Source organism: Bradyrhizobium sp. LB8.2, from assembly GCF_040548035.1.
Classification (GTDB): domain Bacteria; phylum Pseudomonadota; class Alphaproteobacteria; order Rhizobiales; family Xanthobacteraceae; genus Bradyrhizobium.
Genome location: NZ_JBEPQV010000023.1, coordinates 56,145 through 111,816 on the forward strand (window position 1 = coordinate 56,145; position 55,672 = coordinate 111,816).

General features: G+C 63.8%; 55 protein-coding genes (1 of these 55 running past the window's edge). 21 read left to right on the top strand and 34 right to left on the bottom strand.

What is annotated here, in order from left to right; all coding sequences use genetic code 11:
* The 4 genes from ABIB06_RS25385 to ABIB06_RS25400 form a co-directional block, all read left to right on the top strand.
* Window positions 1–728, top strand: the 3' portion of a protein-coding gene (locus ABIB06_RS25385) for a type III PLP-dependent enzyme (RefSeq protein WP_354050724.1). Its footprint begins 415 nt before the window's first position; the window shows 728 of its 1,143 coding nt (coding positions 416–1,143); the start codon falls outside the window, past its left edge; its stop codon occupies window positions 726–728.
* 143 nt (window positions 729–871) lie between these two features.
* On the top strand, window positions 872–1,459 hold the full coding sequence (locus tag ABIB06_RS25390; protein WP_354050722.1) for a GNAT family N-acetyltransferase: 588 nt from the start codon (window positions 872–874) through the stop codon (window positions 1,457–1,459).
* Window positions 1,460–1,593: 134 nt separating this feature from the next.
* Window positions 1,594–1,983: a RidA family protein gene (locus ABIB06_RS25395; RefSeq protein ID WP_354050720.1), complete on the top strand. Its 390-nt coding sequence runs from the start codon at window positions 1,594–1,596 to the stop codon at window positions 1,981–1,983.
* Between the two features lie 48 nt (window positions 1,984–2,031).
* Window positions 2,032–3,474 carry a homospermidine synthase gene (locus ABIB06_RS25400; RefSeq protein ID WP_354050718.1) on the top strand — a complete coding sequence of 481 codons (1,443 nt, stop codon included), beginning with the start codon at window positions 2,032–2,034 and terminating at the stop codon, window positions 3,472–3,474.
* Window positions 3,475–3,540: 66 nt separating this feature from the next.
* On the opposite strand, the gene ABIB06_RS25405 is transcribed toward ABIB06_RS25400, so the two are convergent.
* The 11 genes from ABIB06_RS25405 to ABIB06_RS25455 form a co-directional block, all read right to left on the bottom strand.
* Window positions 3,541–3,882: a hypothetical protein gene (locus ABIB06_RS25405; protein ID WP_354069328.1), complete on the bottom strand. Its 342-nt coding sequence runs from the start codon at window positions 3,880–3,882 to the stop codon at window positions 3,541–3,543.
* A gap of 101 nt (window positions 3,883–3,983) precedes the next feature.
* Window positions 3,984–4,700, bottom strand: coding sequence for an MgtC/SapB family protein (locus ABIB06_RS25410; protein ID WP_247445107.1), 717 nt, complete (start codon window positions 4,698–4,700; stop codon window positions 3,984–3,986).
* Between the two features lie 30 nt (window positions 4,701–4,730).
* Complete coding sequence (locus ABIB06_RS25415; protein ID WP_354050715.1) at window positions 4,731–5,750, bottom strand: WD40 repeat domain-containing protein; 1,020 nt, start codon at window positions 5,748–5,750, stop codon at window positions 4,731–4,733.
* Window positions 5,750–6,796 carry a CobW family GTP-binding protein gene (locus tag ABIB06_RS25420; protein WP_354050714.1) on the bottom strand — a complete coding sequence of 349 codons (1,047 nt, stop codon included), beginning with the start codon at window positions 6,794–6,796 and terminating at the stop codon, window positions 5,750–5,752. Before ABIB06_RS25420 ends, ABIB06_RS25415 begins: the two co-directional genes overlap by 1 nt.
* Before the next feature lie 54 nt (window positions 6,797–6,850).
* On the bottom strand, window positions 6,851–7,714 hold the full coding sequence (locus tag ABIB06_RS25425) for a metal ABC transporter solute-binding protein, Zn/Mn family (RefSeq protein WP_354050712.1): 864 nt from the start codon (window positions 7,712–7,714) through the stop codon (window positions 6,851–6,853).
* A gap of 5 nt (window positions 7,715–7,719) precedes the next feature.
* A complete protein-coding gene (locus ABIB06_RS25430; RefSeq protein WP_354050711.1) occupies window positions 7,720–8,589 on the bottom strand; it encodes a metal ABC transporter permease in 870 nt (289 codons plus the stop codon).
* Between the two features lie 6 nt (window positions 8,590–8,595).
* Window positions 8,596–9,351 carry a metal ABC transporter ATP-binding protein gene (locus ABIB06_RS25435; protein ID WP_354050710.1) on the bottom strand — a complete coding sequence of 252 codons (756 nt, stop codon included), beginning with the start codon at window positions 9,349–9,351 and terminating at the stop codon, window positions 8,596–8,598.
* A gap of 2 nt (window positions 9,352–9,353) precedes the next feature.
* Entirely contained in the window at window positions 9,354–9,578 is a 225-nt protein-coding gene (locus ABIB06_RS25440) for a hypothetical protein (RefSeq protein WP_247339603.1), read from the bottom strand.
* Window positions 9,579–9,622: 44 nt separating this feature from the next.
* On the bottom strand, window positions 9,623–10,123 hold the full coding sequence (locus ABIB06_RS25445) for a hypothetical protein (protein WP_247339602.1): 501 nt from the start codon (window positions 10,121–10,123) through the stop codon (window positions 9,623–9,625).
* Window positions 10,120–10,731 carry a permease gene (locus tag ABIB06_RS25450; RefSeq protein ID WP_354050709.1) on the bottom strand — a complete coding sequence of 204 codons (612 nt, stop codon included), beginning with the start codon at window positions 10,729–10,731 and terminating at the stop codon, window positions 10,120–10,122. The genes ABIB06_RS25445 and ABIB06_RS25450 overlap by 4 nt, the downstream gene beginning before the upstream one ends.
* Window positions 10,732–10,944: 213 nt before the next feature.
* Window positions 10,945–11,541 carry a superoxide dismutase gene (locus ABIB06_RS25455; RefSeq protein WP_354050708.1) on the bottom strand — a complete coding sequence of 199 codons (597 nt, stop codon included), beginning with the start codon at window positions 11,539–11,541 and terminating at the stop codon, window positions 10,945–10,947.
* Window positions 11,542–11,777: 236 nt separating this feature from the next.
* On the opposite strand from ABIB06_RS25455, the gene ABIB06_RS25460 reads away from it, so the two are divergent.
* From ABIB06_RS25460 to ABIB06_RS25470, 3 genes are all read left to right on the top strand, one after another.
* Window positions 11,778–12,305, top strand: coding sequence for a GNAT family N-acetyltransferase (locus ABIB06_RS25460; RefSeq protein ID WP_247445117.1), 528 nt, complete (start codon window positions 11,778–11,780; stop codon window positions 12,303–12,305).
* 82 nt (window positions 12,306–12,387) lie between these two features.
* Window positions 12,388–13,773, top strand: a complete 1,386-nt coding sequence (locus ABIB06_RS25465) for an MATE family efflux transporter (RefSeq protein ID WP_354050707.1) — start codon at window positions 12,388–12,390, stop codon at window positions 13,771–13,773.
* 105 nt (window positions 13,774–13,878) lie between these two features.
* Complete coding sequence (locus ABIB06_RS25470; protein WP_354050706.1) at window positions 13,879–14,313, top strand: DUF2147 domain-containing protein; 435 nt, start codon at window positions 13,879–13,881, stop codon at window positions 14,311–14,313.
* Here ABIB06_RS25470 and ABIB06_RS25475 read toward each other — a convergent pair.
* From ABIB06_RS25475 to ABIB06_RS25500, 6 genes are all read right to left on the bottom strand, one after another.
* Complete coding sequence (locus ABIB06_RS25475; protein WP_247445120.1) at window positions 14,310–15,461, bottom strand: DUF3095 domain-containing protein; 1,152 nt, start codon at window positions 15,459–15,461, stop codon at window positions 14,310–14,312. The two genes, ABIB06_RS25470 and ABIB06_RS25475, sit on opposite strands and share 4 nt — an antisense overlap.
* Window positions 15,462–15,667: 206 nt before the next feature.
* Window positions 15,668–15,877, bottom strand: a complete 210-nt coding sequence (locus ABIB06_RS25480) for a hypothetical protein (RefSeq protein WP_247445121.1) — start codon at window positions 15,875–15,877, stop codon at window positions 15,668–15,670.
* 126 nt (window positions 15,878–16,003) lie between these two features.
* A complete protein-coding gene (locus tag ABIB06_RS25485) occupies window positions 16,004–16,726 on the bottom strand; it encodes an SDR family NAD(P)-dependent oxidoreductase (RefSeq protein WP_354050705.1) in 723 nt (240 codons plus the stop codon).
* The gene (locus tag ABIB06_RS25490) at window positions 16,719–18,101 is read right to left on the bottom strand and encodes a class I adenylate-forming enzyme family protein (protein WP_354050704.1); all 1,383 of its coding nucleotides are present in this window, start codon (window positions 18,099–18,101) and stop codon (window positions 16,719–16,721) included. Before ABIB06_RS25490 ends, ABIB06_RS25485 begins: the two co-directional genes overlap by 8 nt.
* Complete coding sequence (locus ABIB06_RS25495; protein WP_015688794.1) at window positions 18,088–18,333, bottom strand: acyl carrier protein; 246 nt, start codon at window positions 18,331–18,333, stop codon at window positions 18,088–18,090. The genes ABIB06_RS25490 and ABIB06_RS25495 overlap by 14 nt, the downstream gene beginning before the upstream one ends.
* Before the next feature lie 141 nt (window positions 18,334–18,474).
* The gene (locus tag ABIB06_RS25500; RefSeq protein WP_354050702.1) at window positions 18,475–20,289 is read right to left on the bottom strand and encodes a long-chain-acyl-CoA synthetase; all 1,815 of its coding nucleotides are present in this window, start codon (window positions 20,287–20,289) and stop codon (window positions 18,475–18,477) included.
* A gap of 384 nt (window positions 20,290–20,673) precedes the next feature.
* Here ABIB06_RS25500 and ABIB06_RS25505 point away from each other — a divergent pair, with 384 nt between their 5' ends.
* Window positions 20,674–21,393, top strand: a complete 720-nt coding sequence (locus tag ABIB06_RS25505) for an SGNH/GDSL hydrolase family protein (RefSeq protein WP_354050700.1) — start codon at window positions 20,674–20,676, stop codon at window positions 21,391–21,393.
* Window positions 21,394–21,437: 44 nt separating this feature from the next.
* Here the strand turns inward: ABIB06_RS25505 and ABIB06_RS25510 are convergent, their stop codons facing one another.
* Together ABIB06_RS25510 and ABIB06_RS25515 are read right to left on the bottom strand one after the other, a co-directional pair.
* A complete protein-coding gene (locus ABIB06_RS25510; protein ID WP_354050698.1) occupies window positions 21,438–21,707 on the bottom strand; it encodes a DUF3551 domain-containing protein in 270 nt (89 codons plus the stop codon).
* 33 nt (window positions 21,708–21,740) lie between these two features.
* A complete protein-coding gene (locus tag ABIB06_RS25515) occupies window positions 21,741–22,022 on the bottom strand; it encodes a DUF3551 domain-containing protein (RefSeq protein ID WP_354050696.1) in 282 nt (93 codons plus the stop codon).
* A 424-nt stretch (window positions 22,023–22,446) separates the two neighbouring features.
* On the opposite strand from ABIB06_RS25515, the gene ABIB06_RS25520 reads away from it, so the two are divergent.
* Entirely contained in the window at window positions 22,447–25,584 is a 3,138-nt protein-coding gene (locus ABIB06_RS25520) for a multidrug efflux RND transporter permease subunit (protein ID WP_354050695.1), read from the top strand.
* A gap of 28 nt (window positions 25,585–25,612) precedes the next feature.
* On the opposite strand, the gene htpG is transcribed toward ABIB06_RS25520, so the two are convergent.
* The 4 genes from htpG to ABIB06_RS25540 form a co-directional block, all read right to left on the bottom strand.
* Window positions 25,613–27,490 carry a molecular chaperone HtpG gene (gene htpG / locus ABIB06_RS25525; protein ID WP_354050693.1) on the bottom strand — a complete coding sequence of 626 codons (1,878 nt, stop codon included), beginning with the start codon at window positions 27,488–27,490 and terminating at the stop codon, window positions 25,613–25,615.
* Window positions 27,491–27,610: 120 nt separating this feature from the next.
* On the bottom strand, window positions 27,611–28,024 hold the full coding sequence (locus ABIB06_RS25530; protein ID WP_247339564.1) for a hypothetical protein: 414 nt from the start codon (window positions 28,022–28,024) through the stop codon (window positions 27,611–27,613).
* Between the two features lie 260 nt (window positions 28,025–28,284).
* The gene (locus ABIB06_RS25535) at window positions 28,285–28,884 is read right to left on the bottom strand and encodes a nuclear transport factor 2 family protein (RefSeq protein WP_354050691.1); all 600 of its coding nucleotides are present in this window, start codon (window positions 28,882–28,884) and stop codon (window positions 28,285–28,287) included.
* A gap of 160 nt (window positions 28,885–29,044) precedes the next feature.
* Window positions 29,045–29,851, bottom strand: a complete 807-nt coding sequence (locus tag ABIB06_RS25540) for a response regulator (protein ID WP_247351040.1) — start codon at window positions 29,849–29,851, stop codon at window positions 29,045–29,047.
* Between the two features lie 221 nt (window positions 29,852–30,072).
* On the opposite strand from ABIB06_RS25540, the gene ABIB06_RS25545 reads away from it, so the two are divergent.
* Window positions 30,073–30,303, top strand: a complete 231-nt coding sequence (locus tag ABIB06_RS25545; protein ID WP_026232505.1) for a NepR family anti-sigma factor — start codon at window positions 30,073–30,075, stop codon at window positions 30,301–30,303.
* Window positions 30,303–30,851, top strand: coding sequence for a sigma-70 family RNA polymerase sigma factor (locus ABIB06_RS25550; protein WP_007597240.1), 549 nt, complete (start codon window positions 30,303–30,305; stop codon window positions 30,849–30,851). Before ABIB06_RS25545 ends, ABIB06_RS25550 begins: the two co-directional genes overlap by 1 nt.
* A 111-nt stretch (window positions 30,852–30,962) precedes the next feature.
* On the opposite strand, the gene ABIB06_RS25555 is transcribed toward ABIB06_RS25550, so the two are convergent.
* From ABIB06_RS25555 to ABIB06_RS25590, 8 genes are all read right to left on the bottom strand, one after another.
* Entirely contained in the window at window positions 30,963–31,661 is a 699-nt protein-coding gene (locus tag ABIB06_RS25555; RefSeq protein WP_354050688.1) for a nitroreductase, read from the bottom strand.
* 134 nt (window positions 31,662–31,795) lie between these two features.
* Window positions 31,796–33,040 (bottom strand): acyl-CoA dehydrogenase, encoded by a 1,245-nt coding sequence (locus ABIB06_RS25560; protein WP_354050687.1) that lies wholly within the window; start codon window positions 33,038–33,040, stop codon window positions 31,796–31,798.
* Window positions 33,041–33,172: 132 nt separating this feature from the next.
* Window positions 33,173–34,420: an acyl-CoA dehydrogenase gene (locus ABIB06_RS25565; RefSeq protein ID WP_354050685.1), complete on the bottom strand. Its 1,248-nt coding sequence runs from the start codon at window positions 34,418–34,420 to the stop codon at window positions 33,173–33,175.
* Between the two features lie 15 nt (window positions 34,421–34,435).
* Window positions 34,436–35,563 (bottom strand): acyl-CoA dehydrogenase family protein, encoded by a 1,128-nt coding sequence (locus ABIB06_RS25570; RefSeq protein ID WP_354050684.1) that lies wholly within the window; start codon window positions 35,561–35,563, stop codon window positions 34,436–34,438.
* A gap of 27 nt (window positions 35,564–35,590) precedes the next feature.
* Window positions 35,591–37,462, bottom strand: a complete 1,872-nt coding sequence (locus ABIB06_RS25575) for an AMP-binding protein (RefSeq protein ID WP_354050682.1) — start codon at window positions 37,460–37,462, stop codon at window positions 35,591–35,593.
* Window positions 37,463–37,505: 43 nt separating this feature from the next.
* Window positions 37,506–38,312, bottom strand: a complete 807-nt coding sequence (locus ABIB06_RS25580) for an enoyl-CoA hydratase/isomerase family protein (protein WP_354050680.1) — start codon at window positions 38,310–38,312, stop codon at window positions 37,506–37,508.
* Between the two features lie 205 nt (window positions 38,313–38,517).
* Window positions 38,518–39,276 carry an SDR family NAD(P)-dependent oxidoreductase gene (locus tag ABIB06_RS25585; RefSeq protein WP_247351049.1) on the bottom strand — a complete coding sequence of 253 codons (759 nt, stop codon included), beginning with the start codon at window positions 39,274–39,276 and terminating at the stop codon, window positions 38,518–38,520.
* A 55-nt stretch (window positions 39,277–39,331) separates the two neighbouring features.
* On the bottom strand, window positions 39,332–39,991 hold the full coding sequence (locus ABIB06_RS25590; RefSeq protein WP_354050678.1) for a TetR family transcriptional regulator: 660 nt from the start codon (window positions 39,989–39,991) through the stop codon (window positions 39,332–39,334).
* A gap of 153 nt (window positions 39,992–40,144) precedes the next feature.
* Between ABIB06_RS25590 and ABIB06_RS25595 the strand changes: the two genes are divergently transcribed.
* Complete coding sequence (locus ABIB06_RS25595; RefSeq protein ID WP_354050676.1) at window positions 40,145–41,317, top strand: acetyl-CoA C-acetyltransferase; 1,173 nt, start codon at window positions 40,145–40,147, stop codon at window positions 41,315–41,317.
* A gap of 186 nt (window positions 41,318–41,503) precedes the next feature.
* A complete protein-coding gene (locus ABIB06_RS25600) occupies window positions 41,504–43,048 on the top strand; it encodes an acyl-CoA synthetase (RefSeq protein ID WP_354125679.1) in 1,545 nt (514 codons plus the stop codon).
* A 25-nt stretch (window positions 43,049–43,073) separates the two neighbouring features.
* Here the strand turns inward: ABIB06_RS25600 and ABIB06_RS25605 are convergent, their stop codons facing one another.
* Complete coding sequence (locus ABIB06_RS25605) at window positions 43,074–43,616, bottom strand: methylated-DNA--[protein]-cysteine S-methyltransferase (RefSeq protein ID WP_354050673.1); 543 nt, start codon at window positions 43,614–43,616, stop codon at window positions 43,074–43,076.
* A gap of 136 nt (window positions 43,617–43,752) precedes the next feature.
* On the opposite strand from ABIB06_RS25605, the gene ABIB06_RS25610 reads away from it, so the two are divergent.
* The 7 genes from ABIB06_RS25610 (at window position 43,753) to ABIB06_RS25640 (ending at window position 51,511) form a co-directional block, all read left to right on the top strand.
* The gene (locus ABIB06_RS25610; RefSeq protein ID WP_354050672.1) at window positions 43,753–44,571 is read left to right on the top strand and encodes an alpha/beta fold hydrolase; all 819 of its coding nucleotides are present in this window, start codon (window positions 43,753–43,755) and stop codon (window positions 44,569–44,571) included.
* A 2-nt stretch (window positions 44,572–44,573) separates the two neighbouring features.
* A complete protein-coding gene (locus ABIB06_RS25615) occupies window positions 44,574–45,386 on the top strand; it encodes an alpha/beta fold hydrolase (RefSeq protein ID WP_354050670.1) in 813 nt (270 codons plus the stop codon).
* Window positions 45,387–45,577: 191 nt separating this feature from the next.
* Window positions 45,578–46,252, top strand: a complete 675-nt coding sequence (locus tag ABIB06_RS25620) for a GntR family transcriptional regulator (RefSeq protein WP_247445140.1) — start codon at window positions 45,578–45,580, stop codon at window positions 46,250–46,252.
* A gap of 49 nt (window positions 46,253–46,301) precedes the next feature.
* On the top strand, window positions 46,302–47,102 hold the full coding sequence (locus tag ABIB06_RS25625) for a phytanoyl-CoA dioxygenase family protein (protein WP_354050669.1): 801 nt from the start codon (window positions 46,302–46,304) through the stop codon (window positions 47,100–47,102).
* Window positions 47,103–47,281: 179 nt separating this feature from the next.
* The gene (locus ABIB06_RS25630; protein ID WP_354050667.1) at window positions 47,282–48,610 is read left to right on the top strand and encodes an NAD(P)H-dependent oxidoreductase; all 1,329 of its coding nucleotides are present in this window, start codon (window positions 47,282–47,284) and stop codon (window positions 48,608–48,610) included.
* Between the two features lie 629 nt (window positions 48,611–49,239).
* Complete coding sequence (locus tag ABIB06_RS25635; RefSeq protein WP_247351062.1) at window positions 49,240–50,082, top strand: enoyl-CoA hydratase-related protein; 843 nt, start codon at window positions 49,240–49,242, stop codon at window positions 50,080–50,082.
* 364 nt (window positions 50,083–50,446) lie between these two features.
* A complete protein-coding gene (locus ABIB06_RS25640; protein ID WP_354050665.1) occupies window positions 50,447–51,511 on the top strand; it encodes an SDR family oxidoreductase in 1,065 nt (354 codons plus the stop codon).
* An 802-nt stretch (window positions 51,512–52,313) separates the two neighbouring features.
* Here the strand turns inward: ABIB06_RS25640 and ABIB06_RS25645 are convergent.
* Window positions 52,314–52,520, bottom strand: coding sequence for a hypothetical protein (locus ABIB06_RS25645; protein WP_247445145.1), 207 nt, complete (start codon window positions 52,518–52,520; stop codon window positions 52,314–52,316).
* Window positions 52,521–52,670: 150 nt separating this feature from the next.
* Here ABIB06_RS25645 and ABIB06_RS25650 point away from each other — a divergent pair, with 150 nt between their 5' ends.
* Complete coding sequence (locus ABIB06_RS25650) at window positions 52,671–53,780, top strand: SMP-30/gluconolactonase/LRE family protein (RefSeq protein ID WP_247445146.1); 1,110 nt, start codon at window positions 52,671–52,673, stop codon at window positions 53,778–53,780.
* Window positions 53,781–54,490: 710 nt separating this feature from the next.
* On the opposite strand, the gene ABIB06_RS25655 is transcribed toward ABIB06_RS25650, so the two are convergent.
* Entirely contained in the window at window positions 54,491–55,576 is a 1,086-nt protein-coding gene (locus ABIB06_RS25655; protein ID WP_354069325.1) for an NAD-dependent epimerase/dehydratase family protein, read from the bottom strand.
* Window positions 55,577–55,672 lie beyond the last annotated feature (96 nt).

Below are 55,672 nucleotides of genomic sequence, written 5' to 3' on the forward strand. Positions count from 1 at the left end.
ATGACTGCGCCGGCGCCGAATGGCCGCTGTCGCGCAAGTTCGGCTGCGACCCGGAGATGGCCGTCGACGTGCTCGACGTCGCCAAGCGTCTGGGCCTGGAGCCGTGCGGCATCTCCTTCCATGTCGGCTCGCAGCAGCGCAAGGTGAAGGCGTGGGACCGTGCGCTGGCGATGGCCTCGCAGGTGTTCCGCGACTGCGCCGAGCGCGGCATCAACCTGACCATGGTCAACATGGGCGGCGGTTTCCCGACCAAGTACCTGAAGGACGTGCCGCCGGTGGTCACCTACGGCCGCTCGATCTTCCGCGCGCTGCGCAAGCACTTCGGCAACCAGATTCCGGAGACCATCATCGAGCCGGGCCGCGGCATGGTGGGCAACGCCGGCATCATCGAATCCGAGGTCGTGCTCATCTCGAAGAAGAGCGACGAGGACGAGGTGCGCTGGGTCTATCTCGACATCGGCAAGTTCGGCGGTCTCGCCGAGACCATGGACGAGTCGATTCGCTACGCCATCCGCACCCCGCATGACGGTGCGGACATGACGCCGTGCGTGCTCGCTGGGCCAACCTGCGACAGCGCCGACGTGCTGTACGAGAAGAACCCGTATCCGCTTCCCGTCACGCTCGAGATCGGCGACAAGCTGCTGATCGAAGGCACCGGGGCCTATACGTCGACCTACTCGGCGGTGGCGTTCAACGGCATCCCGCCGCTGAAGACCTACCACATCTGATTTGCCACATCTGATCCGCCTCTGATCTGAGGCCTGACGAACCCGGGAGCCGGCTTGCCGGCTCCCTCCCTGACATTTCGATCTGACGACGTCTTGGATAGGCGTGCTTTTCGCACGTCGTTTCAAGCGGGGACTGACGCGCCATGACTGCTCATCGGAAGACACAGGTTGACCTCTCTTCGAAAGCCGCTCCGTTCGCGATCCGCAGCGAGCGTGCTGCCGACGTTGCGATGCGTGAAGCGCTGCTGGATGCCAGCTTTGGCGAGAACCGCCATGGCCGCACCTGCCAGCGCCTGCGCGACGGACGCGCACCAGCCGCGGGGCTTGCCCTGTCGGCAGTGCGCGGAGGGACGCTCGTGGGAACCGTGCGGCTGTGGCACGTCAGCGCTGGAGGCAGGCCCGCTCTGGTCCTCGGACCGCTGGCGGTGGACCCTGCCTGCCGCGAGCTCGGGATCGGCGCCGCGCTGATGCATCAAGCGCTGGCCGCCGCCCGGGCGCGCGGGCATGCCGCTGTGATCCTGCTCGGCGATGCCCCTTATTACGCCCGCTTCGGCTTCTCACCCGCGAAGACTGGCGAGCTGTCGCTGCCCGGCCCGTTCGAGCGCGACCGCCTGCTGGCGATCGAATTCACGACGGGCGCGCTGGACGGCGCTGCCGGGATGATCGTCCCGACCCGCGCGGCCTTGCCCAAACGCCGGGCGGCTCGCGCTCTCCAGGCGCACGCGGCTTAAGGGATTGCCGTCTTCGACGACCCAAGCCGCGGTCGTGCCCACGCCCGCGCTGACGCCTGTCCCTTTGGGGTTGCGCGGGCCCGAGAAACGCCCTTTAACCCGCGGAAACGCCCCTTTCAGTCGAGGCTGAACCGATGTCCCGTCGCCTGATTTCCACCGGCTCCCCGTTCGAGAAGACCGCCGGCTACAGCCGCGCCGTGATCGACGGCGAGTTCGCCTTCGTCGCGGGAACCACCGGGTATGACTACACCACGATGACAATGCCGCCCGATGTCACCAGCCAGTCACGCAACTGCTTCAAGACCATCGAAGCGGCCCTGAAGGAGGGCGGATTCGAGATGGCCGACATCGTCCGCGCGATTTACTACATCACCGACATCAAGGATGCAGACGCACACTTCGCCGTCTGCGGCGAAGTCCTCGGCGATATTCGCCCGGCCGCAACGCTTCTCGTCGTCTCGGCACTCTACAAGCCCGAGATGAAGGTCGAGATCGAAGTGACCGCGAAGCGCCGCGGCGCCTGATCCATCCCTCACCCGTTGTCTGCCAGTACTTTCCGGAGAAACCATCCCATGAGCCTCGCCTCGCAGATCTACGCGAAGATTACCGGTCCTATCGTCATGGTCGGCTTCGGCTCCATCGGCAAAGGCACGTTGCCGATGATCGAGCGGCATCTCGATTATGACAAGTCGCGCATCACCGTGATCGATCCCAAGGACGAGGGCCGCAAGGCACATTGCGAGAAGCACAATGTAAAATTCATCCAGCAGGGCGTGACCAAGGACAATTATCGCGACCTGCTGACCCCGCTCCTCACTGAAGGCGGCGGCCAGGGCTTTTGCGTCAATCTCTCGGTCGATACCGGCTCCACCGACATCATGGAGCTCTGCAACGAACTTGGCGCTCTTTATATCGACACCGTCAACGAGCCCTGGCTCGGCTTCTATTTCGATTCGTCGAAGGGCCCGGAAGCGCGCTCCAACTACGCCCTTCGCGAAGCGACGCTGGCCGCCAAGAAGGCGCGCCGCGCGGGCTCGACGACGGCCGTCTCCTGCTGTGGCGCCAATCCCGGCATGGTCTCCTTTTTCGTCAAGCAGGCGCTGCTCAACGTCGCCGCTGATCTGAAGCTCAATGCTCCCAAGCCGAAGACCAAAGCCGAATGGGCGGATCTGATGCGGCAGGCTGGCATCAAGGGCATCCACATCGCCGAACGCGACACCCAGCGCTCCAAGACGCCGAAGGAGCCGGACGTCTTCGTCAACACCTGGTCGGTGGAAGGTTTCCTGTCGGAAGGCGTGCAGCCGTCCGAGCTCGGCTGGGGCACCCATGAAAAATGGATGCCCGAGAACGCGCACACTCACGAAGCCGGCTGCGGCGCCGCCATCTATCTGATGCAGCCCGGCGCCAACACGCGCGTGCGCACCTGGTGCCCCACCCGCGGCGCGCAGTACGGCTTCCTCGTCACCCACAACGAGTCGATCTCGATCTCCGATTACTTCACGGTGCGTGACGGATCGGGCACAGCAATCTATCGGCCGACCTGCCACTACGCCTATCATCCGGCTGACGACGCCGTGCTGTCGCTGCATGAAATGTTCGGCCGCGCAGCGAAGATGCAGGAAAAGCACCACATCCTCGATGAGAACGAAATCGTCGACGGCATCGACGAACTCGGCGTGCTGCTGTTCGGCCATGACAACAATGCCTACTGGTACGGCTCGCAGCTCTCCATCGAAGAGACCCGCAAGCTTGCGCCGTATCAGAACGCCACCGGCCTGCAAGTGACCTCCGCCGTGCTCGGCGGCATGGTGTGGGCGCTGGAAAACCCGAACGAAGGCATCGTCGAAGCCGACGAGATGGATTTCGATCGTCTGCTGGAGATCCAGATTCCGTATCTCGGCCCGGTAAAGGGTTTCTACACCGACTGGACGCCGCTGACGGATCGTCCGGGACTATTTCCGGAGGACATCGATACGAGCGATCCCTGGCAGTTCCGGAATGTTCTGGTGCGGTGACAACCCAGCCGTCATGGCCAGGCTTGTCCGGACAAGCGCGGCCATGACGCTGCAACTACGAATTCGCTATTTCTCTTTGATCGGCGGCGCGATCTTCTCGGCAGGTGCCGGCGGCAACGCTGGCTTAGCCGCGCCCGCCGCGCCTTGCGTCTGCGGATCGGGGCGCGCGGGCTCCGGGGCCGGCGTGGTCGGCCGATTACCGCCGGGCCTGGCTTCCGCAGGCTTGTTCTGATCGTCCGACGGCGCGCCCTGGAGTGGCTGCGTCGCCTGCGCCGTCTGCATCTGCATGCGGATCTCGGCGCGGATTTGCGCCAGCGACATGCCTGACACCACGACGCCTGCTGCGAACAGCGAGCACGCGATGATCAGGTCGAACTTCAGTCTGCGCTTGTCACTATTGCCGGTCATATTGATCACCGCAGTTGTCCGCGGTATCAACGAACTTGCCCCACCCCGGTTCCGCTGCCGGAAAGGCGGGAACCTGCCGCCCCTGAGCCAAAACGCCGCGCTTACTCCGTGGTGCTGACTTCCCACGTGGCATGCCGCACGCCGGGCAAGTGCTGGAGATCGGTCGCCGCCGTGTTCAGTTCGTTAGGATCGACCGCTGTCGCGACCAGCTTTGCGACGATCTCCAGAATGTCGTCGCCGATCTCGACCACGTGGACGTCGGCTACCGGATATTTTGCGGCCTCGAGTTTCTCGACCAGGCGGTCGCGCATGTCGGGCAAGACGTCGGCCGCGACCGCGAGCTTGAAGTAGTAGGTCGCCTCGGAGGCCTTCTCGTTCAGCGGGATGCGGTTGATGGCGTTGACCAGCGGGCGCAGCATGGTGTTGCCGGCGATCACGAACACCGTCAGCGCCGCGGCCTGCGCAACCATGTCGGCGCCAGCGCAGGAGCCGACCGCGGCCGAAGCCCACAGCGTCGCCGCGGTATTGAGCCCGCGCACATCCATCCCCTGCTTCATGATGACGCCGGCGCCGAGGAAGCCGATGCCGGAGACGACGTAGGAGATCACCCGCACCGCACCGTCAGCGCCGGTCAGGTGCATCGCGAGATCGACGAAGGCGGCGGCGCCGACCGCGACCAGCACATTGGTGCGCAGGCCCGCGGTGCGCTGGCGATACTGCCGCTCGGCACCGATCAATGTGCCCAGCACGAAAGCCGTGAACAGGCTGACCAGCGTGTCGGCAAAGTCTGCAATCTGGAAGGTCGTTAGAAACCGCATGGCCCCATCTACGGTCAGAACGATAACAGCTTAAAGCTCCAGAAGCCCGCCGTCCCCATTTTCATCCGCGAACGCCAGCTGAGTCCCCTTGGCGTTCCAGGCGAGCGCAGCCATGGGCGGGGTGCCATTGCGGCGAACCAGGATTTCCGCGCCGTCCTCCAGCCGCACCATCAGCACGGTGCCGTCGCTGTAGCCGGCGGCGAAGATGTCGTTCTTGGGGTGACAGGCAACCACCGACACGCGCGCCTGCAACGGCGCGAGCATCGCGGGCTCCTTGCCCATCGGCCCGTCCTTGCTGGCGAACGGCCACAGGATCACGGTGTCCGCACCCGAGGTCGCCAGCGCCTTGCCGCCCGCGCTCCACGACATCGAGCGGACGCGTCCGGGATAGCCGGTCATGCGCATGTGCCTGTTGTCGGCAAGCCGCCAGCCATGCAGCGCCGACTCGTGCATCGTGGTGACCAGAAATTTGTTGTCCGGGCTGAAGGTGACGCCGAGATGCGAACCGGCCCAGGGCAGGAATTCGGCCGACGCCGCCATGTTGGGAAACCACAGCGTCGCGCCGTTGTAATGGGCGATCGCGAGCCGCAGGCCTTTCGGCGCGAACGCAAGCCCGCCGACGGTCGAGGGCACCTCGATCGACTTCTCTTCTTGCTTGCCACTCTTGACGAAAGCCGTCTTGCCGGCCGACCAGGCGTAGGCGCCGTCCGGATGCAGCGCCACCGCATCGATCCAGCGCCGCTTCGGGTCGGTCGCAAGCAGCGTCACCGCGCCCTTGGCGTCGAGCGACACAACCTTGCCGTCGTCGCCGCCCATCACGAGACGCTTGCCGTCGGAAGCGGTCGAGAGAATGCCGCCGCTGTGCACGGCGACCGTGCTGATCTCGCCCTGGCCATCCACGAACGCGACGTTCTCCTCGCCGCCGACGAAGGCGGCGCGGTCGCCAAGGAAATGGGCCGCGGTCACGCCCATGCCGAGCGCAACCGGCTTGACGCGGTCGGTGACGGAGACGATCGAGGCGGAATCGGGGGCCGGCGTGAACTCTTTCATCACGAGACGATGCAGCTCTCAAAACCCTGGCGAATGAGATCTTGGGGCAATTCGCGGCCGATGAAGACGAGGCGGCTCTCGCGCGGCTCGCCGTCCTTCCACTTCCGCTGGTGGTTGCCCTCCAGCATCATGTGGACGCCCTGAAAGACGTAGCGGTCGTCATCGTCATGGAAAGCGAGGATGCCCTTGGAGCGCAGGATCTTGCCACCCTCCACCTGCACCAGGTTCTGGAGCCAGGGCATGAACATGTTCGGGTCAAGCGGCTTGTCGGTCTTGAGCGAGAGCGACTGCATGTCCTCGTCGTGATAATGCTTCAGGCCGTGGCCGTGATCATGGTGGTGATGGTCATGCCCGTGATGATCATGGTCATGGTCATGGTCATGGTCATCGGCCTTCAGGAAATCCGGCTCGATGTCGAGGATGCGGTCGAGGTCGAACGCACCGCGATCAAGCACGTCGGCCAAAGCTACCGAGCAGCGCTCGGTGCGATGGAGCTTCGCATAGGGGTTGATGCCGCGGATGCGGGCCTCGACCTCGGCAAGCTCGGGCTTGGTGACGAGGTCGGTTTTGTTCAGCACGATGACGTCGGCGAAGGCGATCTGGTTCTTGGCCTCGGGCGCGTCCTTCAGACGGTCGGACAGCCATTTGGCGTCCGCAACCGTCACGACCGCATCGAGCCGCGCGTTCTTCTGCACGTCCTCGTCGACGAAGAAGGTCTGGGCGACCGGGGCCGGATCGGCAAGGCCGGTGGTCTCGACGATGATGGCGTCGAACTTGCCCTTGCGCTTCATCAACCCGTCCAGGATGCGCACGAGGTCGCCGCGCACGGTGCAGCAGATGCAGCCGTTGTTCATCTCGAACACTTCCTCATCGGCGCCGATGATGAGGTCGTTGTCGATACCGATCTCGCCGAATTCGTTGACGATGACCGCGTATTTCTTGCCGTGGTTTTCCGACAGGATGCGGTTCAAAAGCGTGGTTTTGCCGGCACCGAGATAGCCGGTCAGGACGGTCACGGGAATTTTCTGGGAGGTCGCTTCAGACATAACAACTCCGGACTTCGGGCTTTACGCGCGACGCGAGGCGGGGTGGCCCCTGCCCTAGTGGTCAAGCGCGCTGGTCAGGGCCTTTATATTGTGCCTGACCATATCAATGTAAGTGGGTCCAGGCCCCTTTTCGCCGGTCAAACCGTCCGAAATCAGGGTCCCGCCGACTTTTGAGCCGGTCTCCGCCGCGATCCTCCGGATCAGCCGGTCGTCGCTGATATTTTCCAGGAACACGGCCGGGATTTTTTGGGCCTTGATCTGGCTGATGATGGTAGCGATGTCCCGCGCACTGGGCTCGGTTTCCGTGGAGACGCCCAGGGGCGCGATGAACTGGACGCCGTATTCGGCGGCGAAATAGCCGAAGGCGTCATGGGTCGAAATCACCTTGCGCCGCTCCGGCGGGATTTTTGCCACGGCCTCGCGGATCTCGCGGTCGAGCATTTCGAGCTTTTCCAGATAGGCCTTTGTCTGGGCGCGGAAGAACTCCGCATCGTCGGGATCGGCCGCGGCCAGCGCATCGGCGATGCCGGTGACGTAGATTTTGGCGTTGGGGACGGACTGCCAGCCATGCGGATCCGCGGCCGAGCCGAGCTTCAGCGGCGCGATGCCGGCGCTTGCGGTGACCACCTGCGCCTTGGCCCCGGAGGATTGCACCAGGCGCGGCAGCCAGCCCTCGAGGCCAAGCCCGTTGACGATGACCAGTTTTGCGTCCGCGATCCGTTTCGCATCGCTGGGGGCCGGCGTGTAGACGTGCACGTCGCTGTCGGCCCCGACCAGAGTCGTCAGATTGATACGGTCGCCGCCGACATTGCGAACGAAATCGCCCAGGATCGAGAAGCTCGCGACGACATTGAGCCGCTCCGCGGCGTGCAACGGCGAGGCGATCAGCAGCAACGCAAAGAGCAGAAGGAAGCGCATCGCTGTCACGCTTCCAGATGCCGGCCGGGAAACATCTGCCTGACAACACCGCCGACGCGGCCGAACAGGACGGAGACCATGTAGAGCGCGCTCGCCACCAGAATGACCGCAGGGCCCGACGGCACGCGGGTCTGAAACGACAGCACGAGGCCAGCATAGCCGGAGACGGCGGCAGCGACGACCGCGATGCAGATCATCACCGTGAGATCACGCGACCAGAACCGCGCGATGCCGGCCGGCAGGATCATCAGGCCGACCGCCAGCAGGGTACCGAGCGCCTGAAAGCCATTGACGAGATTGATGACGACGAGCGCGAGGAAGGCGAGATGCGCAGGTCCGCCGGCACGACTGACAGTGCGCAGAAATAGCGGATCGACGCTCTCGATCACCAGCGGCCGGTAGATCACCGCGAGCACCAACAACGTCACTGTGGCGTTGAAGGCGACGACCAGCAGCGTCTGGTCATCCATCGCGAGGATGTTGCCGAACAGCACGTGCAGCAGGTCGATATTGGTGCCCTTGATCGAGACGATGGTCACGCCCAGCGCCAGCGAGGCCAGATAGAAGGTCGCGAGCGAGGCATCCTCCTTCAGCCCGGTCGAGCGCGCGACGAGGCCTGCGAGGATCGCGACGGCAAATCCTGCAATCAAGCCACCGGCCGTCATCGCGAACAGGTTGAGACCTGACAGCAGGAAGCCGACCGCCGCGCCCGGCAGGATCGCATGCGCCATGGCGTCGCCGACGAGACTCATCCGCCGCAGCATCAGGAACACGCCGATCGGCGCACCCGCGAACGACAGCGCGATGACGGCGGCAAGCGCGCGCCGCATGAACTCGAATTCGGTGAACGGGCCGATCAGCGCGTCATAGATCATCGGATATCAAGCCGCCCGCGAGCGGGCATCATCGGCCGAACAGGCGGCGGCGCTGTCGTCGAAGGCTTCGCACATGCGCATCGCGACGATCAGGTTTTCGGGCGTCAGAACCTCCGCCGTCGGTCCCCACGCCACGGGGCCGCGCGCCAGCACCAGCGTCTCGCTGAAATGGTTACGCACCATCTCCATGTCGTGCAGCGCGGCGAGCACGGTGCGGCCCTCGCCGTGCCAGTGCTTCACCAGCGCCAGCAGATCGACCGTGGTCTTGCTGTCGATGGCGTTGAAGGGCTCGTCCAGCACGATCAGCCGCGCGTCCTGGAGCAGCACACGCGCGAACAGCACGCGCTGCATCTGGCCGCCCGAGAGTGTGCCGATCGGGCGGTTTTCGAAACCGTTGAGGCCAACGGAAGCGATCGCGCGGAGGATCTTTTCACGCGCGGCCTTGCCGATGCCGCCGAACAGGCCGGTCCCACGCCACAGTCCGGTGCCGACGAAGTCCAGCACCGAGATCGGGAAGCTGCGGTCGATCTCCGCGCTCTGCGGCAGATAGGCGATATCGCGGGAGTCGAGCCCGCCGAGATGGATGCTGCCGTCGAGCGGCTTGAGAATACCGACGATACCGCGCAGCAGCGTCGACTTGCCGGCGCCGTTCGGGCCGATCACGGCCAGTACCGCGCCCGGCGCGACCTCACCATTGAGGTGGTGCACGGCCGGATGCCGGTCATAACCGAGCGTGACATTGTGGAAATGCAGTCCCGCCATGGTCACCTCATCGCCAGCCACACGATGCCCCACAGCACCGCGCAGACGGCAAGCGCGGCGGCGAGGCGGCTGGCCATGGTCATGCGCAGGATCGACCAGTGCGCCGCCTGGGCCGGATGCGGCACTGCTGCGTCATGGACATGGGCGTGTGTATGGTCATGCCCATGGGAAGGGGCATGGTCATGGGCGTGGCCGTGAGGCTGGGTGTGGGACGCGGCGGGAACCATCCGAGAACGTTATATTATAACATTACCCCTGTCCACGCCCCGGCTCAGGGCTTGCCGATCACCATCGCGATGGCGGCGGCCACGAAGGGGAACGGCACCGAAACCGCGCAGCGGAACCAGACGAAACGGGCCGGCATGAACGGGATTTCCCACAAGATCACGCGCTGGAAGGCGAACAGCGCCCAGGCGACGACATAGGCGACCACCTGCGGGACGCCGCCGCCCGACTTCAGCGCCACCGTACCGATGGAGAACCCTATCACCGGGCCGCCGGGCGTCGCGGCCCCGGCGACTACGGCGGTTGCGACCCCGAGCCAGCCGCTATCGGGGCCGAGCCAGCCGCTGATCACCTCCTGCGGGATGATGGCGGCGATGTAGCCGGAGCCGATCACCCCGAGCGCGATTCGCGGCACGATGTTGATGAAGTCCATGGAGCCTTCGCGCAGCGAGGCCTTGAACACCGGAGGCCCGCGGCGGAAGGCGATCAGGCCGACGCCGAAGACCGAGCCCCACAGCAGCATATCGATGAGAAGCGCCGCGCTCATGTCTCGTCGTCCTTCATGGCCGGCTTCGGATAGAGCCGGACATAGACAAAGCGGCCGAGCGCGCCGGCGAGCACCGGCAGCGGCAGCGAGATGATGATGCGCCACAGCGTGAAGTCGGTGCCCATGATCGGGATTTCCCAGGCCACCGCCCGGCCATAGCCGATCAAGGTCCAACTCACGACCATGGCGATGACGGCACCGAAATCGGCGCCGACGGCGAGCAGCGCGCTCGCCACCGGATAGGCGGTGAAGGGACCGCCGGGCAGGATCGCGCCGAAGGCAGCGCCGATCAGAAGGCCCTTCAGGCCGGATTTCGGCCCGAGTGAGCGCGAGACCTTTTCGTGCGGCAGGATTTCCGAGATGAACGCGCCGAGCAGGCAGCCGGCCAGCACGCGCGGCAGGATGCCGCCGAACAGCGAGAGATCGTGGGTGAGAATTTCGAGAACGCCGTCGGTGCCGTCACGCCGCCAGACCAGCGCCGCGCTCACCGTCACCAGCACCGCGATCATGATTGTCGACCAGCCGATCGGCTTGCGCACGCGGCCCGGCCGCGGCTCGGACTCCACGTCGTCGGCGGGCGGCGGGTCTTTCTGGGAAGGTTCTGACAACGGGCTCGTTCAGCTCGAGGGTGATGCCCGCCCTGATTAAGGGCGCCGTCCTCGCGATGCAAACAGTACGGCGGCGGGAGCGTTGCGCGCCCTGCGCTGGGCCATGCGAGGCGCAGACGAATCCCGTAAAGCAAAAAGGCGGCCGCCTATGCGACCGCCTTTTCGATTCCGTCATTCCGGAGCGGCAAAGCCGAACCCGGAATGCGTGAAGCCTCAGGCCTTGTCGAACAGGGACTCGACGTATTCCCAGTTCACGAGGTTCTCGACGAACGCCTTGAGATAATCCGGACGACGGTTGCGATAGTCGATGTAGTAGGAGTGCTCCCAGACGTCCACGCCGAGGATCGGGGTGGCGCCGTGCACCAGCGGATTCTCGCCGTTCGGGGTCTTGGCGATCTCCAGCTTGCCGTTCTTGACCTGGAGCCAGGCCCAGCCGGAGCCGAACTGACCGACGCCCGCCGCCTGAAAGTCCGTCTTGAACTTCTCGAAGCCGCCGAGGTCCTCGTTGATCTTCTTCTCGAGCTTGCCCGGCAGCTTGGTACCGCCGCCATTGGGCTTCATCCAGCTCCAGAAGTGGAGGTGGTTGTAATGCTGGCCGGCATTGTTGAACACTGCGGGGTTCTTGCCGAACGAGCCCTTGACGATCTCCTCAAGGGACTTGTCTTCCCATTCGGTGCCCTTGAGCGCGTTGTTACCGTTGGTGACGTAGGCCTGATGATGCTTGTCGTGGTGGAATTCGAGCGTTTCCTTCGACATGAATTGCCCGAGGGCGTCATAGGCGTAAGGGAGTGGGGGCAGCGTAAAGGTCATGGGTTGTTGTCCGCGACTGATGGGGGAACGAGACTTAACGGTCAACCTTATAGAAGGTTCCTTTGCCGTTAAATACCGCGAATTTGCCAAAACGGGTGATGCAGACGCTTGGCCCGATTGCATAAAATCGTCGCAAGGATCTGGGGCGTTTCAACCGGGCCTTAAAATGTCATTGCCTTTGAGGTGCTTATGGCAGAACGAACGCACTGACAGGGCGGAGATGCAAAGAGAGAGCCATGAGCATCGAGATCGACATTTTGAACGGCGACGCCTCGTGGTCGATGGCGGAGCCGCTGCACAACGCGGTCTGGCCGCGCCACGCCGTCGAGAAGCAGCCCTGGGCTCACGTCAAATGGGCCAATGCCGACCTGCGCGTGCTGATCGAGACGCCCGAGGATGGTCTCGTCTGCCATGTCGGCATCTACTTCCGGACAGTCAGCTGGAACGGGCAGAAGGTTCACGTCGGCGGCATCGGCGGTGTCTGCACCCGCGAGGACCGCCGCGGCCGCGGCTATGCGACCGTGGCGATCGACGCCGCGGTGCACACCATGCGCGCCAACGAGGCGGTCCGCTTCGCGCTGCTGTTCTGCGAGCCGCATAATTTTGCGTTCTACGAGGCTCGCAAATGGAGGCCCTTCACCGGCGAGGTCTATTGCGAGCAGCCGGAGGGACGGATCCGGTTCACCCACATGGCGCCCTACGTCTTCGACATCGTCAGCGCGCCGACCCTGGGCACCATCGACCTATGCGGCCTGCCGTGGTGAGCCCTGCGTGACGGCAGGTTGGTGCCGGCGCCGCACGTCCTATAATATGTCGAACATCATCTAATATTCCGCGCGGTAACACATGACGATCGACGCCTCCATAGACGCCGTGCCGTCGCGTGCCCCGGTCGCCTCCTCAATCACCAGTCTTTTGACGGCACCGATCCTGCCGACGCTGCTGCAGCTCGCGATTCCCAACATGATCGCGATGGTCGGCAGCACGCTGGTTGCGATCGCCGAGACCTCCTATATCGGCCGGCTCGGCACCATTCCTCTGGCCGCCATCGCGCTGGTGTTTCCGTTCGCGATGCTGACGCAGATGATGAGCGCGGGCGCGATGGGCGGCGGCGTCTCGTCCGCGATCAGCCGTGCGCTCGGCGCGGGAGATCGCGACCGCGCCGCGACGCTGGCGCTGCATGCCGCCATCATCGGCATCTGCGGCGGGCTGTTCTTTACGGTAATGATGCTCGCCTTCGGCCGCTCATTCTTCATGCTGCTCGGTGGGCGCGAGCGCGTGCTCGAGGAAGCCAGCGGCTATTCGCAAATGCTGTTCTCAGGCGCGGTCGCGATCTGGCTCGTCAACACGCTGGCCTCGGTGATCCGTGGCACCGGAGACATGCGCCTGCCCTCGATGACCCTGATCGGGGCGAGCGTGCTCCAGATCGCGCTCGGCGGCACGCTCGGGCTCGGCCTGTTCGGCGCGCCACAATTCGGCATGCCCGGCGTTGCCGCCGGCCAGCTGGTCGCATTCAGCTGCGCCGCGATCTTCTTGCTCTGGTATCTCCTGTCCGGGCGCAGCCGGCTGCCGCTGAAGGTCCGCGCCTTCCATTTCGAGCGCGCAATGTTCTTCGACATTCTCAAGATCGGGGCGGTGGCTTGTCTGTCGCCGCTCCAGACCGTGTTCACCATTTTGATCTTCACGAGGATTCTCGCTACCTTCGGCACCGAGGTGCTCGCCGGCTACGGCATCGGCTCGCGCCTGGAATTTCTGCTGATCCCGATCACCTTCGCCTTCGGCATCGCCTCGGTCCCGATGGTCGGCTTGGCGATCGGCGCGGGGCAGTTGAAACGCGCGCGGCGCGTGGCCTGGACCGCGGCTGCGGCCTCGGGAATCACAGTCGGCCTGATCGGCCTCGTCATCGCGCTCGAGCCGTCGCTGTGGGTCGCGCTGTTCACGAGGGATCCCGGCGTTACCGCCGCGGCGCACAGCTACTTCCACTGGGCCGGCCCGGCCTTCGTGTTCTTCGGTATCGGCGTGTCGCTGTATTTCTCCTCGCAAGGCGCGGCGCGCGTCGGCGGTCCCGTGCTCGCCTCCACCGCGCGACTTCTGATCGTCGCGATCGGCGGCGTTGGCCTCATGATGGCGCAGGCGCCGGCCTGGACCCTGTTCGCGCTGATCGGCGGCGCCATGGTCGTGTTCGGGCTTTCGACCGCGGCCTCGGTCGCCTTCGTGCGCTGGGACAAATGAGCGCAGGTGAATAAGCGCAGGCAAGTAAGCGCAGGAATGTGATTCCATCCAGCGTTGCACTATCCCGTCAGGCTGCTATGGAGGCGCTCCACTTCGGGGCTCTCCATGACTTCCAGATTCGCTGCTCTCATCGTCCTCCTGGCTGCGCTACTTGGCGCGACTGCCGCCCGTGCGCAGAGCGCCGACGGGACTTGGCAGACCCAGGCCGGCGACGCCCGCGTCAAGATCAGCAAATGCGGCGGCGGCATCTGCGGCAATGTCGTCTGGCTGCGTGAACCCCACGACACCGCGACCGGCCAGCCCGCCACCGACAACAAGAATCCCAATCCCGCCCTCGCCAGGCGCCCGATGATCGGCTTGCCATTGTTCAACGGCATGCAGCCTTCAGGGCCGAACAAATGGTCCGGCCAGATCTACAATGCCGATGACGGCGGCACCTATGCCAGCAGCGTCAGCGTGACATCAGCGGATTCGCTGCGCGTCGAAGGCTGCGTTGGCGCGCTCTGCGGCGGCGAAACCTGGACGCGCGCGGGGCGTTAGCTCGCTCCCGCGATCATCGCCTTCAGCGCCGTGGCCGCCGAGGCGTAGCCGCCCCGCGCGCCGTCGATGAAATGGACGTGATCGCTGCGCAGCGCCGACGGCGTGAAGCAGGTCATCATCGCGGCGTCCTGCTGATAGAGACCATAGCGCACGATGCCGTCGCGCGCGGCCGCGGCGAGACGATTGCTGAGGGCGCGTTCGAGTTCCGGCGTACAGTCCAGGATCATGCGCAGGCCATCGTCATATTTGCGGAAGTCGGAGTTCTCCACGACTTGACGTGTATAGCGCTTCGGTACAAAGCCGCCGACGTTGAGATCAAAGCGCATGATCAGATAGACGAACAGCGTGTAGGCCAGCACGCTGGCGCGGCGTGCGAGCAGCGGACCTCCGCGCTTGGTGCGCGCCTCATAGTCAAGCCCCTGCGGCGGCCATGTCAGCGGCGGCCCTTGCGGCGGCACGGGCCGACCGGCATCCGGACTGCGCTCGACGAGCTGGATGACATCCTCGATCACTTTGCGGAAGGCTCGCGGATCGGCGCCCTGGGTCGGTATCACCAGCACCGACAAAATCAGCCCGCGCGCAGCCGGAATCACCTCGAACCGGCAGGACAGGCCGGAGAGATCGGGCTGCGTGCCCGCGGGCGCTTCGGGTATTGCAAAGTCGCCGCGCTTCATCGCGGCGTCGGCCCAGGCAAGCCCGCCGCCCGAGAACATCGCATAGGACAAATTGGCCGACGGACCGAAGCGCGCGACGCGCACGTCGAGGCCCTGCGCTCGGATGGCACTCACCGGCACCAGCGCGACGCGCATCCCCAAATCGAGATCTTCCCGCACCCAGGTTGCGGTCGCAGCCAGAGCCCCGCGGGCCGGCTCGAGATCGTGAGGCGCGACCGCGAAGCTCGCGCCGTCGCCGCCGAACACGAACGGGAATTCGCGTCCCTCCAATGCGTTTGTCACCGCCGCGATCACGGCGGCGCCGGCCATGTTCACCGCCTTGTAGCGCTGCGCCGCGATCGCCTTGGTGGAATCCACGATGTCAGCAACGCCGACACTCCAATCGTCCGGCAGCGGCGAATACAATGCAGGGTCCATCAGGCTGGTGAAGCCGCGAAAGACGGGAATGCTGCCGTAGAAGGAAGCGGCTGACATTGCGGTTGCCGGTCAAGTTTCGAATGAGGGAAGATACGCGGCGGGATCGCTTCGGGTTCGCCGGTCGGCTCGCCCGAAGGTCGCACCATCATTGGTCGAAACGACCTCAACGACAAGGTGCCGGTTCATTTCAGCACAAGACAATCGCGCCATCGGCTGATGCAGCGCCAGCCCGACGGCAGAGTTCTTCCGATGGACGATCTCCGCTAGTGCAGCTTCTCGTCCTCACGCTTGCGCAAGGCTTCGAGCGATGCGTCGTGGCAGCCGACCAGGCGCACGAACTGCTGCGGATACATTTCATAACCGTGACTGCCGGAATTCTGCTGCGTCATCGGCGGGCAATGAACATCGTCCGGCTTGGCGCGAGATGGCTCGGTCCGGTCGGGATTTGAAGCGGTCATGTTTGGCGTGGTCACGGACTGCTCCCCGTCAATTGGGGCAGATCGATTGACATAACCCAATCGATTGCGGGGCATCTTACGACTAAATCCGGATTGATGTCATTGCGCCGGATCAACGCAATTATGGCGACCGGGTTCCGCTTACGCCGTATTCCCCGCGTCGATCGTAAACACGGTGCCGGTGACGTTGCGGCCGCCCTCACCGAGCAGATATTCCACCATGCGCGCGACGTCATCCATCTCCGGCAAGCGACGCAGCGCGCTACGGCCGGCGATGCGCTTGCGCCCTTCGTCGGAAAGATTGTGCGTGAGCTCGGTATCGATGAAACCGGGCGCGATCGCGTTCACGGTGATGCCGAGCTTGCCAACCTCGCGCGCGAGCGAGCGGGTGAAGCCGGTCGCGGCGGCCTTGGTCGCACCATAGACCGAGAGACCGTTATAGCCTGTCGTCGCAATGATCGATGAGATGTTGACGATGCGGCCCACACCATCGGCCATCATCTGCCGCGCGACATATTTGGTGAGGATGATCGGCGACAGCACGTTGAGCTGCACCAGCGCCTCGATCTCGGAATTGTGCATGGTCGCGAGCAGGCCTTCGGTGCCGAGCCCGGCATTGTTGACGAGGCCGTAGATCGGGCCGAATTCGTCGCGCACGAGCTTTGCATAGGCCGGGATCGCGTCGATTACGGCGAGGTCGCAGGCACGGAAATGCAGGCGCCCCTCCGACCCGGTGATCGCGGCCTTGAGCTCGTCGTTCTCGCGCCGCGCCGCCGCGATCACGTTGTAGCCGGCATCAACAAGCCGCTTGCCGATCGCAAGGCCGATACCGCGGCTACCGCCGGTGACGAGAACATTATGCATCGGTGCGCGCCAGTTTGCCGGCCGGGGTGACGTCGAGCGCCTCGACGAAGCGGATCACCGCCGGCACCTTATGGGACGCGAGCTGCGCGCGGCACAGATTCAGGATCTGGTCGCGGATCTCTTTCGCGCGCGCCGGATCGGTGCCGTCGGCAAGGATCAAATCGGCGACGACGATGCCGCCGGTGATCGGGCTCTTGCGCGACTTCGCCCGCGACATACGCACGTCGGGATGACGGTTGATCACCGCCTCGATCTCTTCAGGGTGAACCTTCAGCCCACCGATATTGATGATGCCGCCGCGGCGGCCGACGAAATAGTAGCGGTCGCCGCGGAATTCGACGATATCGCCGCTGTCGACAAATCCGTCGTCATCGGTGAGCGCAGCCGCATTGCGGCCGATATAGGCATGCGCCGTGCGCGTCGAGCGGATGCGGAGCGAGCCGTCGACGACCTTCATCTCGACACCGTTGCGGCTGCCGAGATAGTCGGCCGGGAAGCCTTCCAGCCCGTCATTGACGGCGAAGCCGACGCCGGCCTCGGTCGAGGCATAGGCGTGGCCGACGGATGAATTCGGGAACGCCGTCTTCAGGCCGTCCAGCACCGCCTGGTCGGCGATCTCGCCAGAGAGGCGGACGTAGCGCGGTGCAAACTGAGCGGCCGAGCCGCTCATCAACAGCTTGCGCCAGTGCGAGGGCGTGCCTGAGATATGGGAGACGCCGCGCGCCTTCAGCCGCGTGACGTGATCGCCGAGCACCTCATGCGGATCGGACAGCACCAACGAGCCGCCGGAGAGAACGGCGCGGAGGAAGATTTGCAGGCCGCCATAGCGGCGGATGTCGTAGAACGTTGCCCACACCGGCGCGGGCCCCTTCGCGGAGCCTTCGGCGACGATCGCCCCGGTGAGTGCCTCCAACGTATGGCCTACAATCTTCGGCACGCCCGACGTGCCCGACGTGAGCATCAGCCATTCCGTGGCGCGTTCGGTCCTGGCCGGGGCGGTGACCTGAAGCGGCAATTGCGCGGTGACGACCAGCGGCACGCCGGTATCGGCCCAGCGATCAGGCTCGTCGGTGACGACGGCATCGATCCCGGCATCCGCGATCAGCGCATCGAGATGCGCTGGGTTGAGATCGGGCGGGCACAGCAGCATGCGACGGGCGATACCGTCGAGCTCGATCATGGCAAGGCCCGACCGGAGCTGATCGGACAATTTCAGCAGCACTGCGCGGCCGGACAATTCGCGCAGGGGACCACCCAGGACCGTCTGCGACAAAATATCCGTCAGCGACACGACATCGTGCGCGTCCGACAGCGTGCGGCCCGTCAGCTCCGCGCCGAGATGGTCGCGGAGCGCAAAGATCTCACGCGGGGACATTTTCGTAGGCCCGCACAAAATCGCCCACGGTGGCGGGGAACGCTGCGTCCTCGGAGATGGTGAAGGGGTCGACGCCGGTCTCGTCCTCGAGGCGCGCCACCAGGATGGCGAAGGCGAGCGAGTCGAAGCCCGTCTCGTGCAGGGACAGATCGTCCGAGAGCGCGGGAAGCGTGACGTGCTGCTCCTTGGCGATCTGCTGGATCGCTTCAATGACTTTAGACCGTACCGACATGGCTGGCTCGCTTCTGTTGTCGTTCGTATTGCGGCGGCTCTTGATGACCGCCTCCCATGCCCGTTTGTTTACCCGACAGAAGTAAATGGCTTCTTGGACAATTCGGATAAAATTGGACCTATCTGGCGGATTTTCACGCGGTTAAAGCCGGATCGTACCCTCGTTGATTTGCGTATAGGTCTTCGCATCCAGCGCAACATACGCGCCGGTCTTCGGGTCCAGCATGAGCAGTGGATCGGAGACCGCACCCGGATCAAATCCCTCGCGCGCGAGCTCGCCCTTCTTCTGCTTGAACGTCTCGGTCGCATCGAGCTCGCGCGAGATGCGCATGAAGACGGGGCGCGCATAAACCGGCAGACGCTGCGCCAGATGTACGGGCAGCGCCGCGACGTCAAAGCCCTCGTTTACCACGATCGCGCTCATGCCGGCGCGGCCATCGGTGCCGGGGATGCCGACGCCGTAGGTGGTGGCGTCGATCACGCCGGTGAAATCGCGCACGGCGTCGTTGACCTCCGAGGTCGCCACGTTCTCGCCTTTCCAGCGAAAGGTATCGCCGATGCGATCGACGAAGTGGAAGAAGCCTTTGTCGTCGATCCGCATCAGATCGCCGGTGCGGAACCAGGCATCGCCCTTGGCAAAGACATCGCGCAGGATCTTCTTCTCGGTCTCGCTCGCCTCGGTGTAGCCCTCGAAGCGACCGCCACCCGCATCCGCCGTGCCGATGCGGCCGATGGCTTCGCCGGCCTCGCCGCGCGCGCAGGCGATGCAAAAGCCTTCCGCATTGCGCAGCGGCACGCCGCTATCGGGATCGAGCTTGACGAGGCTGGCGGGGAAACGATGCGCGAGCAGCGGCGGAATGCGGCCGATCGCGCCAGGCTGACCCTCGACGTTGAACAGCGAGAAATTGCCTTCGGTCGCCGCGTAGAATTCGAGGATGCGGGGGATTGCAAAACGGGCCTGGAAATCTTCCCAGATGTCGCCGCGCAGGCCGTTGCCACAGACAAGACGAAGGCGATGCCGGTTTTCGTATTCGGACGGCGGCGCCTTCAGAAGGTAGCGGCAGAGCTCGCCGATATATTGGAATAACGTGCAATCGTGACGCACGATCTCGGGCCAGAAATTCGATGCCGAGAATTTTTCCGCGATTACCACCGAGCCGCCGGCAGCCAGCATGCTGCATGGTGCAACGATGCCGCCGACCGAGTGGAACAGCGGCAGGCAATCGTAAAGCCGATCCTGGGGCGTCGCGCCGGTGAGGCCGGCAAACCAAAAGCCCCAGTTCAGGATGCGGCGGTGGCTGATGCTGGCCGCTTTCGGCAGGCCGGTGGTCCCGGACGTGTAAATCAGCAGGGCCCGGTCGTTGATGGTGACGTCACCACGCTCGTCCGGCGAAAGCGGGCCGTCATCGAGCGCGGCAAGCGCGACGTCGATCGCGCGTCCACTGCGGGCATCGCCGTGGGTCCAGACCTTTGCTTCCGTCTTCAGGTGCGGCGACGCGCCGTCCAGCGCCTCCGTGAGCTCGTGCGCGACGATAATTTGAGCGGGCTTTGCGACATCAATGCAATGCGCGAGCGACTGGCCGACGAGCTTGGTGTTGATCAGCGCGACCACGCCGCCGACGCGACTGATCCCGAGCCAGGCCGCGACATAGTCGATGCCGTTCGGCATGATCAACGCGACAGTCTCGCCCTTGGCCACACCGGCCGAGCGGGCCCACCGCGCATAACGATTGATGCGTTTCGAGAGCCCCTCATAGTCGAGGCTTGCGTCATCGGCGACCAATGCGACGCGATCGGGCTGGCGCTGCGCCCAATCGTCGACGATGTCGGCGAATAGCCGGCCCGGCAGCGTCTCGATCCGCGCGGTGAGCTCGATGGCCTTCAGCCAGGTCTTTGAAGCCGAAGGTGCGCGCGCGACTTTCGGTTGCTCGATGACGCCGGTGGTCATGCGGTTCATTCTTTCGGAACGTGTCTGCTGTTTCCGGCAGCTTAGCTCGCACGCCCTGCCCAGATGTTAAGAGACAAGGTAAAACCCGGTTAGTGCGCGATTAACTCTAGTCATCCTTTACCAAGCCGGTGGGATCGGCGTGCGCGGCTGCGCAATTCTTGCGATAGCAAAGCCAGTTGCCTTGGGACGCGCCGCGCATGTCCCCTTGTCCTGCTTGCGGGGCGCAGGTGAACTGGAGAGCGTCATGATCACCACGCGACATTTCCTTCATGCTCGTCGGGGATCAGGAAGGAGTAGCGACCCGTATCAGGGCGCGCGAGGCTAGGCGGGCCCGGGTAAACGGTCTAAGCTTTTCTACCCTGCATTGTCCCGGTTGCAAAAGGGAGACGACCCGTGGCTCTCGACTCGTCAGAGTTTCCTGTCCAGGCCGCGCCGTTCGAGCAGCCGCTGACCAATTTTGCCAGCCGCCTGAAGGACGGACAGGTTAAGGTGGTCGCGATCGGCTCGTCGACCACGGCGGGCGAAGGAGGCATCGCGCCCTATCCGCAGCGGCTGCTGGCGGACCTGCGGATAAAATTTCCAAATGTCGCAATCGAGGTGATCAACCGGGGCGTCGGCGGCGAAGAGGCCCGTCTGGAGCTGAAGCGGTTCGACCATGACGTCTTCGATCTGAACCCCGATCTCGTCATCTGGCAGATCGGCACCAATTCAGTGTGGCAACAGAATCCCCCATCGTTCAGGGACACCACGCAGGCCATCCGTGACGGTGTTGACCGGCTGCTCGGCACCAAGCGGATCGACGTGATCCTGATGGACCTGCAATATGTGCCGGCGCTGCTGACACCGGCCAAGGCCGACAAGACGAACGCGATGGTCGCGGCGATCAGCGAGATCGCCCATGCAAAGAGGGTCAACGTCTTTCGTCGCTTCGCGCTGATGAAGGCCTGGCACGATGTTGCAAGAATTTCGTTCGACCGCATGGTCGACCCCGGCGATGGCGACAGGTTGCACGCAAGCGACTGGACCACAGACAAGATGACCTGGGAATTGACCAACGCGATCGCCGTCGCGGCCGACAAGGCGCCGCCCTCCGGAGACGCACACAGCACGTAGTTCTTCATGCTCCGTCGGATTGACGACCGAACGAGCGGCGAGTGCTAGCCGCCTCGCCTATGGCGCAAGCGCTGCGGTGGTGCGTTGAACGGATAATACGGATTGAGATCGCAGCTCGCGGAGCGGCCCGAAGCGGTGGCGCGGCACTGCGGCAGCGAGGTGAAGGAGCAATCGTACCACTCCCCGCCACCGCCATTCGCGCCCGAATAGACATGCATGCAGATGGGATAGCGCGGGTCGAAGGTTTGCGCATACGACGGCGCGGCTGCAAGCAATGCACCGACGATCGCGATCAGGCCGAATGAGTGACGCATGAAAAATGTCCCGGAAATCGCAATCGCAGATCGCTAGTGAACCTTCTTGTGACGCCGGCGCGGCGCCGGCGGCGGTTCGTCGAAGGTGTAATAGGGGTTGACGTCGCAGCTCGCCGAGCGGCCGGACGCCGTGGCGCGGCACTGCGGCAGCGAGGTGAAGGAGCAGTCGAAATAGTCGCCACCACCGCCGCCGAAGCCGCCGGGCGTGTAGACGTGCATGCACACGGGGTAGCGCGGATCATAGGTCTGGGCGTTGGCATCTGCCGCCACGAACAGCGTGGCAATCGCGGTGAGGGTCAGGATCGGCAGGCGCATCGGACATTTCCTCGAATCGGTGGCAGCGGCACGCGTTATGCCATTTCGATATGGCACAACCACACGGAAGAAGCGATTGTTCCTATTCCACATCTCTCCCGCTTGTGACACGCGGCGAAACGAATGAGACACAGCGCCGCAAGGATGCAAAAGCGGACGGCCCCCCGTTTCCCGCCTGCGCAGAACGCATAACTCCCTGCAGCTCTCCTTCGACAAAGGTCGCAAGCATCCGACGCAGGAATCCGTTCGCTGGCCGCAGCGAACGGATTAGTCTTTCGATCACAACGCCGGCCCCGGACCGACGACGCTCCAGGGCAATCAACAAACAAATGGGCTGAAGGAACGCACTTTCGCGCTCGGCTCTCGGGCGCGATTCCGCCGAGCGCGGGGAGAAAATGCGCCGGCCAGGCTGTGGTGTCAGGGCATGCAAGAGAGCTTCTCGTCTCCGTTCATCCGCTATCCGATCGGCACCTCACTGCTAATGGCGGGCATCCTGTTCGTAGGCCTCGTGGCCTATCCGCTGCTGCCGGTTGCACCGCTGCCCCAGGTCGACTTTCCGACCATTCAGCTCTCGGCTTCGCTCCCCGGCGGCAGCCCCGAGACCATGGCCTCGTCCGTGGCGCAGCCGCTCGAGCGCCAGCTCGCGCAGATCCCCGGCATCACGCAGATGACGTCGACCAGCTCGCTGGGTTCGGCGTCGATCACCATCCAGTTCGATCTCAATCGCAAGATTGACGCCGCCGCCAACGACGTGCAGGCCGCGATCAATGCGGCGAGCGGCCAACTGCCGAAGAACCTGCCCTCGCCTCCCACCTATCGCAAGGTCAACCCGGCGGATTCGCCGGTGATGATCCTGTCCGCGACGTCCGACACGCTGCCGCTGACCGTCGTCAGCGATCGCACCGATGCGCAGCTCGCGCAGCAGATCAGCCAGCTATCCGGCGTCGCCCAAGTGTTCGTCGGCGGGCAGCAGAAACCCTCGGTGCGCATACAGATCGATCCGGCCAAGCTCGTCGCCAAGGGCCTGTCGCTGGAGGACGTGCGCGCCCAGATCGCGGCTGCGACCACCGACAGCCCGAAGGGCAACATCGATGGCGCCAGGCGCGCCTACACGATCTACGCCAACGACCAGCTCACCCAGGCCCAGCACTGGCAGGACGTCATCGTCGCCTATCGCAACGGCGCGCCGTTGCGGATCCGCGACATCGGCGAGGCAGTGGCAGGGCCGGAGGACATGAAGACGGCGGCCTGGGCCGACGGCAAGCGCGGCGTGTTCCTCGTCATCTTCAAGCAGCCCGGCGCCAACGTCATCGAGACCGTCGATCGGATCAAGGCGCAGCTGCCGCGGCTGATCGCGGCGATCCCGCCCGCGATCTCGATCAAGATCATCAGCGACCGCACCATCACCATCCGCGCTGCCGTCGAGGACGTGCAGATCACGCTCATGACCACGATCGCGCTCGTGGTGATGGTGATCTTCATCTTCCTCCGCAGCTTCTGGGCCACGATCATCCCGAGCATCACGGTGCCGCTGGCGCTGCTGGGAGCCTGCTCGCTGATGTGGGTCTTCGGCTATTCGCTCGACAACCTCTCCTTGATGGCGCTGACGATCGCGGTCGGCTTCGTGGTGGACGATGCCATCGTGATGCTGGAGAATATCACCCGTTATGTAGAGCAGGGCGAGAGGCCGCTTGCTGCGGCCTACAAGGGCGCGGCCGAAATCGGCTTTACCATCGTCTCGATCAGCATCTCGTTGATCGCGGTGCTGATCCCGTTGCTGCTGATGGGCGGTATCATCGGCCGGCTGTTCCGCGAATTCGCGGTCACGCTGGCGATGGCGATCCTCGTCTCTCTGGTGGTGTCGCTGACCCTGACGCCAATGATGGCCTCGCGCTTCCTGCGCGCCAACCACGAGGCCCGGCACAGCCGCTTCTACCAGTGGAGCGAGCGGATGTTCGAACGGATGCTCGGCGCCTACGAACGCGGGCTCGATGTCGCGCTACGCCACAGTTTCGTGACCCTTTGCATCTTCTTCGCGACCGTAGCGCTCTCGGTCTACCTCTTCATCCTGATCCCGAAGGGATTCTTCCCGCAACAGGACAACGGCTTCCTCACAGCCGTGTCCGAGATGCCCCAGGACATCTCCTTTACCGAGATGAAACGGCGCCAGGTGGAGCTCAACACTATCGTGCAGGCCGACCCCGCCGTCGATTCGATCGCGATGTTCATCGGCGGCGGCGGTACGGCACTGAACTCGGGGCGCATGTACATCACCTTGAAACCGCGGGAGGAGCGCGACGCCGGCGCACAGCAGATCATCGCGCGGCTGCGGCCCAAGATCGCCAAGGTCGAGGGCGCCAGGCTCTATATGCAGGCCTCGCAGGACGTTCGTCTCGGCGGCCGCGCCAGCCGCACCCAGTTCGAATTCACGCTCCAGGACGCCAACCTCGCCGAACTGAACGAATGGGCGCCGAAAATCCTCGACGCGATGAAGACGCTGCCGCAACTGCGCGACGTCGCGACCGACCAGCAAACCGAAGGCACGACGGTTCAACTCAGGATCAATCGCGACACCGCCGCACGCTACGGCATCCAGCCGCAGCTGATCGATGATACCCTGTATGACGCGTTCGGTCAGCGTCAGGTCGCGCAATACTTCACGCAGACCAACAGCTATCACATCGTCCTGGAGATCACGCCGGATCTGCAAGGCCAGCTCGGTACGCTCGACAAGCTCTATCTCAAATCGCCGCTTACCGGCGACGAGGTGCCGCTCTCGGTGTTCTGCAACTGGACCAATGTGCCCGTGCGACCGCTTGCGATCTCGCATCAAGGCCAATTCCCGTCGGTGACAATCAGCTTCAATCTCGCCGAGGGCGTGGCGCTGGGACAGGCGACAGACGCGGTGCTGCACGCGGTCGGCGAGATGCGCGCGCCGCCGGCGCTGGCAACGAGCTTTCAGGGCACCGCGCAGGCATTCCAGCAATCGCTGGGCACCGTGCCGTTGCTGATCCTCGCCGCACTGGTCGTGGTCTATCTGATCCTGGGCGTGCTCTACGAGAGCTACATCCACCCTCTGACCATCCTGTCCACGTTGCCCTCGGCTGGCGTGGGCGCCGTCGCGATCCTGATGATCTTCGGCTTCGACTTCAGCCTCATTGCCCTGATCGGGGTCATTCTCCTGATCGGCATCGTCAAGAAGAACGGCATCATGATGGTGGATTTCGCCATCGCGGCCGAACGCGAGCAGCATCTCACCCCGGAGCAATCGATCCGCCAGGCTGCGCTGCTGCGCTTTCGCCCGATCATGATGACGACGATGGCCGCCCTGCTCGGCGGCGTGCCGCTGATGCTCGGAAGCGGCACCGGTTCCGAAATCCGCCAACCGCTCGGTTATGCGATGGTCGGCGGGCTTCTCGTGAGCCAGGCGCTGACGCTGTTCACGACCCCGGTCGTCTACCTCTATCTCGACCGCTTCTCCGACCTGCTCTCGCGCTGGATGGAGAAGAAGCCGCAGGCCGCCGCCGCGCGCGACGAGCGGAAGGATCACGCGGCGGAATGAGCGCGGCGGCGCATATGGCCTGTGCCTGCTATCCGTCGAGCCCCTGCAATACCAGCCGGTTCAGCCGTGCGGCAAAAGCCGCAGGGTCTTCCGGCAGCTCGCCATCCAGGATCTGCGCCTGTTCGAGCAGGAGCAGACTGAGATCGTCGACCACCTTCGAGCCGGCTTGAGCCTTGGTGATCGCCGTGACCAGCGCATGGCGCAGATTGATCTCGAGGATCGGCTTGGTGCGCATGCCGCGGTTCTGCTGCGCCAGGATGCGCTCGAGCTCGCGGCTCGGGCCCTGGCTGTCGGCGACGAGGCAGGAGGCGGAGCTGGTGAGGCGCGTCGAGGCCTTGACGTCGTTGACGCGCTCGCCCAGCGCGGCCTTGATCACGGCGATGGTGGCGGCCTCGTCGGCGGCCGGCTCGTCCTTCTTCGCCTCGTCCGCCTCGTCGACGCGCGGAATCAGGTCGAGGTTGAGGTCGCCCTGGCTCAGCGACTTCAGCGGTTTGCCCTCGAACTCCGATGGCATCGAGGTCCAGAAGGCGTCGACCGGATCGGAAAGCAGCAGCACTTCGATGCCGCGCGCGGTCGCCGCCTCGAGCCGGGGGCTCGACTTCAGCCGCTCGATGCTGTCGCCGACGAGATAATGGATCTCGGTCTGGTTCGGCTTGAAATCGGCGATGACGTCCTTGAGCGAGCGCTTCTCGCCCGAAGTCGTGGTGAAACGCGACAGCGCGAGCAGCTTTTCACGGCGCTCGAAATCCTCGTAGATACCTTCCTTCAGCACCGCGCCGAAGGCCTCCCAGATCTTCGCAAAGTTCTCCGGGTCCTTGTCGGCAAGGCTTTCGAGTTCGTTTACCACACGCGTCGCCACCGCTTTACGGATCTGCACGAGCTGCGGATTGTTCTGCAGCATCTCGCGCGAGATGTTCAGCGGAAGATCCTCGCTGTCGACGACGCCGCGGATGAAGCGCAGATAGCCCGGCAACAGATCGGCGTCATCCGTGATGAAGACGCGGCGGACGTAGAGCTTGACGCGACCTTTACGCGAGGGCTCGAACAGGTCGAACGGTTTCGTCGACGGCGCGAACAGCAGCACGGCGTAGGAATAGCGGCCTTCGGCGCGGTAGTGCAGCGTCATCGCGGGATCGTCGAAGGCGGATGCGATCTGCTGATACGCCTTCTTGTAGTCCTCGGCTGTCAGCTCGGACTTGGAGCGCTGCCACAGCGCGCTCGCCGAATTGATCTGGCGCGGCTCGCCCTCTTCCGGCACCAGCTCGATCGGGAACAGGATGTTGTCGGAATAGGCGCCGACGATGCGCTCGATCTCGTGAGCTTCGAGATATTTCTTGGCATCGTCCTTGATGTGCAAGACGATCTCGGTGCCGCGCGCGGCACGCGCCGCTTCCTCGTCGCTGGCACGCGCGATCTCGAAGCCGGAGCCGCCCGAGGACGTCCAGGTCCAGACGTCACTCTCGCCGGCGCGGCGGCTGACCACGACGATCTTGTCGGCGACCATGAAGGCGGAATAGAAGCCGACGCCGAATTGGCCGATCAGGCCGAGGCCGTCCTTGGCTTCCTTGAGCTTCGACACGAAGGCCTTGGTGCCGGAGCGGGCGATGGTGCCGAGATGGTCGATCAGCTCCTGCCGCTCCATGCCGATGCCATTGTCGGCGATCGTCAACGTCCCCGCGGTCTTGTTCGGAATGATACGAATCTTGAGAACGTCGTCCTCGCCCAGCAGCGCCGGACCGGCGATGGCTTCATAGCGCAGCTTGTCACAGGCGTCCGATGCGTTGGAGACGAGCTCGCGCAGGAAGATGTCGGTCTCGGAATAGACGGAGTGCACCATCAGGTGCAAAAGCTCGGAAACCTCGGCCTGGAAGGGCTGCGTATGCACAGCCGTGTCTGACGTCGTCATGCGTTCACCCGGTCAATCGAAGGGGAAGAGACCCGGGATATAACGCGATGGGGTAGTGGATCAAGTGGACGTGAACAATCGCCCTCCCCGCGGAGGGCGACTTATCCCGGTCCATGCCGATCAGGTCACACAGCGGCCGGGCTGGAGCAGCTTTGCGACCTCGGTCAGGGAGCTGACCATCGGCTCGCAGGCAATCGTCGGCTTCTTGCGGCTCTGCTTCTGGTTCGGGAGCAGCACCGGCGGCTTGGCATTGCCGGTCTCGATCACCGCGGGGATGCGCAGCAGCACCGACGTGTCAGCCAGGTCGTTCAGCCGCATCGACACAGTGCGGGTCGGGACCCCCGCCTGCTTGATATCGGGCAGCCGGTCGGCTTTGCTGGAGCGATTGACGTTATGGCCCGGCTTGTCAGCAACAGCCTGCCAGCGGTCGGCCAGATCATGGCCGGAGGCCAGCTGCACGGCGCCCACCTGGACGGCGCCAAGCGTTGCGGCAATCGCGACGGCGCCCAAAAATACCTTTTGAATCTGTGACATATCTATCGGTCCCATCGCCCCATGGCGATGCGGGAACAACGGAGCAGAGGACCGGGAGTTCTCAATCGTTAAGATCACTTAACCGTGTGCACGGCGACCCTGGCAAAAAATTTCGCAACCGCCTGGAACGACTCCGGCGGCGGGGAGTCGTTTCAACAGCCGGCTATTCCCCCCTGCCCCATAAGCCGGCGACGTAGGGCGCGACTGTGGTGATGCCAGTCGCGCCTTACTTTTGTCTGGGCTTCACTTCTGTCTGGGCTTCACTTCGCCTTTTCCGCCAGCCACTCCCGCCCTTCGCCATAGAGCTTCTCGACCTCAGGCCCGGTGAGGCCGGGCATGTCGCGCTTGACCTTGTAGCCGATCAGCTCCTGCATGTAGGCGAGATGGCGGTAGCCTTCGGGCAGCGCGGCGAGGGCTTTCTGGTCGAGCTGAAGTGTCGCGGCGGGATCGACCGGATCGATCCGGTCCTTCTCGTAGATCGGCTGGCGGCGGATGATGCCCCATTTTCGCTGCCGCTTCTCCAGGAAATCGTAGAAGCGCCCGGTGCAGACGACGTCGCAGGGCACGTCGTGGACCGGCGCGCGCTGCGAGATGGTCATCTTGGTCTGTGCGATGGCGCGCGCACCCTCGAGGTCGATGCTGGTGCCGCCGAGGAAATGCAGGATGCGCACGCCCTTGGCAAACCCCTCCTGGCTAACCCGCATGAAATCCCGCGCCGGCCCCTGAAACCAAGTGGCGGACATCCAGCCCTCTTGGTGCCAGACGGTGGCAAAACGCTCCCAGTCGCCGGCATCGCGCCAGACCGCCCAATTCTCGACGAGGTCACGGATGGCGAGGCGGTCGAGGAGTTCTTGGTCCATGAACACGTCTCCGATGGCACTGCGGCTGCAACGGCCGCTGCACGAGGTATGAGCGGCGAATTCGACGGCCGTCAAGCGCGGCAACCGGTCAACAAAAATCCGGCGCACCTTGCGGCACGCCGGATCAGATGTCGTCAAATGCCGGGCGCAGGCGCCTTCCTTACGCCGCCGGTACTTTCGGGGCGCGGTTGCGGGAGTTGCGCTGGAAGAACAGGGCCTGGCTCGCCACCGCCGACACCATCGCCGGCTGGAACGGTTTTGAGATCAGGAACGCCGGCTCGGGGCGCTCGCCGGTGAGGAAGCGCTCGGGGTACGCAGTGATGAACACCACCGGCACCTCGAAGGTGCGGAGCAGCTCGTTGACGGCGTCGAGGCCCGACGAGCCGTCGGCGAGCTGGATGTCGGCGAGGATCAGGCCGGGCCGCTTGTTTTTGGCCAGCGCGACCGCATCGGCGTGCGTGCGGGCGACGCCAACGACATTGTGCCCGAGATTCTTCACCAGGCTCTCGAGGTCCATGGCGATGAAGGTCTCATCCTCGATGATCAGCACGTCGGTGGCGATCTCGACGGCCATCTCGCGCCCTGCGGCATCCGCAAGCCGGCGCGTCTCGCTGACGTCGGTGCCGAGAATGTAGCCGACTTCCTCTTCCGAGAATCCCTCAAGCGAGAGCAGCAGAAAGGCCTGCCGCGGCAGCGGCGTGATGTTCGACAGCCGTCGCTCCGGCGGCATCGGCAGGTTCGTCACCTCGGAATCGTCGTTGACGGAAACGGAATTCCAGATCTGGGTGAACAGCCGGAACAGGCCGGCGCGGGGCCCGTGGCTCTCGTCGAGCACCGACGGATCTCCCAGCATGGCTTCCAACATGGCTGCGACATAGGCGTCACCGGATGACTGGCTGCCCGTCAGGGCGCGTGCGTATCGGCGCAGCAAAGGCAAGTGTTCAGCAACAAGCTGTGAACGGGACATCCCCACTCCATTCATCTTCGGGCCGACCTTGACGTGCAGACGTTACGCGGGGGGCCCGGGGTTCCCCTGCTGGGCTGATTACGCTTCAGACCGAGAAAAGTTCCGCATCGGGGCGGAACTTTTTCTCGCAGCTCGAATTGAGCCTATCCAGGGAACGGCTCCCGGTTGAGAGAACTTCTCGATTTTACAGTCACTTAACTCGGGGAAACGTGGAACAGGTCATGAAAGATCTCAAGTCTCAAGCAAGCAAAAGCACGACCCCCGGCAAAGGAGGGCTCACTCCGGAAATCCAATCCCGGATCGGCCATCAGCTGCGCGCCATGTACGACGACGTGGTGCGGCAGGGCGTTCCGGACCGGTTCGCGGAACTCATCAAGAAGCTTGATGCGCCAGGAGCGACACCCCAAGTAGAAAATGGTGGCGGATCCAACGACAACAATGGGAGGGATTGATGCCTCTCACCGACTCCCTGCGTAACGACATTCTGGCGGCCGTGCCCAGCCTGCGCGCGTTCGCCATCTCGCTCAGCGGCAATGCGGACCGCGCGGACGATCTGGTTCAGGAGACGCTGTTGCGCGCGCTTGCCAACATCGACTCGTTCCAGCCCGGCTCCAACCTGCCGGCGTGGCTGTTCACGATCTTGCGCAACCTGTTCCGCTCCGACTATCGCAAGCGGCGGCGGGAAGTCGAGGATGCCGAAGGCAACTATGCCAAGACGCTGAAGACACAGCCCTCGCAGAACGCCCATCTCGAGTTCGAGGAATTCCGCACGGCGCTCGATAAGCTTCCGCAGGACCAGCGTGAAGCGCTGATCCTGGTCGGTGCCTCCGGCTTCTCCTACGAGGATGCGGCTTCGATCTGCGGCTGCGCAGTCGGCACGATCAAGAGCCGCGTCAACCGCGCGCGCTCGAAGCTCGCGGCGCTGCTCTATGTCGACGGTGCCGAGGATTTCGGGCCCGACGAGACCATCCGCGCTGTGATCGGCGGCAGCGGCGGATAGCGGCGGGCGTCAATCGGACTTAAACAAGACGAAGGCGGCCGCTTCCGCGGCCGTCTTCGCGCGTCTGAAAACCTGATGCGGGCTTATGGATGGCGGGTAGCGTGGCGGCGATCACTCGTCCACGAAGGTCACGGTCTCGGCCACGCTCGCACGCGAGGTGCGGTAGCTGTTGACCTTGTGGGCGTTGTCGGCATAGCCGAACGAGATGCCGCAGACGATGCGGCGGTCATCAGGCAGATTGAAATGGCGGCGGATCAGGCCGGAGTGGCGCGCCAGCGCCGCCTGCGGAATCGTGCCGACCCCGAGCGCCTGCGCGGCCAGCATGAAGTTCGAGACATAAGCGCCGCAATCGATCGCACCGTAGATGCCGAGCGGCTCGTTGGTGTGGATGATGGCCACATGCGGCGCGCCGAAGAAATTGTAGTTCTCCAGCGCCTGCTTTGCATAGGCCGTCTTGTCGCCCCTGACGATGCCGAGCGTGTTGTAGAGCTGAAAACCGCTCTCGCGGCGGCGTTCGAGATAGGCGCCGACATACTCGCGCGGCGGCGTGAAGTCATAATCGTCGCCGAGCCCGCCGGATGCTTCCGCGTAAATCAGCTTGCGGAAGCGCTCCCTGGCCTCGCCGCTGGCGATGATCACCTGCCAGGGCTGACTGTTGCACCACGACGCCGTGCGCTGCGCGGTAGTCAGCAAATGTTCGATCGTCGCGCGATCGACGTCCTTGGCCAGGAAGGCACGCACCGAATAGCGCTCGTTGAGGAGCTCTTCGAGCACGCCGATGCGGTCGTTTTGGTTCACTTTAGCGTCCATTGCCTAGCTCGCTTTTCGTGCCCCGGACGCGACGCAGCACGAAGTGATGCGGCGCTGAGCCGGGGCCCATTGTGGCCTGTCCATCGTGGCTCCCGGGTCCCGGCTCGCGCTTCGCGCGTCCGGGACACGAGATATCAACGCCCCTTCGTCGGGATCTTGTTATACGGCACGTCCTTGTCGACGCGGATGTCGCCCGGCAATCCCAGCACGCGCTCGGCGATGATGTTGCGCAATATCTCGTCGGTGCCGCCGGCGATGCGCATCGAGGGCGAGGACAGCAGCATCTGCTGAAACTGGCCCTGCACCGTCTCCTCGTCCACGCCGGTGAGAACGCCGGCCGCGCCCTGGAGGTCCATGGCGTAGGTCGCAATGTCCTGGAGCATCATGCCGGACACCAGCTTGCCGATCGAATTCTCCGGCCCCGGCCTGTCGCCCTTGGACAGCGCCGAGATCGCGCGGTAGCTGGTGTATTTCAGCCCGCTCGACTTCACCGCCCAGCTCGCAAGTTTTGAACGTACGGCGGGATCGTCGATGGCGAGCCCGTCCTCCAGCATCAGGTTGGAGCAGAACTCGAACATCTCGGGAACGCCGGTCGCAAGCCGGGAGCCGATCGACATGCGCTCGTTCATCAGCGTGGTCAGCGACACGCTCCAGCCCTCGCCGATGGCGCCGAGGCGCTGGCTGTCCGGAATGACGACGTCGGTGAAATAGACCTCGCTGAACTCCTGCATGCCGTTGGCCTGCTTGATCGGGCGCACCTCGACGCCGGGGCTCTTCATGTCCAGAAAGAACATGGTGAGGCCCTTGTGCTTGGGCACGTTGGGATCGGTGCGCGCGATCAAAAGGCCATAGTCGGAATAATGCGCGCCTGAGGTCCAGATCTTCTGGCCGTTGACGACCCAATTGTCGCCCTTCTTCTCCGCGCGCGTGCGCAAGCCCGCGACATCAGAGCCGGCCGACGGCTCGGAGAACAGCTGGCACCAGATCTCCTCGCCCGCGGCAAGCTTCGGCAAATGGCGGCGCTTGGCGTCCTCGCTGCCGAACGCCATCACGGTCGGGCCGCACATGCCTTCGCCGATCTGGAACGGCTGGGTCAGCTTGCCGTAGACGCCTTCCTCCTGCTGCCAGATCACGCGCTCGATCGGCGTGGCGCCGCGGCCGCCATACTCTTTCGGCCAGTGCAGACAGGCCCAGTTGCCCTCCGCCTTCTTCTTCTGCCAGGCCTTGCCGACATCGACGATGTCGTGCTGTGCAAGCCGGATGCGGCCGAGCGAGGATTTTGACAGCTCCGCCAAAAACTCCTTCGGCGCGTTGGCGTCGACCCATTTGCGCGCGGTCTCGCGGAATGCGGCTTCCTGCGGGGTGTCATCGAAATTCATGGCGAACCTCAGTTCTTGCTCGGTGTTAGTCCCTCATGGTGAGGAGGCGCGTAGCGCCGTCTCGAACCACGAGGCCCCAGTGGGGCCTTCATCCTTCGAGACGCCGCGTTCCGCGGCTCCTCAGGATGAGGGTCAGCCTCTTCCCTTGGTCGGGATCTTGTTGAACGGCACGTCCTTGTCGACACGGATATCGCCGGGCAGGCCCAGCACCCGCTCGGCGATGATGTTGCGCATGATCTCGTCGGTGCCGCCTTCGACACGGGTGCCGGGCGCGCGCAGCAGCATCGCCTGGAAGCGGCCAGCGACTTCGGCATCTTCGGGGCCACTGACCACACCGGCAGCGCCCTGCAAATCCAGCGCGTAGGTCGCGACATCCTGGATCATGGAGCCCGCCACCAGCTTGCCGATGGAGTTTTCCGGCCCCGGCCGCTCCCCCTTCGACAGCGCCGAGATCGCGCGCATGCTGGTGTAGCGCAGGCCGCTCGCCTTGACCGCCCAGTTCGCCAGCTTCGCGCGCACCGCGCGGTCCTCGATCGCGGGACCGTCGTCGAGCATCAGGCTGGAGCAATAGTCGAACAGTTCCGGAAAGCCGGTCGAGACGCCGGCGCCGATCGACATCCGCTCGTTCATCAGCGTCGTCAGCGAGACGTTCCAGCCGTCATTGACCTCGCCAAGGCGCTGATGATCGGGGATGCGGACGTTGGTGAAATAGACCTCGTTGAAGTCGGAGGCACCGCTGGCCTGCTTGATCGGCCGCACCTCGACACCGGGGCTCTTCATGTCCAGGAAGAACATGGTGAGGCCCTTGTGCTTGGCCACGTTGGGATCGGTGCGGGTGAGCAAAATGCCGTAGTCGGAATAATGCGCCCCCGACGTCCAGATCTTCTGGCCGTTGATGAGCCAGTCCTCGCCGTCCTTCTCCGCGCGCGTGCGAAGCCCTGCGACATCGGAGCCGCCGGCCGGCTCGGAGAACAGCTGGCACCAGACTTTGTCGCCGGAGGCGAGCGGCGGCAGATAGCGGCGCTTATGCTCCTCGCGCGCGAATGCCATCATGGTCGGCCCGCACATGCCGTGGCCGATGATGAACATGCCGGACAGCTTGCCGAACGGGCCCTCTTCCTGCTGCCAGATCACGCGCTCGATCGGCGACGAGCCGCGGCCGCCATAATCCTTCGGCCAATGCAGGCAGGCCCAGCCGGCGTCGGCCTTTTTCTTCTGCCAGGCCTTTGCGACTTCCAGGATGTTGGCGTTCTTGAGCTGGGTGCGGCCGAGCGAGGATTTGCGCAGCTCGTCCTCGTACTGTTGCGGCGCGTTCGCCGCGATCCAGGCGCGGGCGGTGGCGCGGAATGCGGCCTCCTGCGGGGTGTCTTCGAAGTTCATGACGGTGCCCTTCGCCTACGCCGCGTTCTTCTTGCGCATGCGGTCGATCAACTGGTCTTCCCAATAGGACAGGCTGCCGAGCCCGAGCGCCATGGCGTTGGCGCGGCGGTAGTACATGTGGCAGTCGAACTCCCAGGTGAAACCCATGCCACCGTGGACCTGGATGTTGTTCTTGGCGCAGTGCTGGAACGCCTGCGTCGCGCTGATGCGCGCGGCGGCGGCGGCTTCCGGCAATTCACCTGCGTTGGTCGAGAGCGCCCAGGCGCCGTAATAGCTGTTGGACCGCGCCAGCGTCGCCGAGACATACATATCGGCGAGCATGTGCTTGACGGCCTGGAACGAACCGATCTGGCGACCGAAGGCGATGCGGTCGAGCGCGTAGTCGCGGCCCATCTCCAGTGCGCGGTCGGAGCCGCCGACCTGCTCGAAAGCGCACAGCACCGCGGCCCGGTCCAGCACCTGGGTCAGGATGCTCCACCCTTCGCCGGCTGCTCCGAGCGGCTCGGCCTTGCAATCCCTGAAAGTGATCTCGGCCTGCCCGCGGATCGGATCGAGATTGGTGAGACTCTTCACCTCGACGCCGCCGCCCTTGAGATCGACAATGAACAAGGAAATGTCACCATCGCGTCCGCTCGATCCCGTACGTGCCGCGACCACTGCGAAGTCGGCAATCGCGCCATCCGCAACCGGCTTCTTGACACCGCTGAGCACGCCGTTTGCAGCCGTCAGCTTGATGTTCTTCGGCGACGGATTGCCCTTGCCCTCGAACAGCGCCAGCGTGCCGATCGCCTCGCCGGAGGCAATCGCCGGCAACCATTTCTTCTTCTGCGAATCGCTGCCGGCAATCAGCAGCGCTTCGGCGGCGAGATAGACGGTGGAGGAAAACGGCACCGGCGCATTGGCCCGGCCCATCTCCTCGGCGATCACGCAAAGTTCGAGATGACCGGCGCCCGCACCACCAAAGTCCTCGGGAATCGCGACACCGAGAAAGCCCATCTCGGCGAGGCCCTTCCACAGCTCCTTGTCATACGGCGCCTTGCCGTCGAGAATTGCGCGCACCGCCTTAGGCGAGCACTTCTCGGTGAGGAATTTGCGCGCCTGGTCGCGGAGCTGCTTCTGGTCGTCAGAGAAATCGAAGTTCATGGCGCGTATCCGTGTTGATGATGTCGATTACTTGAGAATGATGACGTCCTGGTCGGGCTTGTCGGCATAAAGCCGCTCCACCAGCCCGACGCGGCGCTCCAGGCCGGCGCGCTGGTTGATGTAGCCCTTGTCGGTGAGCTCGTTGCCGTCGATCGAGGGCGGCTCCGCCATCAGCATGGCGCGCGCGATGATGCGGCTGCCGGCGCCTTCGCACTCCCGGTTGTGCGCTTCCAGTCCGCGCCGGAAGCAGGCGATCACCTCGGGGTGCTTCACCGCATCCTCGAAACTCAGGTCGGGATTGCCGACGAGTTGGCGGCAAGCATGCAGGTTCGGCCAGGCCAGCAGGCCGATGAACGGACGGTCCTGCCCCGCGACCAGTGCATCGTGCACGACAGGCGTCGCAGCCGCGATCGCATCGGTGCGCAGCGAGCCGACATGGACGAAAGTGCCGGTGGTGAGCTTGAAATCCTCGACCACGCGCCCGGCGAAGATGATGCCCTGCACGGGATCGGAATCGTCTACAAAGATGCCGGCATCGCCGATACAGTAGAAACCTTCCTCGTCGAACATCTTCTTGGTGAGATCGGGCTGGCCGAAATATCCCGGCGTGACGTTGACGCCGCGCAGACGCAGCTCGTATTTCGAGCCGCACGGCACCATCTTCAGTTCGACGCCGGGGAACGGCAGGCCAATCAGGCCGACACGCTCGGTGTCCCAATAGGTGCCGGTCGAAGTCGGCGCGGTCTCGGTCGAGCCCCAGCCGGTGTAGAACACGATGCGCTCGCCGGTGGTTTTCACGGCGAGAGCCTGCATGCGATCGTAGAGATCATCAGGCAGCCGCGCGCCGCCATAGGCCATGATCGAGAGGTTCTTGAAGAAGGAGCGGCACAGCGCATCGTCCTTCTCCATCGCTGCGGCCAAAGCAGCGTAGCCGGCCGGCACGTTGGCGTAATAAGTCGGCGATATCTCGCGCAGATTCCGGAGCGTCTCCTCGAACTGGCCCGGCATCGGCCGGCCGTCATCGATATAGAGCGTGCCGCCGTCGACCAGGATCGGGTGGAACGCCGCATTGCCGCCCATGGTGTGGTTCCAGGGCATCCAGTCCAGCATGGTGGAGATCGGACCGCTGGGATCGCGCGGCCGCACCTGCATCATCATCGCCGCATTGGCGCACATCATCGCTTGCGTGTTGATGACGGCCTTGGGCATGCCGGTCGAGCCTGACGTGAACAGCAGCTTGCCGACGGTCTCAGGCGCGATCTTCGCGATCGACGCTTCGACATCGGCGGTCACGGGCGTCGCCACGAGCTCGGCAAAGCTGACGCTCTTGATGCCGTCGCAAGGCCGCAGGACGTGAACGATGGTGACGCCGGTGAGATCGAGCGCTTTCAGCGCCTTCTCGAAAGTCGGGCCATCCTGCACCATCACCACGGCGGGCTTGATCAGATCGAACAGATATTTCAGTTTGACGTGATCATGGCTCATCAAGGAGTAGGCAGGCGACACCGGCGCGGCCGGGACGCGCGCCTGCATCGCGGCCTGCGTCATCAGCGCATGCTCGATCGAATTGCCGGAGAGGATCGTAACCGGGCGGCCGTCGAGCGCGAGATTGAGCAAGCCCTGCGTCAGCGCATCCACCGTGCGCTTGGCTTCGCCATAGGACACCTTGCGCCATTCGCGGTTCGGACCGCCGCGCTGCGCGAGCCAGATGCGCTCGGGCGCTTGCTTGGCCCACTTCGCCAGCGAAGCCGGAATATGCGTCTCGTGAGCTTGCAGCGGAATGCGCGACTTCAGCACAACAGTGCCGTCGCCGCGCCGCTCGACGTCGATGTCGCGCTTGAGCCACTCGACCTTGCGAAACGCGGGCTTCGTCATCACCGCCGCCGCATTCCCACTCATTTTGCGTCTCCCGGAATTTCTCGTCCTTTACGGATCTTCGTTGTCAGCGCTTGATATAGACAGGCTTTCGCTTCTCAAGGAAGGCCCTGATGCCCTCCGAAAACTCCTCGGAGCGGCTGCACAGGACCTGGTTGCGGTCCTCCATCGCGATAACGGCTTCCAGCGATCCGGCATCGACGCTCATATTGAGGCACTCTTTTGACAGGCGCAGGCCTACGGGCGACGCCGTGATCATCGCATCGACGTAGGGTTCGGCGGCGTCATCGAGCTTGTCCTCGTCGACGACCTCGGAGACCAGCCCGACCGCCAGCGCGCGGTCGGCGCCGATGAAGCGCCCTGTGAGGATCAGCTCCGAGGCCACGGAAACACCGACGAGGCGCGGCAGGAAATAACTGGTGCCGATGTCGCAGCCGCCGAGCCCGAGCTTGATAAAGGCGCAGTTCATTCGGGCCGACTTCGTCGCGATGCGAATGTCAGACGCAAGCGCCAGCGCAAAACCGCCCCCGGCCGCCGCGCCCTGCACCAGCGCCAGGATCGGCTGCGGACAGCGCCGCATCAGCATCACAATGTCGGCGATGCGCCGTTGCGAATCCAGCGACTCGGTGACGCCGGGCGGCTCCTGCTGCCCGGCACGACGCGCCATCGCCGCCTTGAGATCGAGGCCTGCGCAAAAATTCTTGCCGGCGCCCTTCAGCACCACGACGCGCGTATCGCGGTTGCGCTGGAGGCCCTGGAAGTAGACGTTGAGTGCGTCGATCAACGCCGGATCAAGCGCGTTGAGGCTCTCAGGACGATTGAGCGTCACCGTGTCGACGCCGTCGTTGTGCTCGATCAGCAGCGGTTGGGACATGAGGCGCCTCGTGCTTGCCGCCATTCGCGGTGCCGATTGCTGCGCCCTCTCCCTTGTGGGAGAGGGCATGTACGCTGTGAGCCCAGAGTTCACTTGGGTGAGGGGTTTGTCTCCGCGGACGCAAACCCCTCATCCGGCGCGCTCAGGAGCGCAATTGCGCTCCAAAGCGCGCCACTTTCTCCCACAAGGGGAGAAGGAAGAAGAGCTACCGCGGCGCCATGCGGATGGCGCCGTCGAGACGGATGGTCTCGCCGTTGAGCATCGCGTTCTCGACCATGTGCACGGCGAGCGCGCCGTATTCGTTCGCATCGCCAAGACGCGAGGGATGGGGCACCTGGGCGCCCAGGCTCTTGCGGGCCTCTTCGTTCAGGCCCATCAGCAGCGGCGTCATGAACAGGCCGGGCGCGATGGTATTGACGCGGATTTTCTGGCTGGCGAGGTCGCGCGCCGCCGGCAGGGTCAAACCAACGACACCACCCTTCGAAGCAGCATAGGCGATCTGGCCGATCTGGCCTTCATAGGCCGCAACGGAAGCCGTGTTGATAATGACGCCACGCTCTTCACCGACCGGCTCGATCGTCACCAGGCGTTCGGCGAACAGACGCAGGCAGTTGAAAGTGCCTATGAGGTTGACGTTGATGATGCGCGCAAACTTTTCCAGCGGGTAGACGCCATCGCGGCCGACGATGCGCTGCGAGCCGCCGATGCCGGCGCAGTTCATCAGTACGCGCGCGACGCCGTGCGCGGCTTCCGCCTTGGCGATCGCCGCTTTGATCTGCTCTTCGCTGGTGACGTCGGCATGCAGCGCGACGCCTTTCACTTCGGCGGCGACCTTCTCGGCGTTTTCCTTGCTCTGGTCGATCACACCAATCTTGGCGCCCTTGGCGGCCATGGCGCGGGCGGTCGCGGCACCGAGGCCCGAACCACCGCCGGTGATGAGAACGGCTACGTCTTTCAACTGCATCGCAAATACCTTTCCTTGGGCGTTTCTTCTCTAGGCTTGAAGAGTTCCGGCCGGATCATCCAGCCGCGGCAGCTTCCTCGACTTGCGTGAGGATGCCGCCGCAGATCAGCGTTTCCATGTGCTTGATATATTGCCGGCAGACTTCGTCGGTGACCGGGCCGACGCCGGTCGCGCGAGACATCGCGTGCCGGCCGAAGAACAAATGATCGCAGGCCCCGATCAGGCTGGTGTAGAACAGCACCGGATCGGTGGCACGAAACTCGCCACGGCTGACGCCTTCGGCCAGCAGGCGGCGATGAAAGTCGAGCAGCGGCGCGACGAAGAATTTCGAGACTTCGTCCGCGGAGCCCGCGACGCTCTCGTGCAGCAGATAATGGATCAGCCGGTTCATGTAGGGAAACCGGTGATAGGCGCGAATGATGCCGGCGATATGCAGCTTCAGCTTCGCGGTTGGCGTAATCGGCTGGGCCAGCAGATATTCGAGGTTGGAGAGTTCCGTCCCCGCGTCGCGCTCGAGCAGAGCCAGCAGCAGACCGTCCTTGTTTCCGAAATGATATTTGACCAGCGCGGCGTTGGCGCCCGACTTCTGTGCGATGTCGCTCAGCGAGATCTCGATCGAGGAGCGTTCGATCATCAGCTCGCTCGCGGCCACGAGCAATTTCTCTGCCGTGGAATTCTTTCCGCTGGGAAGCCTGTTCGGTACGCTGGTAGCCACGGAGATTCCTGAATGCGCTTCGAGAGGCGCGCAGATAACCTCAAGCAGCGCCTCCCCACAAGAGTTAATTGATCGATTGACTAAACGATCAGCCGCCCCTTAAATCCGCGCCGACAACCCATTCGATACAGAACAATCCAGGGAGAAACCGACATGGCCGAGGCTTACATCGTCGCCGCTGCGCGTACCGCCGGCGGGCGCAAGGGGGGCCGCCTCGCCGGCTGGCATCCGGCCGATCTCGCCGCAAAAGTGCTGGACGAATTGGTCGACCGCACCAAGGTCGATCCGGCCCTGGTCGAGGACGTGATCATGGGCTGCGTCATGCAAGTCGGTGAGCAGTCCAACAACGTCGCGCGCAACGCGATCATGGCCTCGAAGCTGCCGGAGAGCGTGCCGGGCACCTCGATCGATCGCCAGTGCGGCTCCTCGCAGCAGGCGCTGCACTTTGCAGCCCAAGCGGTGATGTCCGGCACGATGGACGTCGTGATCGCCGCCGGCGTGGAATCGATGACGCGCGTGCCGATGGGCATGTCCTCGCAGCTTCCCGCCAAGAACGGCTTTGGCAATTACAAAAGCGCGGGCATCGAGCAGCGTTATCCGAACATCGTGTTCAGCCAGTTCACCGGCGCCGAGATGATGGCCGAGAAGTACGGCCTCTCCAAGGATGAGCTGGACCAGTACTCCTACAACAGCCATCAGCGGGCGATCGCGGCAACGCAGGCCGGTCACTTCAAGACCGAGATCGTGCCGCTCGAGATCATCCGCGCCGACGGCTCCAAGGACACCCACCACATCGACGAAGGTATCCGCTTCGACGCCACGCTCGACGGCATCAAGGGCGTCAAGCTGATCGCCGAGAACGGCAAGCTCTCCGCGGCCAGCGCCAGCCAGATCTGCGACGGCGCCTCCGGCGTGATGGTGGTGAACGAGCGCGGCCTCAAGCAGCTCGGCGTGAAGCCGCTGGCCCGCATCCATCACATGACCATGATGGGCGGCGATCCCGTGATCATGCTCGATGCACCGCTGCAGGCCACCAAGCGCGCGCTGGAGAAGGCGGGCATGACGATCGGCGACATCGACCTGTTCGAGGTCAACGAGGCCTTCGCCTCGGTACCGACCGCGTGGCTCAAGACCACCGGCGCCGATCCGGAGCGCCTCAACGTCAATGGCGGCGCCATCGCGCTTGGCCATCCCCTCGGCGGCTCCGGCACCAAGCTGATGACGACGCTGGTCCACGCGCTACGCCAGCGCGGCAAGCGTTACGGCCTGCAGACCATGTGCGAAGGCGGCGGCATGGCCAATGTGACCATCGTGGAGCGGCTGTAAGCTGCTGCCGCATAAAGGTGTCGTCCCGGCGAAGGCCGGGACCCATATCCACAAGAGCCTGTAGTTAGGGCGAGTTGGGGCGACATCTAACTTCAATTACTAAAATTCGTGGTTATGGGTCCCGGCCCCCGTGCGCAATTGCGCACTAGGCCGGGACGACATCTCGTACGCCTTGGGACCGCGCTAATGACTCACCCGTCTGTTCACGCACAGACCACTCCCGACAAGATCGCCTACCAGATGGCCGCCACCGGCAAGGCGATCACCTATCGCGAGCTCGACGGGCTCTCGAACCAGGGCGCGCACCTGTTCCGCTCGCTCGGGCTGAAAGCCGGCGACCATATCGCGCTGCTGATGGAGAACCGCCTCGCCTTCATGGAGATCTGCTGGGCCGCGCAGCGCAGCGGGCTCTATTACACCGCGATCAGCCGCTATTTGAAGCAGGACGAGATCGACTACATCATCGCCGATTGCGGCGCGAAGGTCGTGATCACGACGCCGAAATGCGCCGACCAGATCCAGGGCCTGATCAAGGGTGCTGCCGGCGAGCCGGTCTTCTACATGATGGACGAGCCGCAAGCCGGCTTCCGATCCTACGACAGGGAAGCGGCCGCGCAGCCGACAACGCCGATCGCCGACGAGGTCGCCGGCTACGACATGCTGTATTCGTCGGGCACCACCGGCCGGCCGAAGGGCATCAAGAAGGCGTTCGAGGGCAAGCCGATCGACGAGCCGAACGCGTTTCTGCGCGTCCTCTGCGCCAATATGTGCGGCATGAACGCCGAGAGCACTTATCTGTCACCGGCGCCGCTCTATCACGCAGCTCCCTTGCGCTTCAACATGATGGCGACCGTACTCGGCGGCACCTCCATCATCATGGAGCATTTTGACGCCGAAGAATTCTTGAAGCTGATCGAAAAATACAAGGTCACGCAGTCACAGCTCGTGCCGACCATGTTCGTGCGCATGCTGAAGCTGCCGGACGAGGTCCGCAACCGTTACAACGTCTCCACGCTGAAGGGCGCGATCCACGCCGCCGCCCCCTGCCCGGTCGACGTCAAGGCAAAAATGATCGAATGGTGGGGACCGATCCTGATCGAGTATTACGCGGGCTCGGAAGGCAACGGCGTTACCGTCTGCAACTCGAAAGAATGGCTGGAGCACCGCGGCAGCGTCGGCCGCGCCGTGGTCGGCAAGATCAAGATTCTGGACGAGAACGACGAGGAGCAGCCGACAGGCGAGATCGGCACGGTCTATTTCGCCGATGCGCCTGTTTTCACCTATCACAACGATCCCGAGAAGACGAAGAAGGCCTACAACGCAAAGGGCTGGTCGACGCTCGGCGACGTCGGCTATCTCGACAGAGACGGCTTTCTCTTTCTCACCGACCGCAAGTCCTACATGATCATCTCCGGCGGGGTGAACATCTACCCGCAGGAAACCGAGGAAGTGCTCATCACCCACCCTGAAGTCGCCGACGTCGCGGTGTTCGGCGTGCCGAACGAGGAGATGGGCGAAGAGGTCAAGGCGGTGGTGCAGCCGCACGACCCGAAGCGTGCCGGCAGGCAGCTCGAGGCCGATTTGATCGCCTACTGCAAGAGTCGCCTCTCCGCGATCAAATGCCCGCGCTCGGTCGACTTTGAAGCCGAGCTGCCGCGCACGCCAACCGGCAAGCTGGTGAAGCGGCATTTACGCGACAAATATTGGCCGAAGGCGGCAGCGAAGATTTAGCGGCGCCCGGAATCGACGCCGAGCTTCAATCAAACAAGCTCGGCGTGTGGTTCACCAGCGCACCTTCGATCTCGAGCATCTTTAATTTCGTCACCACGCCGCCATTGGCGGAGAAGCCGCCGGGCTTGTTGCCGGCCGCCAGCACGCGGTGGCAGGGCACCACGATCGGGCACGGGTTGCGTCCGAGTGCCTGGCCGACGTCGCGCGACAGCTCGACACCGCCGAGCTGCCTGGCGATGTCGCCATAGGTGACGGTCTTGCCCGGCGGAATGGTGCGGGCGATCTCGTAGACGCCGCGGTTGAAGTCGGGCACGCCGTCGAGATCGAGCGGAATGTCGGTGAGGTCATCCGGCTCGCCCGCGAGCAATTTTGTGATGCGGTCGATCGCCTGCTGCACGTCGGCGGTCGGTTCGGCTTCGCTGGCGTCAGCATGGCGCTGGCTGATGCGGGTGCGGATCTTCTGCTCACCACCCATCGGCAGTTGCGTGCCGTTGATGCCGCGCGGACCCCAGGCAATGGCACACAGGCCGATCTTGCTATCGAACAGGGCAAAATGCTGGTCGGTCATGGCTTGGTCCCTGGCTTGCGTTCCCGCGCATGCCCCCAATGTGAACTGAGCCCAAATCTAGGCTTGGAAATAGTTGCGATCCACCCGGTTTCCGGGAATCTTGCACAGGAGTTCCGCAGCCCGCCGCGAGTCCCCGATGCAAAGCCTCCACGTCAACGGATACGACATGCCCTATCTCGACGTGGGCGAGGCCAGGGCGGGGCCGCCGCTGGTCTGCGTGCACGGCTCCCTCTCCGACTTCCGCACCTGGGGCTGCGTGCTCGGGCCGCTGACGCAGCGGCACCGGGTGATTCCTGTCAGCCTGCGGCATTTCTTCCCGGCGCGATGGGACGGCGTCGGTGACACCTATTCGATCGCGCAGCATGTCGACGACGTCATCGCCTTCATCGAGAAGCTCGACCTCGGCCCGGTCGATTTGATGGGTCATTCCCGCGGGGGGCACATCTGCTTTCGCGTGGCTCAGCGGCGGCCGGAGCTGCTCCGGCGGCTGGTCCTGGCCGAACCCGGCGGCGAGCTCGATGCGAGCCTCGATCCCGACTATGCCGGCGGGCCCTCGCCGCTGCTGGCGCGCTTCACGGCCTCGGCCGCGAAGATCGCGGCCGGCGACGTCGATGGCGGCCTCGCCGTCTTTGTCGACACGCTGGAGGGCGCCGGCACCTGGCCGCGACTGCCGGCGATGGTGAAGCAGAATCTGCGCGACAACGCCTTCACCCTGCTCGGCCAGGTCCGCGACAACCGCCCACCGTTCTCGAAGGCGGATGCGGAATCGATCAAAATGCCGACGCTGTTCATCCTCGGCGGGCGAACCAAGGGCCTGCTGCCAAAAGTGCTGCATGCGCTCGCCGCGCATGTGCCGTATGCCAGGACGGCGGTGATCCCGAACGCGACGCACCCGATGTTCGAGCAGGCGCCGCAGAAATACTCCGAAATGGTGCTGGATTTTTTGGCGGGCTGATCATGCAGACATTTCACGTCAACGGTTACGACATGGCCTATCTCGAAATCGGAGAAGGCCCGCCGCTGGTCTGCGTGCACGGCACGCTGGGCGATTTCCGCACCTGGTATTCTGTGCTCGGCCCGCTGTCGAAAGCGCATCGTGTGATCTCGGTCAGCCTGCGGCATTTCTTTCCCGAGCATTGGGACGCCGTCGGCGACGATTACAAGATGGCCCAGCACGTCGCCGACGTGATCGCCTTCATCGAGCAGATCGACCCCGCACCCGTCGACCTCATGGGCCATTCGCGCGGCGGCCACATCGCGTTTCGCGTGGCGCAGGCGCGGCCCGATCTGCTGCGAAAACTCGTGCTGGCCGAGCCGGGCGGCGATCTCGACGCCAGCCTGCGGGTGCCTGAAGGCACGCCCGCGCATCCGCCGCTGGCCACGCGCACCACGCGCTCGGTCGAGATGATCCGCGCCGGCGACATCGAGGGCGCGCTGCAGAACTTCTACGAAGGCATCGAAGGCGACGGCTCGTGGCGGCGCGTGCCGGCGGCGGCAAAGCAGCAACTCCGCGACAACGCGCTCACCTTCCTCGGCCAGATCAACGAGCAGCGCCGGGCCTACACGCTTGCGGATGCGCAGGCGATCAGGACACCGACGCTGCTGATCGGCGGCGGCGCCACGACAGGGAGCCTGTCGGTGATGTGGCGCGTGCTGGCCGAGCACATCGCTGGGGCGAAGACGGCGGTGATCCCCAATGCCGGGCACTGGATGTTCGAGCAGGCACCGCTGGAGTTCGGCGAGGTGGTGAGCACGTTTTTGGCGGAGTGAGCGGCCTCGCACTTCCATTTCCTCGAAAACAACCCCATGCACAGTAGCGGACCCTAGCAATATCAACGGCTTGGCGAAGCGCAAAAACGAGCTCAGACGCCGCGTCGGCGGCGCTTGACGCCCTCAACCCGTCGTCGTACTTTCGAATACGGAATTCCGTATTCCCTTTCGTCATTCTCGGAGCAGCCGGCGTGATCCCTCTCGACCCGCTTCCGAACCTGATCGACCAGGTCTATGCGCGGATCCTGGAGGCGATCTCCGACCGCACGCTGCAGCCCGGCCAGCGCATCCGGCAGAACGAGCTCGCCGACAAGCTCGGCGTGTCGCGCCAGCCGGTGTCGCATGCGCTGCACCTGTTGCACCGGCAGGGGCTGGTCGCCGAGAGCGGCCGGCGCGGCTTTGAAGTCACCCAGCTCGACCCCTCGCGCATCCGCCAGCTGTACGAGGTACGCGGTGCCATCGACGCCTTGGCGGCCCGGCTCGCGGCGGAGCGCGCGGCAAGCGACGCGGCGGGACGCGCGCGGCTGGATGCAGCGCTCGGCGCCGGACGCGGTATCGATCTCAAGACGCCGCTCGCGGAGCTGATCGCGCTCGACGTCGATTTTCACCGCGCGATCTACCAGCTGGCGGGCAATCCCGTGATCGAGGAGACGATCGCGCCGCAGTGGCCGCACATGCGCCGCTCGATGGCGACCGTGCTGTCCGAACTCGATTATCGCGGCAGTGCCTGGACCGAGCATGCTGCGATCGCAGGGCACATTCTTGCTGGCGATGCGAAGGCGGCCGAACGCGCGGCGCTTGCACATGCGCAGACGGCGGGACGGATGACTGAGGAGAGATTGAGGGCGACGGACGAGGCGGCGTAGGCATTCCACGCCGGAACGACAATCAAAAACAACGCAAGGAGGACGACCCATGAAACTGTCCCAGGAGCAATTGGAGTTCTTCGACCGCGAGGGCTGGCTGTTCCTGCCCGAACTGTTCAGCCCGGAGGAGGTCGATTTCCTCGCGCGCGAGGCGGTCGGCATCTATGACGCGAACCGGCCCGAAGTCTGGCGCGAGAAGAGCGGCGCGCCGCGCACCGCCTTTGCCGCGCATCTCTACAATGAGGCGTTCGGCATCCTCGGCGCGCATCCGCGCATGATCGACCCGGTCGAGCAATTGTTCGGCGAAAAGGTCTACATGCACCAATTCAAGATCAACGCGAAGTCGGCCTTCACCGGCGACGTCTGGCAATGGCACCAGGATTACGGCACCTGGAAGCGCGACGACGGCATGCCCGAGCCGCGCGCGATGAACATCGCGATCTTTCTGGACGAGGTGATGCCGATCAACGGCCCGCTGATGCTGGTGCCGCGCAGCCAGGACGCCGGTGATCTCCAAGCGTCGCATGACCTCGCCACCACGTCGTACCCGCTGTGGACGCTCGACGAGGACACGGTGACGCGGCTGGTCAAGCAGGGCGGCATCGTGGCGCCGACCGGCAAGCCGGGCGGCATGCTGATGTTCCACGGCAACCTGGTGCATGGCTCGGCCGGCAACATCACGCCCTACCCGCGCAAGATCGTCTACCTGACGCTGAACGCGGTTTCGAACTACATCCGAAGCCCGACGCGGCCGGAGTACATCGCGCATCGCGACTTCGCGCCGATCAAGACGGTGGACGACGACGCGCTGGTGCGGCTCGCCCGTGCGCCGCGGCAGGCGGCGGAGTAAGACGCTCTCGTGCCCCGGACGCAGCGCAGCACGTCAGTGATGCGCTGCTGAGCCGGGGCCCACGCCGCGCGCAATACTCTCTCACTGGGTCCCGGCTCTGCGGAGCAGCGTTGCCGGACGATGCTACGCATCGCCTAGGCTGCATCGCGTCCGGGACACGATCATGATCGGACATTCCCATGAACCTCTTCCGCCTTCTCCAGGCCCGCGCTTCCACCGGCAAGCCCGTCCGTGTCGCGCTGATCGGCGCCGGCAAATTCGGCTCGATGTTTCTGGCGCAGGTACCGCACACGCCGGGGCTCGTGGTCCCCATCATTGTCGACATCGACCGGGATCGTGCGCGCGAGGCCTGCCGCACGGTCGGGTGGGACGAGGCCCGCATTGCCGCGACCGTCTTCACCGATGACGGCGCGCGCGCGATTGCCGGCGGCGCGATGGACGTGGTGGTGGAGGCGACCGGCAATCCCGCCGTCGGCATCAGGCACGCCCGCGCCGCGATCGCGGCGGGCAAGCATATCGTGATGGTCAACGTCGAGGCCGACGTGCTGGCGGGTCCGCTGCTCGCCGAGGAAGCGCGCAAGGCCGGCGTGGTCTATTCGCTCGCCTATGGCGACCAGCCGGCGCTGACCGCGGAGATGGTGGATTGGGCCCGCGCCACCGGGTTTCACGTGGTTGCCGCGGGCAAGGGGACAAAGTATCTGCCGGCCTATCACGACGTGACGCCTGACAGCGTCTGGCAGCATTACGGGCTGACCGCGGGAGAGGCGCAATCGGCCGGGATGAATCCGCAGATGTTCAACTCCTTCCTCGACGGCACCAAGTCGGCGATCGAGATGGCCGCGATCGCCAATGCCTGCGGGCTGGACGTACCCGCGGCGGGCCTGCTGTTTCCGCCCTGCGGCGTCGACGACCTGCCGCATATCATGCGCCCTCGCGACAGAGGCGGCGTGCTGGAGCGGTCCGGCGTGGTGGAAGTGGTCTCCTCGCTCGAGCGCGACGGAAGGCCGGTGTTTCGCGATCTGCGCTGGGGGGTCTACGTCGTGCTGGAGGCGCCGAACGACTATGCCGCCGACTGCTTCAGGCAGTACGGCCTGAAGACCGACACCAGCGGCCGCTTTGCTGCGATGTATAAGCCCTATCATTTGATCGGCCTCGAGCTGAACATCTCGGTGCTCTCGGCCGCGCTGCGGGGCGAGCCAACCGGGCAGCCCTACGGCTTCCGCGGCGACGTCGCCTCGGTGGCAAAACGCAATCTGCGCGCCGGCGAGATGCTGGACGGCGAAGGCGGCTACACGGTGTGGGGCAAGCTGGTGCCGGCGGCCGCGAGCCTGAAGGCCGACGCCTTGCCGATCGGCCTGGCGCATCGGCTGAAGCTGAAGCACGACGTCTCCCATGGCCAGATCGTGCGCTGGAGCGACGTCGAGTTTGACGCAGGCAACGAGACGATCAGGACGCGGAAGGCAATGGAAGCGGCGTTCGTAAGCGCAGATCAGGTCGCGCACTCATAAATCGAGATTCATTGGTGCAGCCTGAGCGATGTCCGCCGGCCGACGCTTTGCGGACTCAAGCTGAACATTGTCTCAGGTCAGCTATGGGCCAACACCGGAAGTCGCTCGCGACCATCTTTTTCCGTAGCCATGGTCATTTCCCGGGCTGAATATGCACATTGTACTCGGCATTGCCGGCGCGGGGATTGCCAGTGCAATCTTGAGCGCCTCGGTATCAACTTGGATGGATGGGTCCGCTACCTGATTTCCGGCTTCATTGGCGGGTCTCACTAAATTTGGATTGTTCGTGCCGTACGGCCAACTTGAGGCTTCAGAATACTTTTGGACCACCAGGGCCGGCGGCCTGCACACGAGCAGACTGTCAGTCTCAAAGATCGCGAATACGCTGGCCCATGGAGGGCCGTGCAATAGTCGAGCTATCATTAACGGAACTGCCGAAGGGGGCAGATTATTTCGAATGTCGGCCCGTTAGCGGCGACAGCATTTTAAATTCGCACGATTGCCCGCGTCATTCCTGATCCGATTTCCTGCATCGTGATCGACGCCCTCTTGCGGGTCCTCCGTATTTGCCCATCTCCGTATCCGGAAGGCGATCGCGTTGCAGGCCCCAAAAACCGGGAGACACGTCGATGACATCACAGGGCGACGAGACCGCGCAGTCCACGCGCATGGCGAATATTCCGTACGATCAGCGAGCCAAAATCACCATCGAGCGCAAAGGCCAGACAGTGTTGATTGGCATCAACCGGCCCTACATCGACAACCGACTGGACCCGGACGCGACAGAGAGCCTGGCGCGAGCCTACTACAATTACGACCGCGATCCCTCCCTCCGTGCCGCTGTTCTGTTCGGCTATGGCGATCGCTTCTCCAGAGGTATCGATGTCGATGCCTACAAGGCCTTCGCTCAGTCCGGAAAAAAAATGATGGATGGACCCGGCTTTATCGACCCTCTCGGGCGCACCAAGCCGGCGCTCACGAAGCCCCTGGTTGTCGCGGTGCATGGCGACACCTGGAATATGGCGCACGAGCTTTTTCTTGTCGCCGACATCCGCGTGGCGTCGGAAGACACGGAGTTCGGTCAGGACGAGAACACGCACGGTCGTTTTCCCGGCGGCGGTTCAACGGTACGTTTCCCCAGAGAGGCCGGATGGGGCAATGCGATGCGCTTCATTCTAACAGGCGATCATTGGGGAGCGAAGGAAGCTCTCCGGATGGGAATGGTTCAGGAAGTGACCCCCGACCGGGATGCGGCTCTCGCGAAGGCTGTCGAGATCGCCAGCAAGATCGCCGCATGCGGCCCTCTCGGCATCAAGACATCGCTGGCCTCCTCGCATATGGCGCTCGACGACTCCGAAACGGCGCTGGGCAAGCTCGACGACCAATATCGTGCGTTGTACGCGACCTGGGATTTCCGGGAAGGCCGCGATGCCGAGGTAGAAAAGCGTCCGCCCGTTTACGAGGGACGTTAGCGGCAAGCTCTCGACGATGGCTTATTTGCTCAGGACGTCTGGATTCTTGGGCGCTGCAAAGGCACGGGTGCGGTGATCCCCGGGTTGAGACCATCGCAGGCACGGTTCGCGCCGACCGAAGCAGAGGTTCAGCCGTTCATCATCCCGACGCAGAACAAAACCTCAGTGATTTCCGCAATGGGTCGCAACCCGACAAACTGGCGCTCGGCTGCAAACTTCCGGTCTACCCCTCTGAGCCGACATGTAGCGGCACCGCCCCGACGGTAGCGATGGGCCAAAACCGGACAGACTCCAAACAACAGGCATTCGGCTTGCTCGCGGCAGTCGGCGCCCTATCTCGAATGGATCGCGAAGGGTTCAAAAAATGGAACGTTCCGCACTTGTCGCAGGAGCAACCGGCATAGTGGGCAACAATCTTGCCCAACATCTCCTGGAGCGGGGGTGGTCAGTTTACGGACTGGCACGCAGGCCAGCAATTGATATCCCCGGTATGTTGCCAATCGCTGCTGATCTGTTGGATCCGGCGTCCCTGGGTTCGGCGCTGCGCGAACTGCGTCCCACGCATGTTTTCTTCAGCACGTGGCTTAGGCAGAAAACGGAGGCAGAGAATATCCTGGTCAACTCTGTGATGGTGCGCAACTTGCTGGATGCATTGTCGTCTGCCCGGTCGGTCAGGCACGTCACACTTGTAACTGGCCTCAAGCACTATCTCGGGCCGTTCGAAGCCTATGGTCAAAGCAGCTTGATCGCCACTCCGTTTCGAGAGGACCAACCTCGGCTCGATACCGAGAATTTCTATTATGCCCAGGAAGACGAGGTGTTCGCGGCGGCGAATCGTGACGGCTTCAACTGGAACATTCACCGGCCACATACGATCATAGGCTATGCCGTCGGGAATGCCATGAACATGGGCACGACGCTCGCTGCGTACGCCACGATCTGCCGCGAAATCGGACGCCCGTTTCTGTTTCCAGGCTCTGCAACTCAGTGGAACGCACTAACGGATATGACGGACGCTAGACTGTTGGCCAGACATCTGGAATGGGCGGCCACGACAGATGCTGCCCGCAATCAGGCTTTCAATGTTGTCAACGGGGACGTGTTCCGTTGGAAGTGGATGTGGGGGCGCTTGGCAGCTTGGTTCGGACTGCAGCCAGCAGCGTTTCCGAGCGAAAGCCTTCCGCTTGAGCGACAGATGAGCGACGCCCATCAGATTTGGTCCGACATCGCCCGGAAGCATCGTCTGGCAGAACCGGATCTCAACCGGCTCGCGTCTGCGTGGCACACCGATGGTGACCTCGGTCGGCCGATCGAGGTTGTCACCGACATGAGCAAGAGTCGTCGGCTGGGGTTCCTTGACTATCAGCCGACGGACGAAAGTTTCTTCGACCTGTTCACGACTCTGCGAGAGAAGCGGATCATACCGTGAGCGAGGCGGCTCGCTCGAGGCGTTCGAACCGAGCGCGACTTCGGCTTAGGGTCAAAAGCGTCGGTCTAGCGCTCCACTGCAAACTCCCGGTCTACCCCGCTGAACCGACATGGAGCGGCACCGCCTTAACGTAGCGATGGCCAGAAGCGTCGTTCGAACGTGAAAGCAAGGAGCGGCGCGCGCACCACATACAACGGGGGTTGCTGCTTGGAGAAAATGCAATGCGTGTTGTCTTGGGATTATGCCTTGTGATCGCGTCGTGTGCTTCTGCGAACGCCGCCCCAAGGTCGCATCACAACTCGCGACAAGCGATGACGCGTCCTGGCCAGGCTGGCACCCCGAGCTATATCACTCCACGCGGCGTGCACATCTATCGCGACGATTCCGTTCCGGGAGGTCTCCGGACCGATCACGACGATCCTCCTGCCTACGATGATCCATCCAAGTTTGGCGGCGGCTGATTGACGGAATCAGCGCGCGTCTGCTTTGGGTCAGACTGCGAAGAACTCAGGATGAGCAAATGCCGTCCGGATTACCCCTGAATGCGGACACCGCTCGGTGCAATTGGCATGTCGCGAAAGTCACACCAGCAGACGATGCTTGCCAGCTAACTAGCAAGTTACGCGGGCTCACCTGTTGGGCTGCCTGCGTTCCCTATGAGCAACGACCTCGAAGAGCAGGACGAAGGGTCCGATTATCGCAAAGCCGACGGTCCCGATATGAGGATCATCTGAACCACGGAGTATTACTTCGTTACTTCTCCAGTCTTGATCTTTCCCGAGGCTGGGAATTTTGGTGAGGCTCATAGCTCATCATCGTCGCCATTGTCATCCTGATCGTCTTCGTCCGAATCGACGACCATCGCTTCGATGTACTCACGACGGACAGCCCCCAGCTGTGCGGCCCGATGTCGGATCGGCCAGGAAAAACCACCATCCCCCGGTCTCCTTTCCATAGATGGCAATCGCGCTTCACTTGCGGTCTCAAAAGGCTGACCATCCACTTCCACGCGCGGGTCATTCCAAGTTGCGAGATATCTTTTTCTAAAGCGCCCATTCGCCTACCGTATTAACTGGGGCGGTACGCCCATGTTCGTGCCACGTTTTGAGCTGATGCTTGAAGCACGGCAGAAAAAACAAAAGCGTCGGAGGAAACCGTCATGACAACGAAGTTGGCAAGTGCCGTCTGTATTCTCTCGCTCGTACTCTGGGGCTCGGCCGCAACCGTTCATATTGCATCGGCGCAAGCCCAGTCCATCCCCGCGCCCCCGCTCGCCGGTCCGCCATCGCCGGAGCAAGTGCAGCCGTGGGGTCTGCCACCACCGCCGCCCGGCATCGGACCGGTTACTTTGTTTGCGGATATCCATGATCAACCCCAGGGCAAGTTTCTCGAGGGCGGGGCCTTCGACAAGGCAGGCAACTTCTGGTTTGTCGCGATTGGCAGCGGCTGGGTGTCCTACCTCACTCCAGACGCCAAGCTGGTCCCCGGGTTCAACTGCAACCCGAAAGGAGACCTCGGTCCCGCTTGCGAACCGCAGGGGACGCGCTGGCATGACGGCAAGCTTTACGTCACGACCCGCCACCTCGGCGTCCTGGTCTATGATCCGGAGACGAAGAAACTAAGCTCGCTCGTTTCCACGTTCCATAACGAACTCTTTAAGGGTCCAAATGACCTCGACTTCGACGCCGAGGGCAACCTGTATTTCACCGACCCATGGGGAACAGGACCAGGACCCGATGCGGCTGATCGGACCGGCGCGGTCTATCAATATTCCAAGGACGGGATTCTCCGGCGCATCATCACTACGGGCAGTTTTCCTAACGGCATAGCGGTTTCGCCGGATGACGGCACGCTGGCTGTTGCGGATTATGCGAGCAACCGGATGCTGTATTATTCGTTCCTGCGAGGGCCGAATCCCGCCTGCGCCGACTGCGCCAACGATCCCTCGCACACGACATTCTTCTTCGCCACGGCCGGAAGCTACAATCCCGGCAACGGTGGGCCTGACGGCATCCACTATGACGTGCATGGGAATCTCTGGGCGGCGTGCGGCATCGGCGGAGTCATCGAGTACGATCCGCGTGGCTTCATCATCGGTTACGTACCGTTGCCAAATGGTGATTCCTCGGCCACGAACTTTGCCTTTGGCGGCGAGAATAACCAATATATCTACATGGAAGGTGCCGTCAGCGGAACCGTCTACAAGTTCAAGGCGCCCTACCCCGGACTGATTGGGCCAGATGGCGTGCGGTTGGCGGCGCAACCATGACTTCGCCGCGAGGCTGCTACGGTGCACACCGCATCAGCCGCGCATCACCGCGTAGCCGCTGATTACCGCGATTTAATCTTCGTCCTCATCGTTCATTCACAGACGAACCTCTACACGTCCTGTGGAGATAACACTCAACGGGAGGAACTAGATGAAACTTAGAATCGCACTTCTCGCACTGGCCGCGCTAGGTGGCGCAGCTCTTTCGACCGGGACCGCTTCAGCAATGCCACTGGCCCCCTTGGGACAGTTCCAGTCTTCGAACGTCGAGAACGTCGCAGTGGTCTGCGGTCCGCGCGGTTGCCTCCGCACAAGGCCCGTGTATCGGCGCGGGGCCTACGTCGTCCGTCGCCCCTATGTACGTCGCAGCTATGGATACCATCGGAGCTATCGTCGGTACTAACTTGAAAGAGGGCTTCGGCCCTCTTTTTTCTTCCTGCTAACGTTTGGCCAAAATCTGCTTATCCATCGAGATCCAGATACTCGACGCATTGCTCGCCAATAAAGACCTGCTTCTTCGACGGTAGCCAACATGACTTTCATCGTGCGCTGGGCGTCAACGGGTTGCCATGCGTGCAGACCCCTATCTGTCACTTCCCCAGTCCGCCGTGCCTCACTAAGCGGACCTCAACGAAGTACGCCGCTACTTCGCTGAAGGGCCACAATCTGACCTGGGCAACCATCCCGGATATATCGGCTTTGGTTCTGCGTCAGGGAAGCAGCCGCTCTTCCTTCGCCTGCCTGAACCACTTCCGGAACATGTCTTCGGTGTCCATCATCTCGGTGAAGCCGGCGCGGTTGATCTTCACGGTCGAGACGATCGAGGGCGAACCGGATTCGGCGTGGCCGTAGCGCAAGCTGTAATCGGCGTATTGGAACGAGAGGCCGACGAATTCGGCCAGCTGAGGCGATACAAGGTCGTGCTTGCGCCGCAACGCATCCCAGGGGCCGACCCAGCTTGGAAACGCCTCGGCGAGCGACAGCGGGACCGGCTTGCCCGGCATCATCTCCAGTGCATCCGCCACAGCAGGCCAGATGTTCTCCCACGTGAAGACGTCGCCATTGGTCACGTTGAAGGCCTCGTTCCGCGCGGCCTTGGCCTCGCCCGACCAGGCGATGGTGCGGGCGAGGAGATCGACGTCGACCGCTTGCGCGACGCGCGCGGCGCCGCCGGGAAAATCGAGCGGCCTGCCTTGCTCGCGCAGCATCGCGGCGTAGACGCCGAGCGGCGGGATCAGGTCCATGGCGCCGCCCATGGCAAGGCCCACGATCAGGACCGGCCGCAGGATGCTCCAATGCCAACTCTTCCCCATTTGAAGTTCGCGCAAAAAGTTTTCCTGCGCCCAGTAGAAGTTGGGCTGCTCGTACATTTCGGAGCGGCCTTCGCGGGCCGGCACGGTCAAGGGGCGAACGTGGACGCCGTAGGCCTTGGTGCCCTGCAACAGGGCGACATGCTTGAGGCCGGGTGAGACCGGCTCGAGCGCAGCCATCAGATTGCGCAGCATCAGGTCGTTGGTCTTGATCTGCTGCGGATCGCGCCAGCCATCGACGAGTTGCGGCGCCTCGTAGAGCGCGGCGTAGATCAGATGGGTCGCGCCCTTGAGCTCGTCCGCGGCGCGGCGGCAATCGGCTGCGCTGGTGAGGTCGATCGGGACGTGGCGGGCGCCGCAGAGGTCGCGCGGCCTGCGCCGCGACAGCGCAACGACCTCGCAGGGGTCCGATGTGCCGAAGTGTCGCAACGCGGCGTTGCCGACGAGGCCGGTCGCTCCGGCGACCACGACCTTCTTGCCCGTCATGCGAGGCTCCCTGGTTTTTGCGCGACTAAATAGCAGATCGCTAAGGGGCCCGACTTGCGTCAGGCCGGCGTTCGCACCTGCGAGGCGCCGATGAGG

What these genes read in the sequence shown, in the direction of transcription:
- ABIB06_RS25430 (WP_354050711.1), bottom strand. Translation starts at nt 8,589, where the DNA reads ATGATCTATGACGCGCTGATCGGCCCGTTCACCGAATTCGAGTTCATG.
- ABIB06_RS25455 (WP_354050708.1), bottom strand. Translation starts at nt 11,541, where the DNA reads ATGACCTTTACGCTGCCCCCACTCCCTTACGCCTATGACGCCCTCGGG.
- ABIB06_RS25570 (WP_354050684.1), bottom strand. Translation starts at nt 35,563, where the DNA reads ATGAACTTCGATTTCTCTGACGACCAGAAGCAGCTCCGCGACCAGGCG.
- ABIB06_RS25465 (WP_354050707.1), top strand. Translation starts at nt 12,388, where the DNA reads ATGACGATCGACGCCTCCATAGACGCCGTGCCGTCGCGTGCCCCGGTC.
- ABIB06_RS25475 (WP_247445120.1), bottom strand. Translation starts at nt 15,461, where the DNA reads ATGTCAGCCGCTTCCTTCTACGGCAGCATTCCCGTCTTTCGCGGCTTC.
- ABIB06_RS25405 (WP_354069328.1), bottom strand. Translation starts at nt 3,882, where the DNA reads ATGACCGGCAATAGTGACAAGCGCAGACTGAAGTTCGACCTGATCATC.
- ABIB06_RS25595 (WP_354050676.1), top strand. Translation starts at nt 40,145, where the DNA reads ATGGCCGAGGCTTACATCGTCGCCGCTGCGCGTACCGCCGGCGGGCGC.
- ABIB06_RS25555 (WP_354050688.1), bottom strand. Translation starts at nt 31,661, where the DNA reads ATGGACGCTAAAGTGAACCAAAACGACCGCATCGGCGTGCTCGAAGAG.
- ABIB06_RS25655 (WP_354069325.1), bottom strand. Translation starts at nt 55,576, where the DNA reads ATGACGGGCAAGAAGGTCGTGGTCGCCGGAGCGACCGGCCTCGTCGGC.
- ABIB06_RS25545 (WP_026232505.1), top strand. Translation starts at nt 30,073, where the DNA reads ATGAAAGATCTCAAGTCTCAAGCAAGCAAAAGCACGACCCCCGGCAAA.
- ABIB06_RS25515 (WP_354050696.1), bottom strand. Translation starts at nt 22,022, where the DNA reads ATGCGCCTGCCGATCCTGACCCTCACCGCGATTGCCACGCTGTTCGTG.
- ABIB06_RS25650 (WP_247445146.1), top strand. Translation starts at nt 52,671, where the DNA reads ATGACAACGAAGTTGGCAAGTGCCGTCTGTATTCTCTCGCTCGTACTC.
- ABIB06_RS25485 (WP_354050705.1), bottom strand. Translation starts at nt 16,726, where the DNA reads ATGCATAATGTTCTCGTCACCGGCGGTAGCCGCGGTATCGGCCTTGCG.
- ABIB06_RS25580 (WP_354050680.1), bottom strand. Translation starts at nt 38,312, where the DNA reads ATGTCCCAACCGCTGCTGATCGAGCACAACGACGGCGTCGACACGGTG.
- ABIB06_RS25585 (WP_247351049.1), bottom strand. Translation starts at nt 39,276, where the DNA reads ATGCAGTTGAAAGACGTAGCCGTTCTCATCACCGGCGGTGGTTCGGGC.
- ABIB06_RS25445 (WP_247339602.1), bottom strand. Translation starts at nt 10,123, where the DNA reads ATGAGCGCGGCGCTTCTCATCGATATGCTGCTGTGGGGCTCGGTCTTC.
- ABIB06_RS25500 (WP_354050702.1), bottom strand. Translation starts at nt 20,289, where the DNA reads ATGAACCGCATGACCACCGGCGTCATCGAGCAACCGAAAGTCGCGCGC.
- ABIB06_RS25410 (WP_247445107.1), bottom strand. Translation starts at nt 4,700, where the DNA reads ATGCGGTTTCTAACGACCTTCCAGATTGCAGACTTTGCCGACACGCTG.
- ABIB06_RS25565 (WP_354050685.1), bottom strand. Translation starts at nt 34,420, where the DNA reads ATGAACTTCGAAGACACCCCGCAGGAGGCCGCATTCCGCGCCACCGCC.
- ABIB06_RS25490 (WP_354050704.1), bottom strand. Translation starts at nt 18,101, where the DNA reads ATGTCCCCGCGTGAGATCTTTGCGCTCCGCGACCATCTCGGCGCGGAG.
- ABIB06_RS25390 (WP_354050722.1), top strand. Translation starts at nt 872, where the DNA reads ATGACTGCTCATCGGAAGACACAGGTTGACCTCTCTTCGAAAGCCGCT.
- ABIB06_RS25400 (WP_354050718.1), top strand. Translation starts at nt 2,032, where the DNA reads ATGAGCCTCGCCTCGCAGATCTACGCGAAGATTACCGGTCCTATCGTC.
- ABIB06_RS25495 (WP_015688794.1), bottom strand. Translation starts at nt 18,333, where the DNA reads ATGTCGGTACGGTCTAAAGTCATTGAAGCGATCCAGCAGATCGCCAAG.
- ABIB06_RS25460 (WP_247445117.1), top strand. Translation starts at nt 11,778, where the DNA reads ATGAGCATCGAGATCGACATTTTGAACGGCGACGCCTCGTGGTCGATG.
- ABIB06_RS25535 (WP_354050691.1), bottom strand. Translation starts at nt 28,884, where the DNA reads ATGGACCAAGAACTCCTCGACCGCCTCGCCATCCGTGACCTCGTCGAG.
- ABIB06_RS25470 (WP_354050706.1), top strand. Translation starts at nt 13,879, where the DNA reads ATGACTTCCAGATTCGCTGCTCTCATCGTCCTCCTGGCTGCGCTACTT.
- ABIB06_RS25395 (WP_354050720.1), top strand. Translation starts at nt 1,594, where the DNA reads ATGTCCCGTCGCCTGATTTCCACCGGCTCCCCGTTCGAGAAGACCGCC.
- htpG (WP_354050693.1), bottom strand. Translation starts at nt 27,490, where the DNA reads ATGACGACGTCAGACACGGCTGTGCATACGCAGCCCTTCCAGGCCGAG.
- ABIB06_RS25415 (WP_354050715.1), bottom strand. Translation starts at nt 5,750, where the DNA reads ATGAAAGAGTTCACGCCGGCCCCCGATTCCGCCTCGATCGTCTCCGTC.
- ABIB06_RS25625 (WP_354050669.1), top strand. Translation starts at nt 46,302, where the DNA reads ATGAAACTGTCCCAGGAGCAATTGGAGTTCTTCGACCGCGAGGGCTGG.
- ABIB06_RS25425 (WP_354050712.1), bottom strand. Translation starts at nt 7,714, where the DNA reads ATGCGCTTCCTTCTGCTCTTTGCGTTGCTGCTGATCGCCTCGCCGTTG.
- ABIB06_RS25550 (WP_007597240.1), top strand. Translation starts at nt 30,303, where the DNA reads ATGCCTCTCACCGACTCCCTGCGTAACGACATTCTGGCGGCCGTGCCC.
- ABIB06_RS25435 (WP_354050710.1), bottom strand. Translation starts at nt 9,351, where the DNA reads ATGGCGGGACTGCATTTCCACAATGTCACGCTCGGTTATGACCGGCAT.
- ABIB06_RS25635 (WP_247351062.1), top strand. Translation starts at nt 49,240, where the DNA reads ATGACATCACAGGGCGACGAGACCGCGCAGTCCACGCGCATGGCGAAT.
- ABIB06_RS25575 (WP_354050682.1), bottom strand. Translation starts at nt 37,462, where the DNA reads ATGAGTGGGAATGCGGCGGCGGTGATGACGAAGCCCGCGTTTCGCAAG.
- ABIB06_RS25520 (WP_354050695.1), top strand. Translation starts at nt 22,447, where the DNA reads ATGCAAGAGAGCTTCTCGTCTCCGTTCATCCGCTATCCGATCGGCACC.
- ABIB06_RS25440 (WP_247339603.1), bottom strand. Translation starts at nt 9,578, where the DNA reads ATGGTTCCCGCCGCGTCCCACACCCAGCCTCACGGCCACGCCCATGAC.
- ABIB06_RS25540 (WP_247351040.1), bottom strand. Translation starts at nt 29,851, where the DNA reads ATGTCCCGTTCACAGCTTGTTGCTGAACACTTGCCTTTGCTGCGCCGA.
- ABIB06_RS25615 (WP_354050670.1), top strand. Translation starts at nt 44,574, where the DNA reads ATGCAGACATTTCACGTCAACGGTTACGACATGGCCTATCTCGAAATC.
- ABIB06_RS25510 (WP_354050698.1), bottom strand. Translation starts at nt 21,707, where the DNA reads ATGCGTCACTCATTCGGCCTGATCGCGATCGTCGGTGCATTGCTTGCA.
- ABIB06_RS25640 (WP_354050665.1), top strand. Translation starts at nt 50,447, where the DNA reads ATGGAACGTTCCGCACTTGTCGCAGGAGCAACCGGCATAGTGGGCAAC.
- ABIB06_RS25600 (WP_354125679.1), top strand. Translation starts at nt 41,504, where the DNA reads ATGACTCACCCGTCTGTTCACGCACAGACCACTCCCGACAAGATCGCC.
- ABIB06_RS25530 (WP_247339564.1), bottom strand. Translation starts at nt 28,024, where the DNA reads ATGTCACAGATTCAAAAGGTATTTTTGGGCGCCGTCGCGATTGCCGCA.
- ABIB06_RS25605 (WP_354050673.1), bottom strand. Translation starts at nt 43,616, where the DNA reads ATGACCGACCAGCATTTTGCCCTGTTCGATAGCAAGATCGGCCTGTGT.
- ABIB06_RS25560 (WP_354050687.1), bottom strand. Translation starts at nt 33,040, where the DNA reads ATGAATTTCGATGACACCCCGCAGGAAGCCGCATTCCGCGAGACCGCG.
- ABIB06_RS25610 (WP_354050672.1), top strand. Translation starts at nt 43,753, where the DNA reads ATGCAAAGCCTCCACGTCAACGGATACGACATGCCCTATCTCGACGTG.
- ABIB06_RS25630 (WP_354050667.1), top strand. Translation starts at nt 47,282, where the DNA reads ATGAACCTCTTCCGCCTTCTCCAGGCCCGCGCTTCCACCGGCAAGCCC.
- ABIB06_RS25420 (WP_354050714.1), bottom strand. Translation starts at nt 6,796, where the DNA reads ATGTCTGAAGCGACCTCCCAGAAAATTCCCGTGACCGTCCTGACCGGC.